Annotated in this window: 55 protein-coding genes, 2 tRNA genes and 3 pseudogenes (1 of these 60 running past the window's edge); 25 read left to right on the top strand and 35 right to left on the bottom strand. The window is 50.7% G+C overall.

From position 1 onward, the window contains the following. From FC814_RS11550 to ydhT, 5 genes and pseudogenes are all read left to right on the top strand, one after another. Positions 1-896: pseudogene (locus tag FC814_RS11550) on the top strand (aldehyde ferredoxin oxidoreductase); its annotated part reaches 862 nt to the left of the window's first position; the annotation flags it as partial. Between the two features lie 12 nt (positions 897-908). Continuing rightward, positions 909-1,559, top strand: a complete 651-nt coding sequence (locus FC814_RS11545; protein WP_137325961.1) for a YdhW family putative oxidoreductase system protein — start codon at positions 909-911, stop codon at positions 1,557-1,559. Between the two features lie 63 nt (positions 1,560-1,622). Next, positions 1,623-2,291 carry a 4Fe-4S dicluster domain-containing protein gene (locus tag FC814_RS11540; RefSeq protein WP_050545344.1) on the top strand — a complete coding sequence of 223 codons (669 nt, stop codon included), beginning with the start codon at positions 1,623-1,625 and terminating at the stop codon, positions 2,289-2,291. After that, positions 2,288-3,073 (top strand): thiosulfate reductase cytochrome B subunit, encoded by a 786-nt coding sequence (phsC, locus tag FC814_RS11535; protein ID WP_032225270.1) that lies wholly within the window; start codon positions 2,288-2,290, stop codon positions 3,071-3,073. Before FC814_RS11540 ends, phsC begins: the two co-directional genes overlap by 4 nt. A gap of 3 nt (positions 3,074-3,076) precedes the next feature. Continuing rightward, positions 3,077-3,889, top strand: coding sequence for a protein YdhT (gene ydhT, locus FC814_RS11530; protein ID WP_137325960.1), 813 nt, complete (start codon positions 3,077-3,079; stop codon positions 3,887-3,889). A gap of 11 nt (positions 3,890-3,900) precedes the next feature. Here ydhT and FC814_RS11525 read toward each other — a convergent pair whose 3' ends face one another. From FC814_RS11525 to FC814_RS11510, 4 genes are all read right to left on the bottom strand, one after another. Then, positions 3,901-5,505 (bottom strand): FAD-NAD(P)-binding protein, encoded by a 1,605-nt coding sequence (locus FC814_RS11525; protein WP_137325959.1) that lies wholly within the window; start codon positions 5,503-5,505, stop codon positions 3,901-3,903. A 125-nt stretch (positions 5,506-5,630) separates the two neighbouring features. Further along, a complete protein-coding gene (locus tag FC814_RS11520) occupies positions 5,631-5,936 on the bottom strand; it encodes a monooxygenase (RefSeq protein WP_137325958.1) in 306 nt (101 codons plus the stop codon). A gap of 106 nt (positions 5,937-6,042) precedes the next feature. Then, positions 6,043-6,119: transfer RNA gene (locus FC814_RS11515), tRNA-Val, on the bottom strand. Positions 6,120-6,123: 4 nt separating this feature from the next. Then, a tRNA-Val gene (locus tag FC814_RS11510) sits at positions 6,124-6,200 on the bottom strand. Positions 6,201-6,507: 307 nt separating this feature from the next. Here FC814_RS11510 and FC814_RS11505 point away from each other — a divergent pair. Further along, complete coding sequence (locus tag FC814_RS11505; RefSeq protein WP_137325957.1) at positions 6,508-7,764, top strand: AIDA repeat-containing protein; 1,257 nt, start codon at positions 6,508-6,510, stop codon at positions 7,762-7,764. A gap of 38 nt (positions 7,765-7,802) precedes the next feature. On the opposite strand, the gene mdtK is transcribed toward FC814_RS11505, so the two are convergent. Then, on the bottom strand, positions 7,803-9,176 hold the full coding sequence (gene mdtK, locus FC814_RS11500) for a multidrug efflux MATE transporter MdtK (RefSeq protein ID WP_137325956.1): 1,374 nt from the start codon (positions 9,174-9,176) through the stop codon (positions 7,803-7,805). Positions 9,177-9,391: 215 nt separating this feature from the next. Between mdtK and FC814_RS11495 the strand changes: the two genes are divergently transcribed. Then, positions 9,392-10,018, top strand: a complete 627-nt coding sequence (locus tag FC814_RS11495) for a riboflavin synthase (protein ID WP_000493959.1) — start codon at positions 9,392-9,394, stop codon at positions 10,016-10,018. A 48-nt stretch (positions 10,019-10,066) separates the two neighbouring features. Here the strand turns inward: FC814_RS11495 and cfa are convergent, their stop codons facing one another. Then, a complete protein-coding gene (gene cfa, locus FC814_RS11490; RefSeq protein WP_000098889.1) occupies positions 10,067-11,215 on the bottom strand; it encodes a cyclopropane fatty acyl phospholipid synthase in 1,149 nt (382 codons plus the stop codon). Between the two features lie 289 nt (positions 11,216-11,504). Continuing rightward, on the bottom strand, positions 11,505-12,716 hold the full coding sequence (punC, locus tag FC814_RS11485) for a purine nucleoside transporter PunC (RefSeq protein WP_001182342.1): 1,212 nt from the start codon (positions 12,714-12,716) through the stop codon (positions 11,505-11,507). A gap of 112 nt (positions 12,717-12,828) precedes the next feature. Between punC and punR the strand changes: the two genes are divergently transcribed. After that, positions 12,829-13,761, top strand: a complete 933-nt coding sequence (gene punR, locus FC814_RS11480) for a DNA-binding transcriptional activator PunR (protein WP_137325955.1) — start codon at positions 12,829-12,831, stop codon at positions 13,759-13,761. On the opposite strand, the gene purR is transcribed toward punR, so the two are convergent. Then, complete coding sequence (gene purR / locus FC814_RS11475) at positions 13,758-14,783, bottom strand: HTH-type transcriptional repressor PurR (RefSeq protein ID WP_000190978.1); 1,026 nt, start codon at positions 14,781-14,783, stop codon at positions 13,758-13,760. The genes punR and purR overlap by 4 nt on opposite strands. Before the next feature lie 297 nt (positions 14,784-15,080). On the opposite strand from purR, the gene cydH reads away from it, so the two are divergent. Beyond that, complete coding sequence (gene cydH / locus FC814_RS11470) at positions 15,081-15,170, top strand: cytochrome bd-I accessory subunit CydH (RefSeq protein WP_000102278.1); 90 nt, start codon at positions 15,081-15,083, stop codon at positions 15,168-15,170. Positions 15,171-15,335: 165 nt separating this feature from the next. Next, positions 15,336-16,505 carry an MFS transporter gene (locus FC814_RS11465; RefSeq protein WP_000701028.1) on the top strand — a complete coding sequence of 390 codons (1,170 nt, stop codon included), beginning with the start codon at positions 15,336-15,338 and terminating at the stop codon, positions 16,503-16,505. Positions 16,506-16,650: 145 nt separating this feature from the next. On the opposite strand, the gene sodB is transcribed toward FC814_RS11465, so the two are convergent. Both sodB and mepH read right to left on the bottom strand, forming a co-directional pair. Continuing rightward, positions 16,651-17,232, bottom strand: a complete 582-nt coding sequence (gene sodB / locus FC814_RS11460) for a superoxide dismutase [Fe] (RefSeq protein ID WP_000007280.1) — start codon at positions 17,230-17,232, stop codon at positions 16,651-16,653. 127 nt (positions 17,233-17,359) lie between these two features. Continuing rightward, positions 17,360-18,187, bottom strand: a complete 828-nt coding sequence (gene mepH / locus FC814_RS11455; RefSeq protein ID WP_000101173.1) for a peptidoglycan DD-endopeptidase MepH — start codon at positions 18,185-18,187, stop codon at positions 17,360-17,362. A 334-nt stretch (positions 18,188-18,521) separates the two neighbouring features. Here mepH and grxD point away from each other — a divergent pair, with 334 nt between their 5' ends. Further along, positions 18,522-18,869, top strand: coding sequence for a monothiol glutaredoxin 4 (grxD, locus tag FC814_RS11450; RefSeq protein WP_000108172.1), 348 nt, complete (start codon positions 18,522-18,524; stop codon positions 18,867-18,869). Between the two features lie 50 nt (positions 18,870-18,919). On the opposite strand, the gene FC814_RS11445 is transcribed toward grxD, so the two are convergent. The 5 genes from FC814_RS11445 to nemR form a co-directional block, all read right to left on the bottom strand. Next, the gene (locus tag FC814_RS11445) at positions 18,920-23,536 is read right to left on the bottom strand and encodes an ATP-dependent helicase (RefSeq protein WP_137325954.1); all 4,617 of its coding nucleotides are present in this window, start codon (positions 23,534-23,536) and stop codon (positions 18,920-18,922) included. A 92-nt stretch (positions 23,537-23,628) separates the two neighbouring features. Next, complete coding sequence (rnt, locus tag FC814_RS11440; RefSeq protein ID WP_137325953.1) at positions 23,629-24,276, bottom strand: ribonuclease T; 648 nt, start codon at positions 24,274-24,276, stop codon at positions 23,629-23,631. Positions 24,277-24,378: 102 nt separating this feature from the next. Continuing rightward, on the bottom strand, positions 24,379-24,786 hold the full coding sequence (gene gloA / locus FC814_RS11435) for a lactoylglutathione lyase (RefSeq protein ID WP_001237802.1): 408 nt from the start codon (positions 24,784-24,786) through the stop codon (positions 24,379-24,381). Positions 24,787-24,866: 80 nt separating this feature from the next. After that, a complete protein-coding gene (nemA, locus tag FC814_RS11430) occupies positions 24,867-25,964 on the bottom strand; it encodes an N-ethylmaleimide reductase (protein WP_000093630.1) in 1,098 nt (365 codons plus the stop codon). 37 nt (positions 25,965-26,001) lie between these two features. After that, positions 26,002-26,601 (bottom strand): DNA-binding transcriptional regulator NemR, encoded by a 600-nt coding sequence (nemR, locus tag FC814_RS11425; protein WP_001032924.1) that lies wholly within the window; start codon positions 26,599-26,601, stop codon positions 26,002-26,004. 102 nt (positions 26,602-26,703) lie between these two features. Between nemR and FC814_RS11420 the strand changes: the two genes are divergently transcribed. The 3 genes from FC814_RS11420 to sodC all read left to right on the top strand — a co-directional run bounded on the left by FC814_RS11420 (position 26,704) and on the right by sodC (position 28,489). Continuing rightward, the gene (locus tag FC814_RS11420) at positions 26,704-26,943 is read left to right on the top strand and encodes a DUF1289 domain-containing protein (protein WP_032225257.1); all 240 of its coding nucleotides are present in this window, start codon (positions 26,704-26,706) and stop codon (positions 26,941-26,943) included. A gap of 48 nt (positions 26,944-26,991) precedes the next feature. Beyond that, positions 26,992-27,888: an aldo/keto reductase family oxidoreductase gene (locus tag FC814_RS11415; RefSeq protein ID WP_137325952.1), complete on the top strand. Its 897-nt coding sequence runs from the start codon at positions 26,992-26,994 to the stop codon at positions 27,886-27,888. A 79-nt stretch (positions 27,889-27,967) separates the two neighbouring features. Next, positions 27,968-28,489, top strand: coding sequence for a superoxide dismutase [Cu-Zn] SodC (sodC, locus tag FC814_RS11410; protein ID WP_032225254.1), 522 nt, complete (start codon positions 27,968-27,970; stop codon positions 28,487-28,489). Here the strand turns inward: sodC and FC814_RS11405 are convergent, their stop codons facing one another. From FC814_RS11405 to FC814_RS11395, 3 genes are read right to left on the bottom strand one after another with little or no spacing between them, the layout of a single operon-like run. Next, positions 28,490-30,502 carry an FUSC family protein gene (locus tag FC814_RS11405; RefSeq protein WP_137325951.1) on the bottom strand — a complete coding sequence of 671 codons (2,013 nt, stop codon included), beginning with the start codon at positions 30,500-30,502 and terminating at the stop codon, positions 28,490-28,492. Further along, positions 30,502-31,359, bottom strand: a complete 858-nt coding sequence (locus tag FC814_RS11400) for an HlyD family secretion protein (RefSeq protein WP_010346022.1) — start codon at positions 31,357-31,359, stop codon at positions 30,502-30,504. Before FC814_RS11400 ends, FC814_RS11405 begins: the two co-directional genes overlap by 1 nt. Before the next feature lie 2 nt (positions 31,360-31,361). Continuing rightward, positions 31,362-31,598, bottom strand: a complete 237-nt coding sequence (locus FC814_RS11395; RefSeq protein ID WP_000671001.1) for a DUF1656 domain-containing protein — start codon at positions 31,596-31,598, stop codon at positions 31,362-31,364. Between the two features lie 200 nt (positions 31,599-31,798). On the opposite strand from FC814_RS11395, the gene slyA reads away from it, so the two are divergent. Continuing rightward, a complete protein-coding gene (gene slyA / locus FC814_RS11390; RefSeq protein ID WP_016158207.1) occupies positions 31,799-32,233 on the top strand; it encodes a transcriptional regulator SlyA in 435 nt (144 codons plus the stop codon). A gap of 46 nt (positions 32,234-32,279) precedes the next feature. Here slyA and slyB read toward each other — a convergent pair whose 3' ends face one another. Further along, complete coding sequence (gene slyB / locus FC814_RS11385) at positions 32,280-32,747, bottom strand: outer membrane lipoprotein SlyB (RefSeq protein WP_000597203.1); 468 nt, start codon at positions 32,745-32,747, stop codon at positions 32,280-32,282. Between the two features lie 274 nt (positions 32,748-33,021). Here slyB and anmK point away from each other — a divergent pair, with 274 nt between their 5' ends. The 5 genes from anmK (at position 33,022) to pdxY (ending at position 37,596) form a co-directional block, all read left to right on the top strand. After that, on the top strand, positions 33,022-34,143 hold the full coding sequence (anmK, locus tag FC814_RS11380) for an anhydro-N-acetylmuramic acid kinase (RefSeq protein WP_000835034.1): 1,122 nt from the start codon (positions 33,022-33,024) through the stop codon (positions 34,141-34,143). A gap of 90 nt (positions 34,144-34,233) precedes the next feature. Beyond that, the gene (mliC, locus tag FC814_RS11375) at positions 34,234-34,557 is read left to right on the top strand and encodes a C-type lysozyme inhibitor (protein ID WP_000734947.1); all 324 of its coding nucleotides are present in this window, start codon (positions 34,234-34,236) and stop codon (positions 34,555-34,557) included. A 58-nt stretch (positions 34,558-34,615) separates the two neighbouring features. Continuing rightward, positions 34,616-35,272, top strand: coding sequence for a pyridoxamine 5'-phosphate oxidase (pdxH, locus tag FC814_RS11370; RefSeq protein ID WP_001282324.1), 657 nt, complete (start codon positions 34,616-34,618; stop codon positions 35,270-35,272). A gap of 128 nt (positions 35,273-35,400) precedes the next feature. After that, positions 35,401-36,675, top strand: a complete 1,275-nt coding sequence (gene tyrS, locus FC814_RS11365; protein ID WP_001516333.1) for a tyrosine--tRNA ligase — start codon at positions 35,401-35,403, stop codon at positions 36,673-36,675. A 60-nt stretch (positions 36,676-36,735) separates the two neighbouring features. Then, positions 36,736-37,596, top strand: coding sequence for a pyridoxal kinase PdxY (gene pdxY, locus FC814_RS11360; protein ID WP_137325950.1), 861 nt, complete (start codon positions 36,736-36,738; stop codon positions 37,594-37,596). Between the two features lie 38 nt (positions 37,597-37,634). Here the strand turns inward: pdxY and gstA are convergent, their stop codons facing one another. From gstA to blr, 12 genes and pseudogenes are all read right to left on the bottom strand, one after another. Beyond that, positions 37,635-38,240, bottom strand: a complete 606-nt coding sequence (gstA, locus tag FC814_RS11355) for a glutathione transferase GstA (protein WP_000765736.1) — start codon at positions 38,238-38,240, stop codon at positions 37,635-37,637. A gap of 105 nt (positions 38,241-38,345) precedes the next feature. Next, the gene (gene dtpA, locus FC814_RS11350) at positions 38,346-39,848 is read right to left on the bottom strand and encodes a dipeptide/tripeptide permease DtpA (protein WP_000100947.1); all 1,503 of its coding nucleotides are present in this window, start codon (positions 39,846-39,848) and stop codon (positions 38,346-38,348) included. A 609-nt stretch (positions 39,849-40,457) separates the two neighbouring features. Then, positions 40,458-41,093 carry an endonuclease III gene (gene nth / locus FC814_RS11345; protein WP_001030339.1) on the bottom strand — a complete coding sequence of 212 codons (636 nt, stop codon included), beginning with the start codon at positions 41,091-41,093 and terminating at the stop codon, positions 40,458-40,460. Continuing rightward, positions 41,093-41,788, bottom strand: a complete 696-nt coding sequence (gene rsxE, locus FC814_RS11340; RefSeq protein WP_001289640.1) for an electron transport complex subunit RsxE — start codon at positions 41,786-41,788, stop codon at positions 41,093-41,095. The genes nth and rsxE overlap by 1 nt, the downstream gene beginning before the upstream one ends. 3 nt (positions 41,789-41,791) lie before the next feature. After that, positions 41,792-42,412, bottom strand: coding sequence for an electron transport complex subunit RsxG (gene rsxG, locus FC814_RS11335; RefSeq protein ID WP_000920784.1), 621 nt, complete (start codon positions 42,410-42,412; stop codon positions 41,792-41,794). A 3-nt stretch (positions 42,413-42,415) separates the two neighbouring features. Then, positions 42,416-43,474, bottom strand: a complete 1,059-nt coding sequence (rsxD, locus tag FC814_RS11330; protein ID WP_032225245.1) for an electron transport complex subunit RsxD — start codon at positions 43,472-43,474, stop codon at positions 42,416-42,418. Between the two features lie 18 nt (positions 43,475-43,492). Beyond that, a pseudogene (gene rsxC, locus FC814_RS11325) lies at positions 43,493-45,313 on the bottom strand (electron transport complex subunit RsxC); the annotation flags it as partial. Then, positions 45,306-45,884: an electron transport complex subunit RsxB gene (gene rsxB / locus FC814_RS11320; protein WP_000991800.1), complete on the bottom strand. Its 579-nt coding sequence runs from the start codon at positions 45,882-45,884 to the stop codon at positions 45,306-45,308. The pseudogene rsxC and the gene rsxB, both read right to left, overlap by 8 nt. After that, a complete protein-coding gene (rsxA, locus tag FC814_RS11315) occupies positions 45,884-46,465 on the bottom strand; it encodes an electron transport complex subunit RsxA (protein WP_000133182.1) in 582 nt (193 codons plus the stop codon). The genes rsxB and rsxA overlap by 1 nt, the downstream gene beginning before the upstream one ends. 76 nt (positions 46,466-46,541) lie before the next feature. Further along, positions 46,542-46,982: a DUF2569 domain-containing protein gene (locus FC814_RS11310; RefSeq protein WP_024212466.1), complete on the bottom strand. Its 441-nt coding sequence runs from the start codon at positions 46,980-46,982 to the stop codon at positions 46,542-46,544. An 86-nt stretch (positions 46,983-47,068) separates the two neighbouring features. Next, the gene (gene ydgT / locus FC814_RS11305) at positions 47,069-47,284 is read right to left on the bottom strand and encodes a transcription modulator YdgT (protein WP_000126621.1); all 216 of its coding nucleotides are present in this window, start codon (positions 47,282-47,284) and stop codon (positions 47,069-47,071) included. Positions 47,285-47,556: 272 nt separating this feature from the next. Continuing rightward, positions 47,557-47,682: a division septum protein Blr gene (blr, locus tag FC814_RS11300; RefSeq protein ID WP_032155957.1), complete on the bottom strand. Its 126-nt coding sequence runs from the start codon at positions 47,680-47,682 to the stop codon at positions 47,557-47,559. A 241-nt stretch (positions 47,683-47,923) separates the two neighbouring features. Here blr and FC814_RS11295 point away from each other — a divergent pair, with 241 nt between their 5' ends. Next, on the top strand, positions 47,924-48,964 hold the full coding sequence (locus tag FC814_RS11295) for an oxidoreductase (protein ID WP_001282509.1): 1,041 nt from the start codon (positions 47,924-47,926) through the stop codon (positions 48,962-48,964). 67 nt (positions 48,965-49,031) lie between these two features. On the opposite strand, the gene add is transcribed toward FC814_RS11295, so the two are convergent. The 3 genes from add to malX form a co-directional block, all read right to left on the bottom strand. Continuing rightward, the gene (gene add, locus FC814_RS11290) at positions 49,032-50,033 is read right to left on the bottom strand and encodes an adenosine deaminase (protein WP_137325948.1); all 1,002 of its coding nucleotides are present in this window, start codon (positions 50,031-50,033) and stop codon (positions 49,032-49,034) included. Positions 50,034-50,136: 103 nt separating this feature from the next. After that, entirely contained in the window at positions 50,137-51,309 is a 1,173-nt protein-coding gene (malY, locus tag FC814_RS11285) for a bifunctional maltose regulon transcriptional repressor/cystathionine beta-lyase MalY (RefSeq protein WP_000459365.1), read from the bottom strand. 9 nt (positions 51,310-51,318) lie between these two features. Continuing rightward, entirely contained in the window at positions 51,319-52,911 is a 1,593-nt protein-coding gene (gene malX, locus FC814_RS11280; RefSeq protein ID WP_105279401.1) for a PTS maltose transporter subunit IICB, read from the bottom strand. Between the two features lie 175 nt (positions 52,912-53,086). On the opposite strand from malX, the gene malI reads away from it, so the two are divergent. The 4 genes and pseudogenes from malI to uidA all read left to right on the top strand — a co-directional run. Further along, positions 53,087-54,115, top strand: coding sequence for a mal regulon transcriptional regulator MalI (gene malI, locus FC814_RS11275; RefSeq protein ID WP_000179525.1), 1,029 nt, complete (start codon positions 53,087-53,089; stop codon positions 54,113-54,115). 111 nt (positions 54,116-54,226) lie between these two features. Then, the gene (hdhA, locus tag FC814_RS11270; protein ID WP_105280439.1) at positions 54,227-54,994 is read left to right on the top strand and encodes a 7-alpha-hydroxysteroid dehydrogenase; all 768 of its coding nucleotides are present in this window, start codon (positions 54,227-54,229) and stop codon (positions 54,992-54,994) included. Between the two features lie 231 nt (positions 54,995-55,225). After that, a complete protein-coding gene (gene uidR, locus FC814_RS11265; RefSeq protein ID WP_000369705.1) occupies positions 55,226-55,813 on the top strand; it encodes a DNA-binding transcriptional regulator UidR in 588 nt (195 codons plus the stop codon). Positions 55,814-56,184: 371 nt separating this feature from the next. Further along, positions 56,185-57,171: pseudogene (gene uidA / locus FC814_RS11260) on the top strand (beta-glucuronidase); the annotation flags it as partial. Positions 57,172-57,188: 17 nt separating this feature from the next. On the opposite strand, the gene FC814_RS23485 reads toward uidA, so the two are convergent. After that, positions 57,189-57,245: an IS1 family transposase gene (locus FC814_RS23485; RefSeq protein ID WP_003032489.1), complete on the bottom strand. Its 57-nt coding sequence runs from the start codon at positions 57,243-57,245 to the stop codon at positions 57,189-57,191. Positions 57,246-57,248: the final 3 nt, after the last annotated feature.

Raw genomic sequence — 57,248 nt, 5'->3', positions numbered from 1 at the left:
AAGAGTATGCGGAAATTCGCTGGGATCAGCTGGAAGCGGGTGACGTTAACTTCATCAAAGATTTTTACTACCGTCTGGCGCATCGCGTGGGTGAGTTGAGCCACCTGGCTGATGGCTCATATGCCATTGCGGAACGCTGGAATTTGGGCGAAGAGTATTGGGGTTACGCGAAAAATAAACTCTGGTCACCATTTGGCTATCCGGTTCACCATGCTAATGAAGCCTCGGCGCAAGTTGGTTCCATTGTTAACTGCATGTTCAACCGCGATTGCATGACGCACACCCACATTAACTTTATTGGTTCCGGTCTGCCGTTGAAATTGCAGCGTGAAGTGGCGAAAGAGCTTTTTGGCTCTGAAGATGCTTACGACGAAACCAAAAACTACACGCCGATCAATGACGCAAAAATTAAATATGCCAAATGGTCACTGTTGCGGGTCTGTTTGCATAACGCCGTCACCCTGTGCAACTGGGTCTGGCCAATGACCGTTTCGCCGCTGAAGAGCCGTAATTACCGTGGTGACCTTGCTTTAGAAGCCAAATTCTTCAAAGCGATCACCGGTGAAGAGATGACCCAGGAAAAATTAGATTTAGCCGCTGAACGTATCTTTACACTGCATCGTGCTTACACGGTAAAACTGATGCAAACCAAAGATATGCGTAATGAGCACGATCTTATTTGCTCCTGGGTATTCGACAAGGATCCGCAGATCCCGGTCTTTACCGAAGGAACTGACAAAATGGATCGCGACGATATGTACGCGTCTCTCACGATGTTCTACAAGGAAATGGGCTGGGATCCACAACTCGGTTGTCCGACACGTGAAACGTTGCAGCGTCTGGGGTTGGAAGATATTGCCACCGATCTGGCTGCACACAATCTGCTTCCGGCGTAAGGAATAGGTGAGATGAGCCATCAGGATGAGCTGCCGCTACCCGGCGTCAGCGAAGTTGATGAGGTGAAGCGTCAATGGTTGCAGGGGATGCGTCACACCGGTGATACGGTCAGTGAAGACATCGCAGAACCAGAACCTACAGACGTCCTGGCAGAGTTTATCCGCCAGCATTCGGTAGCGGGTCAACTGGTGGCGCGCGGCGTATTTCTCTCGCCACCCTATTCGGTTGCTGAAGAGGATCTGTCTGTTTTGCTGGAAGGCATAAAACAGAACGGAGACTACGCGGATATCGCCTGTATCACGGGAACTCACGATGATTACTATTACTCAACGCAGGCCATGAGCGAAAACTACGCGGCGATGTCTTTGCAAGTTGTGGAGCAGGACATTTGTCGCGCCATTGCTCATGTCGTTCGTTTTGAGTGCCAGACGTATCCGCGACCCTACAAAGTCGCCATGCTGAGGCAAGCGCCATATTACTTCCAGGACGCGCAGATTGAAGCCGCGATAGCCGCGATGGATGTTGCCCCTGAATATGCCGATATACGCCAGGTTGAGTCATCGACAGCGGTGCTGTACCTGTTTAGTGAGCGGTATATGAGCTATGGCAAGGCTTATGGCTTATGCGAATGGTTCGAGGTAGAGCAGTTTCAGAATCCCTGAAATTTCAGGGAAATGTCATGGACAGGGTGGACAGTTGCAGCCACTGCATTAGGGGATAATCAGATGTCCTTCACTCGACGCAAATTTGTTCTGGGGATGGGAACAGTAATCTTTTTTACTGGTTCTGCGTCTTCGCTGTTAGCGAACACCAGGCAAGAAAAGGAAGTTCGGTATGCCATGATTCACGATGAGTCACGGTGCAATGGTTGTAATATTTGCGCCCGTGCATGTCGCAAGACCAATTACGTTCCTGCTCAGGGAAGCCGTTTATCGATAGCACACATTCCTGTCACCGATAACGACAACGAAACGCTGTATCACTTTTTTCGCCAGTCATGCCAGCACTGCGAAGATGCTCCTTGTATTGACGTTTGCCCAACAGGGGCGTCGTGGCGTGATGAGCAGGGGATCGTGCGGGTAGAAAAATCGCAGTGCATCGGCTGCAGTTATTGCATTGGCGCTTGTCCGTACCAGGTTCGTTACCTTAACCCTGTGACTAAAGTAGCGGATAAATGTGATTTCTGCGCCGAGTCCCGGCTGGCAAAAGGGTTTCCGCCCATTTGCGTCAGCGCCTGCCCGGAACACGCATTGATCTTTGGCCGCGAAGATAGCCCAGAAATTCAGGCGTGGTTACAGGAAAATAAATACTATCAATATCAGCTACCTGGTGCCGGGAAACCGCATTTGTATCGCCGGTTCGGTCAACATTTGATTAAGAAGGAAAATGTATGAACCCGTCGCAAAATGCTGAACAGTTTCAGAGCCAGTTGGCGAACTATGTACCACAGTTCACCCCTGAATTTTGGCCGGTGTGGCTGGTCATTGCCGGGCTATTGCTGGTTGGGATGTGGTTAGTCCTGGGCCTGCACGCTTTGCTTCGTGCTCGTGGTGTGAAGAAATCAGCCACCGATCATGGCGAGAAGGTTTATCTTTACAGCAAGGCGGTCAGATTATGGCACTGGTCGAACGCATTACTCTTCGTATTGTTGCTGGGAAGTGGGCTAATTAATCACTTTGCGCTGGTGGGCGCAGCTGCGGTCAAAAGTCTGGCTGCTGTGCATGAAGTTTGTGGATTCTTGTTATTGGTATGCTGGCTTGGCTTTGTTCTGATTAATGCCGTTGGGGGTAATGGTCACCACTATCGCATTCGTCGTCAAGGGTGGCTGGGGCGAGCGGCGAAACAAACGCGATTTTATCTGTCTGGCATTATGCAGGGGGAAGCGCACCCTTTTCCAGCGACAATGCAGTCTAAATTTAATCCCTTACAGCAGGTAGCCTATGTCGGGGTGATGTATGGATTACTGCCGTTGTTACTGGTGACGGGGCTGTTGTGTCTCTATCCGCAAGTCGTGGGCGATGCGTTTCCTGGCGTAAGATACTGGTTATTACAAGCGCATTTTGCTCTGGCATTTATTAGCCTCTTTTTCATCTTCGGTCATCTCTATCTTTGCACTACGGGGCGTACTCCGCACGAAACCTTTAAATGTATGATCGATGGCTATCACCGACATTAACGTATGATCATTACGCGAGAGAACCTGCGAGAGTGGCGTGTAGGAGCGGTCATATACCGCTGGTTTTTGCGCCATTTTCCGCAGGACGGCAGCTATGCCGATGTTCACCATGCGCTGATCGACGAAGGGTATACGGATTGGGCAGATAGTCTGGTTGAGTATGCATGGAACAAATGGCTGACAGACGAAAACTTTGCCCGCCAGGAAGTTTCTTCTATGCAAAAACTGGTCACAGAACCAGAGGAACCAACATTTTGCCGCCAGTTCTCCAGTGCCGAGGATAACGCACGCGTCGGGTGTTGCGACGATAACGCCAGAATAGTTACAGCAGGTTATGCGGCGCAAATTGCCAGCACGGGCTACAGCGTACGGATGGCTAGTGTGGGTTTTAACAGCCATATTGGCAGCTCAGGCGAGCGTGCCCGCGTGGCAGTGGTGGGTAACTCGACTCGAATCAGCAGTGCCGGAGATGGTAGCCGTATTGCGAATGCCGGGATGCGAGTACGCGTCTGTACTCCAGGTGAAAGGTGTCATGTCGCCAGTAATGGCGATCTGGTACAAATTGCCAGCTTTGGCGCAAACGCGAAAATTGCTAACAGCGGTGATAATGTTCACATCATTGCCAGCGGTGCTAACTCAACAGTAGTCAGTACGGGCGTGGTTGACTCGATTGTCCTCGGGCCTGGTGGCAGCGCCGCACTGGCATATCATGATGGCGAAAGAGTGCGCTTCGCCGTCGCCATTGAAGGTGAAAACAATATCCGTGCCGGAGTCCGCTATCGTCTCAATGCACAGTATCAGTTTGTTGAGTGCTGATAGCTTTATCTTTAATCAACCGAAAGACGCCGACGTGCACGGGATGCAGGTTTTACAATGGCCTGCGCCATAGCCTCGCCAATTTCTGCACAAGCCGTAAGTCCCTGGACGAAAGGCCGGTTGTGCATCAGCCAGGGTAAAGCACCGAACGCCACGCGACCACGAACTTCTTCAGGTTGCTGTAGCGTATAATCTTCACCAACATCAGGGATTTCCTCGCCTGTTTTCTGCAATTGTTCGCGTAGCCCAGGGAAAGGAATATCTTTCACTTTGAGTGGACGTTGGCCTCGGGCATCAATAAAAACATCAAACGAGTAGCTGTTATCCGCTGTTTTCAGAATTGTGCGCGTTTCGTTGTTTTCCATCTCGTAGTCCTCACCGAGGGCGAGAATATGAATGATCCCCGCTTCGCGTAAGGCCAGTAATCGTCTTATAGATTCTGAAGGGATTGCCGCATAATTATCGATAAAGACTCTGGCAAGACCTTTACTGAATCGCTTATGGTCGTGTTCATTCAGATGCGGCACAATTTCCTGTACAGCTTCATGCAAACGCAGAATGACATAACGCCAGGGGACGGTATGTTTTTGCCGTTTATGTTGCTCGACTTCGGCTAAGTTTTCTTCCGCCCAGCCAAAAGGGTCATGCAGTTTACGCTCGGCAAACCAGGTTTGCGCAAAGGTATCGACATTGAGGCGCTCTAACGCTATGCGTTGGCTCCAGTCTGGATCGGCAGAATTAATTTCTTGCTGTATCAATTTGAATACCCGATCCAACAGGCCTTCTGCACCTTTTTCTATTTCTGTATTTAAGGCCTGTTCTGTGACGATGCGTAACGGTTCGTAGGGGATGGGGCAATAGAAATCGGCTTCCGGTAAAATGCCCGTGCGCGACATCAACGTAATGTGCAGATTTTCACTGTTGCTATCACGTTGAAAGATAACTCGTTGTTTATCTTCTTCAATAAACGAACCATGCTGAATAGCCACTGCCATTGCCGCATCCAGTCCGCTCAAGGATGTTCCCATAATGCCCACGTTACAGGCATCGATCTTTGCTTCCATCAGACCCGACCACGGGCTGGGAAAATACGTTCGGGTTGCTTCTTCTTCATCAGGCCAGACGTGACCGGTGGCTATTACCGCTAAATCAAACGTCTCTGTGGGTAAATCCTGATTTGTAGCGAGCATGACGCCAGCGTCTGTAATTTGCAGATCGGTAACCTGGCATGATTCATAAACAGCCACTTCAAATTTTTGCTGTCGCGCCTGATCTACTAATCGTAAAAATCGATCGCGGAAATATTCTCCCAGCAAAATACGCGGTAAAAACTGACGATCGTGCAAGGTTTCTTTTTTAACGCCGTAACGGTGTAGATGGCTGGCATCTTGCTTTTGTAGCCATTCGAGATACGTACAATAAATCGGCGGTATTTCAATGCTGGCAATATTTGCCAGCATTAATTTAGAGTTTTCTTCGTCGTTGTACGGCATTCCGACACCGGCCTCGTCAGCCTGTTCGAAGATGGAAATAGAAAGCGGCGTTGGTTGCTGTAAAAGCGAGAAGAGAGTGTAGATCCCTGTTGGCCCGGCACCCATAATGGCAATTTTTTTCATTGTTACTTACCTGAATGTATTCTTTTGAATTTAGTGCTATCAGATAAGTTTGGTTGATATTTTTAGAATTTGGGAAATTTCAGACAGAGATGAAAAGGGCGCTAACCGCCCTTCATGGAGACTTGTCAGGCGAGTTTTGCTTGATTGATTTGACTCAGTGGCTCATTGACATCGAAAACTTTGGCGATAACTTCTGCAACGCCGAGGTTCTTCAGACGGGCAGTATGTTTATCCAGATAGGCAAGGGCGCTTTTTTCATCAGTGAAAAGGTAGATCCCACCGGCTTCGCGGTTCTTTTCACTTTCCGTCCACACTTTCCACAGAAAACCTGGTTCCTGATTAATCGACTCGGCAAGCGGTTTAAGGTGCTCAGCCATTGCGTCGCCAAATGGGCCATTAAAAGCAAAATGAAGTTGTAACAAAGTTGCCATAGCGATTCTCCTTCTGATAATGCATACGAAGACAGTGTAAATCTTTTAACGTATTGGATACAGAGAAGAAACAGAGGGAAAAGGGAGAAGACCAGATTAAGAAATCTGGTGCGTCCGAGTGGACTCGAACCACCGACCCCCACCATGTCAAGGTGGTGCTCTAACCAACTGAGCTACGGACGCAGGATGGTGCGTTCAATTGGACTCGAACCAACGACCCCCACCATGTCAAGGTGGTGCTCTAACCAACTGAGCTATGAACGCAACGTTGTAGGTGACAACGGGGACGAATATTAGCGGCAGAGTGGGAAGGTGGCAAGAGGCAAAACGTAATTTTCTGCGGTATTTCGACCGTTTGCAGAGCTTTTAAGCAAATTGGCTATATTTTGTTGATTTGCAAGGGCGATTTTTATTCAGGATCGCATTTACATCTGACACAACCCACTATCTCGCGCATCAGGATATAAACCGAGTCGTTTGCCAGCAAATCAATTCTGTCGTGGATAAATCCTCCGTAGCCTTTACACTTAGGTAGCGATAAGGGCACACAGATGCAGCAAAGGAATAAATCATGGGATCTGATGCAAAAAACTTGATGAGCGATGGGAAAGTGCAAATTGTTAAGACCGGCGAGGTCATTGGCGCGACTCAACTTACTGACGGTGAGTTGCTCGTTGAGACAGGCGGAAGAGCAGAAAACACCGTAGTGACAGATGCGGGTTGGCTGAAAGTGGAAACGGGTGGGATCGCCAAAGGCACACAATATGGCAACAATGGCACGCTATCGGTCAGTGACGGTGCAATTGCCACAGACATTGTTCAATCTGACGGTGGAGCAATTAGCCTCTCAACGCTCACTACTGTTAATGGTCGCCATCCCGAAGGTGAATTTAGCGTTGATAAGGGCTATGCCTGCGGTTTGTTGCTGGAGAATGGCGGAAATTTGCGCGTACTGGAAGGTCATCGGGCAGAAAAAATTATTCTCGATCAGGCTGGTGGTTTATTGGTCAACGGGACGGCTTCATCAGCAATAGTGGATGATGGCGGTGAATTGTTGGTGTATCCGGGGGGGGAAGCCGGCAATTGTGAGATTAATCAGGGCGGTGTCTTTATGCTGGCGGGGAAAGCCAGTGATACGTTGCTTGCTGGTGGCACCATGAATAATCTCGGTGGTGAAGACGATAATACCATTGTTGAAAATGGAGCCATTTACCGTCTGGGGACGGATGGCCTTCAGCTTTATAGTTCCGGTAAGACGCACAACCTGGCCGTTAATGCTGGTGGTCGGGCTGAAGTGCATGCTGGTACGCTGGAAAACGCGGTCATACAAGGTGGGACGGTGATCCTGATGTCACCCACCAGCGCGGACGAAAATTTTGTTGTAGAAGAAGATCGAGCACCGGTTGAACTGACCGGGAGTGTTGCCGTTCTGGATGGTGCTTCAATGATTATTGGCTATGGTGCAGATCTGCAACAATCAACGGTTACGGTACAGCAGGGTGGCGTGTTGATTCTCGATGGCAGCACGGTAAAAGGTGACAACGTCACTTTAAATGTTGGCAACGTCAATCTCGATGGCGGAAAAGTGTGGCTGATCACTTCTGCGGCAACACATGTGCAACTGAAAGTGAAACGCCTGCACGGAGAGGGAACGATTTGCCTGCAAACCAGCGCGAAAGAAATTTCACCTGACTTCATCAATGTGAAAGGGGAAGTTAGTGGCAATATCCTCGTTGAGATAACGGATGCCAGTCGGCAACCAATTTGCAGTGCGCTTAAACTGCAACCTGACGAAGACAGGATTGGCGCAACGCTCCAGCCCGAATAAAAACGAAGGCGCAATCTGTGAAGGTTGCGCCTTGTTTTTTAGCGAGCTGCGCGTTGCAGAATGATGGCTGATGGCAGACGTTGCAGGAAACGCATACGCAGCATCATCATAATAGCGGCAGAAGTCAGGCCAATAATAAAGCCGATCCAGAAACCTGCTGGCCCCATTGGCTCAACCACCAGATCGGTCAGCGCCAGAATGTAGCCGCTCGGCAAGCCTAATACCCAATACGCCGTAAAGGTAATATAAAAAATCGACCGCGTATCTTTATAACCACGCAAAATCCCACTGCCGATAACCTGTATGGAATCAGAAATCTGATACACCGCCGCCAGCAACATTAAATGTGCCGCCAGCGTTACGACCTCAGGATTATCGTTATACAGCAGGGCAATCTGTTCCCGTAGTGAAACCGTGAAAATTGCGGTCAGAGTCGCCATACAAACGCCAACCATAAGCCCTGTTCTCGCGGCTGTTTGTGCATCCAGCGTTGAACCCTGACCCAGACGATAACCAACACGGATGGTTACCGCTGCGGCCAGCGACATTGGAAGCACGAACATCAGTGAACTAAAGTTCAGTGCAATCTGGTGGCCTGCCACATCGATAATACCGAGTGGGGATACCAACAGCGCCACTACAGCAAACAGTGTCACTTCAAAGAACAACGCCAGCGAGATAGGTAGACCAAGCTGCACCAGTCGTTTCAATGCGGCGGAATCGGGTTTCGCGGTGCCTTTTTCGTTGCGGATATCGCGCATGGAACGGGCATGTTTAATATAAGAAACCATGGCGAGGAACATCACCCAATACACAGCCGCCGTCGCTACACCACAACCGACGCCACCGAGTTCAGGCATTCCGAAATGACCATAAATAAAGATATAGTTAACCGGAATGTTCACCAGCAGGCCAATAAAACCCATCACCATCCCTGGTTTGGTTTTTGCCAGACCTTCACACTGGTTACGCGCGACCTGGAAGAACAGATAGCCCGGAGCACCCCACAGCAGTGCACGTAGGTAACCTACCGCTTTATCGGCGAGCGCCGGATCGATATTTTGCATGGAGCGGATGATATAACCCGCATTCCACAGAACCACCATAATGAGCACCGAGACAAAGCCGGCTAGCCAGAAACCTTGTCGTACCTGATGCGCTATGCGTTCACGGCGACCAGAACCATTCAATTGCGCGATCACTGGCGTCAACGCAAGCAGCAGTCCGTGACCGAAAAGAATAGCCGGGAGCCAGATAGATGTACCAATGGCGACCGCCGCCATGTCGGTGGCGCTATAGCCGCCCGCCATGACAGTATCGACAAAACCCATCGCTGTTTGGGCGATTTGCGCGAGAATCACCGGGATTGCTAATGCTAATAACAGACGCGCTTCACTGATATACTTCTGCACGTGAACACCTTTTATATTGTTGTTATATGAGAGACTAAAAAGCCGCCTGAATGGGCAGCAAAAAGAAGAAGCAGGGGAAATTCAGTCTATTGTAGCGAGGATTTATTAATTCTCCAGTGAAAAAATAACCATTCAGCCCCCTTTACTGGTAAGGGTGTTTCCCACCTGCTATTGTGCTGAACAGAATGCCTTAACTGATTTCAGGAGTTGTAAGTATGTTTACGGGGATAGTGCAGGGCACTGCAAAACTGGTGTCGATTGACGAGAAACCAAATTTTCGTACTCATGTGGTTGAGTTACCTGACTATATGCTGGATGGTCTGGAGACCGGTGCGTCTGTGGCACACAACGGTTGTTGCCTGACCGTGACGGAAATCAACGGTAACCATATCAGTTTTGATCTGATGAAAGAGACGTTACGCATTACTAATCTTGGCGATTTACAGGTTGGGGATTGGGTAAACGTAGAGCGTGCGGCTAAATTCAGTGATGAAATTGGCGGGCATTTAATGTCGGGTCATATTATGACCACCGCTGAAGTAGCGAAAATATTAACCTCTGAAAATAATCGCCAGATCTGGTTTAAAGTGCAGGATAGTCAGTTGATGAAATATATCCTGTACAAAGGATTTATCGGAATCGACGGTATTAGCCTGACCGTCGGCGAAGTAACGTCAACACGTTTCTGCGTGCATTTAATTCCAGAAACGCTGGAACGTACCACCCTCGGTAAGAAAAAACTCGGTGCACGCGTCAATATTGAAATCGATCCACAAACTCAGGCAGTGGTAGATACGGTAGAACGTGTGCTGGCGATGCGGGAAAAGGCGTTGAATCAATAACGGACTGAAATATGATATCGCCCCCAAACGGGGGCGATAGAATAACATTTAGCGTGCAACCCGAAGACCGTTTTCGACTCCTCGAGAGAACACCACTTGCCAGAGTTGAATATCACGGGCGCGGAAAGCACCAGCGCAAGCATTCAGATAATAGGTAAACATCCGTTTAAAGCGTTCACTGTAATTATCCGCAATTTCCGGCCAGGCGGCGAGGAATCGTTCATACCAGGCCATCAGCGTGGTATCGTAATCGGCACCAAAGTTATGCCAGTCTTCCATTACAAAGTGTGGTTCGCTGGATTGAGCGATCTGGCGCACAGAGGGCAGGCAACCGTTCGGGAAAATATATTTATTAATCCACGGATCAACATTCAGATCGGTTTTTTTCGAGCCGATAGTATGTAACAGGAAAATACCTTCCGGTTTCAGATTGCGATCTACCACCTCAAAATAGGTGTTGTAATTTTTCGGCCCGACGTGTTCGAACATTCCCACTGAAACAATGCGGTCAAATTGATCGTTCAGGTCACGGTAATCTTGCAGCAATATGGTGACATCCAGACCTTCGCAGCGATCCTGAGCCATTTTCTGCTGTTCAGCAGAAATGGTGACACCCACCACACTTACGTCATAGTTAGACGCCATGTAGTGCGCCAGTCCGCCCCACCCGCAGCCAATATCCAGTACGCGCATCCCTGGTTTCAACTGCAATTTTTCACAGATCATTTTAAGCTTCGCTTGTTGGGCAGATTCCAGATTATCGGCATCTTTCCAGTAAGCGCAGGAATACTGCATGAAGGGATCAAGCATACGGCTGAACAGGTCATTACCCAGATCGTAATGCTCTTTGCCGACTATCCAGGCACGTTTTTTACTCTGCAAATTGAAGAGACGAGCGCCTGCTATGCGCAGAGTGTCTTTGAAATGATGGGGGAGTTGGTTTTCGAGACCTGCGCGTAAGACTTTGCTAAAAAACATATCCAGTCGGTCACATTCCCACCAGCCATCCATATAACTTTCGCCTAACCCCAACGATCCTTCCTGCAGAACGCGTTTAAAAAAATCGGGGTTTTTAACACGAATATCCGCCGGGGCAGAACCGTTGATGGCTATACCGGCGCGGCTAAGTAATTCGTTGGCGATTCTGTACCAGTTGTCATCCGGTACGCTGACTTCTTCTATACACGATGAACTCATAGTTTCTCCATCACTGGTCGGTGATCAGAACCTTAAAACAGCGTAGACGCTTTTTGGGCTTTGTGAGAAATCTCGCAGAAAATCCGCGAGTCTATAATCCGACGTAGAACAGAGGGAAAGGAGGAACCCTTGCCGAAATGACCATCCATAGCAATCCGGGAACGCTCCTGTCCCCGTAAAAACATAATATTTATCGTAATCTTAACAACTGGAAATTAGTATAGGCCGCTAATTTCAATCATACAACAAAATTTTGTTAGCAGCCTAAGTATAAAGATGTCGATATAGATCAATGTGATTCGCTATGAGCGACTTCGGCATTGCCATGATTCTGGCAACCAGGTTCTTCACAACGTTGCATCATGTAACCCAGAGAAGCCAGTACCACGGTCGATAACATCACGCAGGTGGTGGTGAGCAGTGGTGTGCTAACGCTGATGAGCCAGGAAACCACAAGGCTTGCGAGGAAGCACAGTCCCAGTTGCAGTGTGTTCTGCAATGCTGCAGCGCGGCCGGTCGCATGTGGGAAGGGGCGCAGCGCCTGGGCGACAACAATCGGGTAGATTGCGCCGTTAGCAATAGCCATCACACAGAATGGGATCAGGATTTCGACCAGCGAAACATGGCTAATGAAGCCAGCAGCCCAGGTCGCCACGACACTGACAGCAAACAGCGCCAGCAGCCACGGTAATAATTGTTTGCCTTGCCATTTTTGCAATGCTGCGCGACAGCCATAACCACCAATCAGAAACGCGATGGTTTGTGGTACATAACTTAAACCAATGACTGCCGGGCTGTAGCCCATCTCGCTAAGGATGAACGGTGAACCGGTCAGCCAGGCAAAGAAACTGGCTGAACAGGCCGCATAAATCAGCACGTTGCCGCGATAGGTTTTTGAACGCAGCAGATCGGTAAAGGTCAGTCCATCCTGACTATCGTTACGTGCTTTAGTCGTGGGTTTAAGCCAGAAAATGGGCAGAATCAGTACCACTGTAATGGCAAACAAGGTGGCGAAAATCGCCTGCCAGGAAAAATGAACCAGCAGCCAGCTACCTAAAAGAGGAGCAAGGGCAGGAGAGAGTCCCACTAATGGCATGATAGTGGCGAAAATACGATTCACTTTTTGTGAAGGATAGTAATCCGTCACCAACGCCTGCCAGATAACTGCGGCGGCACAGACACCAACCGCTTGCACAAACCGTAATACCAGCAGAGTGATGGCGTTATCCACCCATAACATCCCCAGACTACCTAACGCAAAAATTGTCAGGCCGATTAATAACACCGGTTTACGACCATAACGGTCGGAGAGCGGCCCCCACAGAAGTTGGGCTGCGGCAAAACCGGCAAGGAACAGACTAAGGCTGGCACTGACAGCAGATGCAGGCGTTTGCAAATCGGCCTGAATGGCGGCGAAAGCGGGCAGATACATATCGGTTGCCAGAAAACCGAGTACGCTCAAACCCGCCAGCCAGACTAAAAATCTTTTCCCAGGTTGCATGTATATTCTCTAAATTTCTCAATTAAACACCGTCGCAAAGTGTAGGGAGTGAAATTCCTGTTGTGAAACGGTAATATTTGATGACTGGTTTCAAAAATTTTGCAGGCAAACTATGTGGTCTGAGTATTCTCTCGAAGTGGTTGATGCGGTAGCGCGTAATGGCAGTTTTAGTGCTGCGGCTCAGGAGTTACATCGCGTTCCTTCAGCGGTCAGCTATACCGTGCGTCAGCTGGAAGAGTGGCTGGCGGTGCCGCTTTTTGAACGGCGTCATCGTGATGTGGAACTGACCGCTGCCGGGGCGTGGTTTCTCAAAGAAGGGCGCTCTGTTGTCAAAAAAATGCAGATCACTCGCCAGCAATGTCAGCAGATTGCGAACGGCTGGCGCGGTCAGTTAGCCATTGCGGTGGATAATATCGTCAGGCCAGAACGTACACGGCAGATGATCGTTGATTTCTATCGTCATTTTGATGACGTTGAACTTCTGGTATTTCAGGAAGTATTCAACGGTGTCTGGGATGCGCTTTCCGACGGGCGCGTGGAACTGGCGATTGGCGCGACACGAGCGATTCCGGTGGGCGGTCGTTACGCCTTCCGTGATATGGGGATGTTGAGCTGGAGTTGTGTTGTTGCCCGTCATCATCCGCTTGCGTCAATGAATGGGCCATTCAGCGATGATACGTTGCGCAACTGGCCATCGCTGGTGCGCGAAGACACCTCGCGGACGCTACCAAAACGTATTACCTGGCTGCTGGATAACCAAAAGCGCCTTGTTGTACCGGACTGGGAATCATCGGCAACGTGTATTTCGGCTGGGTTATGCATCGGTATGGTGCCGACACATTTCGCCAAACCGTGGCTTAATGAGGGGAAGTGGGTAGCACTAGAACTGGAAAATCCATTCCCTGATTCAGCATGTTGTCTGACCTGGCAGCAGAATGATATGTCGCCTGCTTTAACCTGGTTGCTTGAGTATCTCGGCGATAGTGAGACGCTGAATAAGGAGTGGCTGCGGAAGCCGGAAGAGACTCCCGCAACGGGTGATTAACGACGATAGTCGCGGAACGGGCCATCAGCCACGGAGCGACGTTCAATCAACCGTGGATGAACTTCAATTGACTGCGGTTCTTCGCGTTTGTTGACGATACGATCCAACAGCATATTGAACGCCGTTTCACCCAGCGAATCTTTTGGCTGATGGATAGTGGTCAGTGCCGGGGTAAAGTAGCGAGCATTGCGCACGTTATCATAACCGATCAGCGAAACATCCTGCGGGACGCGCAGCCCCATTTCATCAGCGGCACAGAGCGCGCCCATCGCCATAATATCGCCGCCACAGAAGACAGCGGTAGGTCTGTGCGGTTGCGACAGGATTTGCTGCATGGCGCGATAACCTGATTCAGGCTCAAAGTCACCTTGCACAATCCAGTTTTCCGGCACTTTGATCATGGCTTCTTCCATCGCTTTCATAAAGCCCGCCAAACGACCTGCACCGGTGTTACGCTCCAGAGGACCAGGAATAACGCCAATTTCGCGGTGACCGCGTTCAATCAGATAGCGCCCGGCCATGTAACCGCCTTCAAAAGCGTTATCGATAACCGCATCGGTAAAGTCTGCTTTTGCTTCACCCCAGTCCATCACCACCATCGGGATATGGCGATACTCTTCCAGCATCGCCAGCAACGGTTCCGGATACTCCGAACACATCACCAGCAGGCCATCGACGCGTTTTTGCGCCATCATCGACAGATAAGCCCGCTGTTTCTCAAGATTGTTCCACGCATTGCCCAGAATCAGCGTGTAGCCTTTCTGGAAGCAATTTTTTTCTACCGCTTCAATGATCTCGGCGAAATAGGCCGCTTCGCTGCTGGTCGCCAGCAAACCGATAGACTTGGTGTGGTTTACCTTCAGGCTACGCGCCACCGCGCTAGGGGAGTAGTGTAATTCTTTGATCGCTGCCCACACAGCATTGCGCGTTTCTTCAGCGACGAAACGTGTTTTGTTGATTACGTGTGACACAGTTGTAGTGGAAACGTTTGCTCGTTTCGCTACATCTTTTATTGTTGCCATTCCATTTCACTCCAGACCCTAACTTCAGCTCCTGCAAAATCGCAAGGTAAACGTTTGCCTTTACACACCTTACGCACAACAAAAGTGTTGCGGTACGCCGGGAAAATGACACAGAGCGTCAGGAAGGGGTCAATGGCCAGTACGCAAATAGTGTAAGCGTGGAATTTTGGCCGATCTTGATGAAAAGGGGAAGTAGTAAAAACACTTATCATTATAAATGGCGGGAGATTTTTTCATCACAGTATGTAAAAATGCGTAATATCACTTTTTGTGGGGTAATAAAAAGGAGAAAACTTGATGAGCACCGACCTTAAATTTTCACTGGTAACAACCATTATCGTTCTTGGTTTGATCGTGGCCGTGGGTTTGACTGCCGCGTTACACTGATTTCCCCTCGAGGGAGCGCGTTCTCCCTCACATCTCCTTCCTCTTTGTTAGCAAAATGGCAAAAGTGTTTTCTCTTTTTGTTATTTTCATTCTTTTGTGATTGATGTCATGCTTTCGCCACTTTGATGAACATCGCGTGATGACGCGAAGAGGTGGAGATTAGGCATGAAAATTAACTATCCGTTGCTGGCGCTGGCAATTGGCGCATTTGGTATCGGGACAACGGAATTCTCGCCAATGGGCTTGTTGCCCGTTATTGCGCGTGGTGTGGATGTCTCGATTCCCGCTGCCGGAATGTTAATCAGCGCCTATGCGGTTGGCGTGATGGTTGGCGCGCCATTGATGACGCTTCTGCTTTCTCATCGTGCCCGCCGTAGTGCGCTGATTTTCCTGATGGCGATTTTCACGCTCGGTAACGTACTTTCTGCCATCGCACCGGACTATATGACGCTGATGCTTTCACGCATTTTAACCAGCCTGAATCACGGGGCGTTTTTTGGTCTGGGGTCTGTCGTGGCAGCAAGCGTGGTGCCAAAACATAAACAGGCCAGCGCAGTTGCAACTATGTTTATGGGCTTAACACTGGCGAATATCGGTGGCGTTCCGGCGGCAACCTGGCTTGGGGAAACTATTGGCTGGCGTATGTCATTTCTGGCAACGGCGGGGCTGGGTGTGATTTCAATGGTGAGCCTGTTCTTCTCTTTACCTAAAGGTGGCGCAGGGGCGCGGCCTGACGTGAAAAAAGAGCTGGCGGTACTGTTGCGTCCACAGGTGCTGTCTGCATTGCTGACGACGGTGCTGGGCGCTGGCGCAATGTTCACCCTCTACACCTATATTTCTCCGGTACTGCAAAGTATCACTCACGCAACGCCGGTGTTCGTCACGGCAATGCTGGTGCTGATTGGTGTCGGATTCTCTATCGGTAACTTTCTCGGCGGCAAACTTGCAGATCGTTCAGTTAACGGCACGTTGAAAGGCTTTTTGCTGCTGCTGATGGTGATTATGCTCGCGATCCCGTTCCTTGCGCGAAATGAGTTTGGCGCGGCTATTAGCATGGTGGTGTGGGGCGCTGCAACCTTTGCTGTCGTACCGCCGTTGCAGATGCGTGTGATGCGCGTTGCCAGCGAAGCGCCGGGTTTGTCTTCATCAGTAAATATTGGTGCCTTTAACCTTGGAAATGCGCTGGGTGCCGCAGCCGGTGGTGCAGTGATTTCCGGTGGTCTGGGATACAGTTTTGTGCCGGTGATGGGGGCGATTGTCGCGGGGCTGGCATTGTTGCTGGTATTTATGTCAGCCAGAAAACAACCTGAAGCAGTTTGCGTTGCCAACAGCTAATAAACAAAAACGCAGAAGGATAACCTTCTGCGTTACAGTTTGCAGGCAAAGTGCGATTTATCTTGCCGGATGTGGTGTTAATGCCTCATCCGCGTAGGCCTGATAAGCGTAGCGCATCAGGCAATGCTGCATTTGCCATCAGTGATTATGCGGCGAGGTTTTTCGCTACGAATTCCCAGTTTACCAGCGCCCAGAAGTGCTCCAGATAACCCGGACGTGCATTGCGATAGTCGATGTAATAAGCGTGTTCCCAGACATCAACGGTCAGCAGTGGAGTCGCATCGGTGGTCAGCGGAGTACCTGCGTTAGAAGTGGAAACGATAGCCAGTTTGCCATCGCTGTTTTTCACCAGCCAGGTCCAGCCAGAACCAAAGTTTTTGATCGCAGCATCAGTAAACTGAGCTTTGAAATCGGCAAAGCTGCCAAAAGAAGCGGCGATAGCTTCAGCCAGTTTACCCGTCGGTTCGCCACCCGCGTTTGGCGCCAGGCAGTTCCAGTAGAAAGTGTGGTTCCAGACCTGAGCGGCGTTATTGAATACACCACCTTCAGAGCTGCGAATAATCTCTTCCAGTGATTTACCTTCAAACGCAGTACCTTTGATCAGGTTGTTCAGGTTAGTGACATAAGTCTGATGATGTTTGCCGTAGTGATACTCGATAGTTTCCGCAGAAATGTGCGGTGCCAGAGCATCTTTAGCATATGGTAGTGCAGGTAATTCAAATGACATTGCTACTCTCCTTTATTATTAATTGGCATACGTACAATAGCCTTATTGTGCGTATGGATAGGGTAGCAAATTAAAAGGTGATACAAAAGATGAACTTACCCTGTTGCCGTAACAACAGGGTAAAGTTTTAGCGAAGTGTTTTTGGGGTCATCACCCGACGAGCGCCAACATAGTGGCGTTGCCAGTAATCTTCACTTAACGAAGTGATTTTAATTTCCTGACCACTGCGTGGTGACTGAATAAATTTGCCGTTGCCGACATACACGCCAACGTGATCGGCGGTTCCGCGCCCCTGAGTGCGGAAGAAGACAAGGTCGCCGTTTTTCAGTTCGCTGCGATCGATCGGCGCGGCGTCACGCAGGTGATACATTTCGTTAGCCGTGCGTGGAATACGGATCTTCACCAGATCTTTATACGCGTAATAAACCAGTCCGCTGCAATCAAAACCGGTACGCGGTGAGCTGCCGCCCCAGCGATATGGTTTGCCAATTTGCTGCATCAGCTTATTCATAGCCACTTTTGTGGCTTTCTGTACTTTGGCTTTATGCGCGTCGGCGATGGTTCCCTGTGTGGCATTCTTGACTTTCACACAACGTGACTTATAGCCTTTACGTTTGGTGCATTTTTCCGTAAAGCTGACTGACGCCGTTTTATTGACGGCTTGTTTGCTGCGAGTTTTGGCGTTTTTAGAAGCTGTAATGGAGGATTTTTTAACGGAAGAAGCAGTTTTATTTTTAGTAGTACTTTTACTGGCGGCTTTTTTCGCTGTTTTCTGGCTGGCTTTATTGGTCTTTTTGGTGGTTGCCGTGCTTTTCTTTTTATCTGCTTTTTTGGTGATGTGAGTGGTAGCAGAACTCTCCCTGGCTTGCTTTGAAGCATGTGCCATAGGCGTTAAAGGCAGGGTGGTAAAAAGTAAAGCACAGAGCGTGATCGAAATACGGTTTATCCGCGCCACTGAGCGTCCCTCTGTTAAAGCAGGTCTATCATGCCTGCGTCTGATTTACAAAACTTGATGATTCTAATGCATAGAAGAAGAGAAAGTTAATACCTTTTATTGTTAAAAAATACGTTTCGTCGGCGAGCGTAAAAAAATGCAGCAGGCAAAGCTAAAAATGGTTATAAAAACACCACGTTGCTGCGTGCCAGAGAAGAAAAGAATATTTGAAATGCAACATATAGAGCAAAGGGATAAAATAGCAAAAGCGTGATGAAAATGTTATTTTCCGTTGCCGCACTGACCCGCTACAATGTCAGATTACTGCCGTAAAGAAGTTTGAGGAAGCAAGACAATGAGCACCACTATCGAAAAAATCCAACGCCAGATTGCTGAAAACCCGATCCTGCTGTACATGAAAGGTTCACCGAAACTGCCGAGCTGCGGTTTCTCTGCCCAGGCAGTCCAGGCGCTTGCCGCATGTGGCGAACGTTTTGCCTATGTTGATATCCTGCAAAATCCGGACATTCGTGCGGAACTGCCGAAATACGCTAACTGGCCGACTTTCCCGCAACTGTGGGTTGACGGCGAACTGGTAGGCGGCTGTGATATCGTGATCGAAATGTATCAGCGCGGCGAACTGCAACAGCTGATCAAAGAAACTGCCGCTAAATACAAGTCTGAAGAGCCGGACGCGGAGTAATCCGTCCTGCAATACTGACGGATGCAAACAAGCATCCGTCAGTGCTTTATCTATCCCCAATCCAGCCCTTGTGGCGAACTTGAAAATCCCGCTTCACGCAGCAGCGTAAACATCGGCGTTTGCCGGACGGGTTGATCATTCACTTCTGTCAGCGTAAAGCGCAGCCGTGGTTCGCGACGCAGTGCGGTAGTCAGCGCCTGGAAAACCTCTGCGGCGAGTAATTCCTCTTTTTCCTGCCAGACCAGCATTTTTTTGCCACCTTGCGCCAGATAGAGTAACAATTTGCCGCCAGAAACGACCACCAGCGCACCCGCCCGACGCGTTGGAACCAGCGTTGCCGGATGTGCAGGCCAGGGCAGGAGAGTTCCCCACACATTAGCCGGATCGTTGGCAGAGAGCGCCACTGGCGTATAGTGTCGCGTCTGCGTGGCTTGTGTCGCCAGATCGCGCAATCGGTCAATAGTCAGGCGATCAGCAAATTGCGCGCCGCCAAGACCTTCAACAAAACGACCACGCATAATTCGCCCGGAGTCTTCCATGCTTCGACAAAGCGTTTGCATTGACGGAAATCCGCCAGGGATATTCTCGGCTATCACCGCCTGACGACTGACGATGCCGTAGCGGTCGAGCATATTTTCCGCCAGCGCCAGCATCCTTTCAGTATCGTTCAGTGGCTCCACCTGTAATAACGACCAGCGTCCAGCCAGCTTCGGCGTGTTGTAAGATACCAGTGGCGAGATGGACGACGTATAGGCAGGACGTCCACGCCGGGTCCGGTGACTGCGGCGAGTTGAGGGACGCGCGCTGGTACTGCTGCGGGTGAGGGCGCGTAACGGTGCCCAAATATCGCAGGAAATGACGCCTTGCCAGACCAGCTCCCATAACGCTTCTTGCAGGGGCGAAGCATCTACCGGTTGACCGATTTTCTCGCCTACCCGTTGAGCGATTTGTTGCGTAAACCAGGCGCCGCCGTCAGCCAGAACCGCGATAATCGCTTGCTGAATCGCTGAACGTTTTGCGTGATCATTTTCTACTGGTGTTAACGATTCTGCGGCATATTCCTGCAAATGCAGAGCCACCAGACCGTCATCATCGCCCAGTTTTTTTTGCCCCGACCAGATAACTGCGCCGGTTGCCAACAGTTCATCGAGCATTTCTGGCGAATAGTCGCGCACGCGGGCTGGCAGGATCTGGCTTTCCCAGAGCGAGGCGGGTAAACCAACACCGGCAAGTTGTTCGATCACCCGCATGACACCATCCACCCCCTCATAAACGCCTGTAGACGTTGCGGCAAAAAGCGCCGGGCTGCCATCGGTAGCGGGCAACACGCCCTGACGTTCCAGCAGCAATCGCGCATAGACTGTAGACGGAACTGGACGCGTCGCTTCTCTGGCAGCCTGCAGCGAGCGTAAGCGCAGACGACGGAAAACTTCGTCGCTCACCCAGACGTCTTGTTGCAGATTCATCACCAGCCCCCGTTCGCGCAGTTGCTGAAGTTGCTCTTCGACAATGGCAATACCGAGGCCAAAATCACGGGCAAGTTGTTCCGCCGTGACCAAAGCATGAGTCCGGAGATAGCGCAGAAAGAGATCGCGAAGCGGGTAATTTACGCGGTGCAGGTAGATTTCGGGTAGTGAGTGCGGCAATGGTACACCGAGGGCGTCTCGTAGCCTGGCTGCGTCATCCATGCAGGCCAGGTGCTTCTGACCTGCAATCATCGCCGGGAAGATTCGTTTTGCCGCGAGAAGGTTTTCCACATACGTCTCGATCTCTTCACTGCTGCCTGTATGCCGCTGTACCAGATCCTCAACGGTCATTGGCCCCAGTTCGCGTAGCAGGTCAAACAAACCTTCTTCACCTTTCGCTTCTCTGCCAGCCGCTAGCCGCTGTAACTCTTCTTCCACCTGGCGTATGACCTGCGGGTCGAGTAATTCACCCGGATCGACCTGACCGAGTAGATTGCGCAGTAACTCGCTGTCGATCGACAGTACGGATGCCCGGCGTTCTGCCAGTGGGGCGTCGCTCTGGTACATAAATTCCGCGACATAGCCGAACAATAAACTGGCGGCGAAAGGCGAGGGCGTAGTAGTCGTTACATCGGATATTTGTATTTCGCCACCGTTCAGGCGACGCATCAAACGTTCCAGCGCGGGAAGATCATAAACATCTTGCAGGCATTCACGTAGGGTTTCGAGAATGATCGGAAAATCAGGATAACCCTGGGCGATTTCCAGCAACTGGCTGGCTCGTAGTCGTTGTTGCCACAGTGGCGTGCGATGCCCCGGCGTGCGGCCGGGCATCAGCAATGCCCGCGCGGCACATTCACGGAAACGAGCGGCGAAAAGAGCCGAGCTGCCTACCGCTTCGCGGACAATTTGCAGCAATTTTTCTGGTTCAAACAAGAAAATGGCGGCGTCAGGCAATTTACCATCGGTGTCAGGAATGCGCGCAACAATGCCGTCATCACTGGCAACTACTGAGGCGTCAGCGCCCCATAGTGCATGTATTCGTCCTGCAATCGCCAGCGCCCAGGGTTCATGCACGCGTCTCCCATAGGGAGAGTGCAAAATAATACGCCAGTCGCCAATTTCATCACGGCACCGTTCGAGAACCAGATGACGGCTGCCAGGAACAATGCCCGTTGCTTTGCGCTGCTCGTCAATCAGTCCCTTAATATTGGCGAGCGTATTTTCTTCCGCCAGCCACGGGGGAATACTCCCGGAAAAGAACGCGCCATCCGCCAGCAAATGGAGAAAATCGCCGATCATCTCGCTTAATTCAGACGGACGTCCGTTTCCTTCGCCGCGCCAGAAGGGAAGTCTGGCGGAGCGTCCGGGCGCAGGCGTCACAATCACCTGATCGCGGGTAATTTGCTGGATCCGCCAGGAGGTAGCACCGAGGGTGATAATGTCATTCACCCGCGATTCATACACCATCTCTTCATCCAGTTCTCCTACCCGACGAGATCCGGCCTGTTCTTCACCTTCCGGTAATAACACGCTGTACATGCCACGATCCGGAATGGTGCCACCGCTGGTCACCGCCAGCAGTTGGGCGCCTGGACGCGCAGTTAATATTCCACTTTCCCGATCCCAGATAAGTTTTGGGCGAAAAGCGGAAAAATCACCAGAAGGATAGCGCCCGGAAAGCATATCCAGCGTGGTGTCAAAAACGCGCCTCGGTAGATCTTTCCACGGTGCGGCACGGCGCACGCGGGCGTACCATTCGTCCACCTGTAATACGTCCATCGCCGCAGCGGCAACAGTTTGCTGCGCCAGAACGTCGAGTGGATTATGCGGTGGTGTCAGGTTTTCCAGCCTGCCTGTGAACATACACTCTACAATGACTGCGGAATCGACTAAGTCACGCCGGGTTCGGGGGAAAAACAGCCCTTTGGAGATACCTCCTACCTGGTGTCCGGCACGTCCAATGCGTTGTAACCCACTGGCAACAGAAAGCGGCGTTGCCACCTGAATCACCAGATCCACCGCGCCCATATCAATCCCCAGTTCGAGACTGGAGGTTGCGACCACGCAGCGTAATTCACCCGATTTCAGCGCCTGTTCGGTGATTGCTCGTTGTTCTTTAGAGACGGAGCCGTGGTGTGAGCGGGCAATATAAACGTCGCTACTTTGTACACGGTTAGAGGTTGCGCCGGAGGTAGACTCAAAATTTGCCGCATCAACGGCGATAGTCGGGGAACGCTGTAATCGTGCAGCGTAAAGCTCATTTAGTCGTGCCGTCAGTTTTTCCGCCAGTCCGCGAGAATTGGTGAAAACAATGGTCGAGCGATGGCGCAACACTTCATCAAGAATGCCGGTTTCAATATATGGCCAAATTGATCCTTCTCTGCCTGCATGGCTGTCTTCGCCGGTGCCGCTGGCGACCGATGAGACATCATCCATATTGGCGACCGGTACGACAATCCGTATCTGCGGATGGCGCATTGCGGGCGGGTTGACTACCGTAACCGGGCGATCGCCACCAAGAAATGCTGCCACATCGCTGGCTGAGCGCACAGTGGCGGAAAGACCAATTCGCTGTGCTGAGGTGTGGAGCAGCGCATCGAGTCGCTCCAGACTTAACGCCAGATGCGCACCACGTTTACTGCCCGCTACCGCGTGGACTTCATCAATAATTACCGTTTCGACGCCGCGTAGCGTTTCGCGTGCGCGGGAGGTCAGCATCAGATAGAGTGATTCGGGCGTGGTTATCAGAATATCCGGCGGATTACGGGTCAGTTTGCTGCGTTCTTGTGCGGGAGTATCGCCAGTGCGGATACCCACACGAATGTTGACTTCCATTTCGCCACGCCGCCGCCGCTCATCCGCAATGCCCTGTAACGGGATCTGTAAGTTGCGTTGAACGTCGGTGCCTAAGGCTTTAATTGGTGAAATATAGAGGATGCGCGAGGTTTTACGCTTATGCGCTTCGCTTGCATGTTCTCCGCCTTCGCGGAAGAGTTGATCGAGGGCGTAGAGAAAAGCGGCCAGCGTTTTTCCGGAACCTGTTGGTGCAATCACCAGCGCATGTTCACCGTGTGCCGCCACATGCCAGGTTTGTGACTGAACAGCGGTCGGCTGTTTAAAGGCGCGAAGAAACCAGTCGCGGGTCGCCGGTGAAAAAACGTCCGGCAGCGACGATGAAGGATTTGGGTTATCTGCCATTAACGCTATTCCCCGTGAATATCATGCATGATGCGTGGAATAGCCTCACTATAGATGCCTGATTCATTGCATGTCATCAGGCATCGACTCGATTACACCTCTTCGGCGGCAGGCAGCGGCCAACCTCCCAGCCGTTTCCAGCGGTTGACGATTTCACAAAACAGCACAGCGGTGCGTTCGGTATCGTACAGCGCGGAGTGTGCCTGAGTGCTGTCAAACTCCATGCCAGCGGTCTGGCAGGCTTTTGATAATACGGTTTGTCCGAGCGCCAGCCCGGCCAGTGCAGCAGTGTCAAAAGTGGCGAAAGGGTGGAACGGGTTACGTTTCAGTGAGGCGCGTTCTGCGGCGGCCATCATAAAGCTGTGGTCGAAATTGGCGTTGTGCGCCACCATAATGGCACGGTTACAGCCGCTCGCTTTAATGCCTTTACGTACAACTTTGAAAATCTCATGCAGTGCCTCGTATTCACTGACCGCGCCACGATCGGGATCGTTCGGGTCAATGCCGTTGAAGGCGAGGGCTTCTGGTTGCAAATTAGCGCCGACAAACGGCTCGACGTGGAAATGTAATGTGGTGTCCGGCATCAGCCAGCTTTGTTCATCCATTTTCAGGGTGATGGCGGCAATCTCAAGCAGCGCATCGGTTTTGGCGTTAAATCCGGCTGTTTCAACATCGATCACAACAGGATAAAAACCACGAAAACGGTCGCACAGACCGGTAAGTTGAGCGTTATCGGACATCTGATTCTCTTAATACGGATAAATTGCAGCGCGCATTATGACAAATATTACTTGCCGATGCAGTAAAGATGCGGGCGTGATGAGTGCACGCCCGGCAGGAGATTAGTTGCCCAGACCGCGACCGGCGTCTTTCTCTTCGATCAATTCAATTTTATAACCGTCCGGATCTTCCACAAATGCGATAACCGTAGTACCGCCTTTTACCGGACCGGCTTCACGGGTCACGTTACCGCCGTTCTGACGGATTTTTTCGCACGCTTCAGCGGCGTTATCAACGCTAAGTGCGATGTGACCATAAGCGGTGCCGAGTTCGTATTTATCCACGCCCCAGTTATAGGTCAGCTCAATCACCGCTTCTTCGGTTTCCGGGCCGTAGCCAACAAACGCCAGTGAGTATTTATATTCCGGGTTTTCGCTGGTACGCAGCAGTTTCATGCCCAGCACGTTGGTATAAAAATCGATGGAGCGTTGCAGATCGCCAACGCGCAGCATGGTGTGAAGAAGACGCATCTTTATATCCTCAAAATGGCTAACAGATTCAAAATGTTGTTTTAGTATAGCGGCGGCTTTGCGCCGCTCGCAATGTTAGATCACAGCGTAGGGTAATCGGTATAACCTTCTGCGCCGCCGCCGTAGAAACTTTCGGCACGCTGTGGGTTAAGTTCGGCTTTGCGCTGCAGGCGAGCGACCAGATCCGGATTCGCAATCCAGTCGCGACCAAATGCCACCGCATCAATTAACCCTTTGCCGATCAGCGTTTCCGCTTTTTCTACCGTATATGCACCAGCCCCGATAATCGGGCCGTGGAAACGGGCGCGTACTTTTTCGCGGAAAGCCTCGGTATATGGTTTGCCGCCTGCCCAGTCAGGTTCGGACATATGCAGATAAGCAATGCCGCGTTTGCCCAGTTGTTCAATCAGATACAGTGCATCGGCTTCTTCATTCGGGCCGTTATCCGTATTCTGGAAAGTACCGATTGGCGAAACGCGAATGCCAATGCGATCGGCACCCCATTCTTCAATCCCGGCATCAACAACTTCCAGTACCAGACGTGCGCGATTTTCCACGCTACCGCCGTACTGATCGGTACGATGGTTTGAAGAAGGCGACAGGAACTGATGCAGTAAATAACCGTGAGCAGAGTGAAGCTCTACCAGATCAAAACCGGCTTCACGCGCGTTAGCAATGGCCTGACGGAAATCATTGACGATCCCCGGAATCTCTTTCAGCTCCAGTGCACGCGGCATAGATGTCTCGACGCGGATCGCCTGACCATTTTCATCGCGCAGAGAAGTACGCGTTCCCGCACTAAGTGCCGAAGGTGCTACCGGAGCCTGGCCGCCAGGTTGCAGGCTGGCGTGAGAAATGCGCCCCGTATGCCAAAGCTGTACGGCGATATGACCATTTTCAGCATGAACACCAGCGGTGATTTTTTTCCATGCCGCGATTTGCTCCGGGCTATGAATACCAGGTGCGCCCGCATACCCTTTTGCCTGAGCGGAAACTTGAGTGGCTTCGCTAATAATCAAGCCGGCACTGGCACGTTGGCGATAGTATTCCGCCATCAACGGAGTAGGGATGTCACCCGGCTCAATGCTGCGCAGACGTGTCAGAGGGGCCATAAAAATACGGTTTGCCGCCGTGATCGCGCCCACTTGCAGTGGGGAATACAGTTTTTCAGATGACATAAAGGCTCCCGGTCGTCTGGTGATGAAAAAATGCCTGCTAAACGGCAGGCGTCGCAATAATGGTTTTTACATGTGTTAGCGCGTTTTCCAGCGGCCCGGAACTGCGCAAAATTTTGGCCTGCAGATTGGCGCCCAGCCACAGCGCGTAAAGTACTTGCGCTTGTTGTAGCGGTTCACCACAAAAGGTTAAACAGTGGCTGGCACGGCCATTTTCCAGTGCCTGAGAGAGCAGGGCGATCACGCCACGAGCGCCTTTATCCATCGCGCTGCGCATATCTTCTGACAGATCGCACACTTCGGCAGAGAGCTTTACTGTCAGGCATCCGCTGATAGTTCCATGCTGGCTAAACTGGTTAAGTGTCTGCTGGTAATAAGCCAGTATGCGGTCGCGGTAGTTACCTTCGCCGGATTGCAGCAACTCCGCTAGTCGCAGGTGATACGCCGCGTAATGACGCTCAAGCATGGCAACGCCAAACGCTTCTTTAGAGCGAAAGTAGTGATAGAACGACCCTTTCGGCACTTCAGCGATTTTCAGTAACTCGCTTAATCCCATCCCGGTGAATCCACGTTGCAGGCAAAGCTGCTCACCCGTAGCCAGGAGGTGTTCGCGAGTATCATGTTCGGTGTGTTTGTTCATGTATTCGAGTGTAGTAGACCGGTCGGTCTAGTGCAAGTAAAGTTGCTACTTTGGGCATTAACAGCTTCAATAGTGGTAATAATCTTATCTTAGGAGGGCGAAGTGGCGGAGCAATTAGAGTTCTTTCCCGTCCAGAGCCCGTGCCGGGGAATTTGCCAGTCCGATGAACGCGGATTTTGCCGTGGCTGTTATCGTAGCCGGGATGAGCGTTTTAACTGGAATAAAATGAGCGATGGCGAAAAACAAGAAGTGTTGCGCCTTTGTCGGCAACGACTTATGCGTAAATTACGCGCGAATAAGCCAGCGCCATCAGACGAACCTGAGCAACCATCACTCTTTTGAGCCTAATCTTGCGTATACTCCTCTCATATCTGATAAGAGGAAGCGATTATGGTTCAGCGTATTACTATTGCGCCGCAAGGCCCGGAGTTTTCCCGTTTTGTGATGGGCTACTGGCGATTGATGGACTGGAATATGTCCGCCCGCCAGTTAGTCAGTTTTATTGAAGAGCATCTGGATCTCGGCGTGACTACTGTGGATCACGCTGATATTTATGGTGGCTATCAGTGCGAAGCGGCGTTTGGCGAGGCGTTGAAACTGGCGCCTCACCTGCGTGAACGGATGGAAATCGTCAGTAAATGCGGTATCGCGACGACCGCGCGTGAAGAAAACGTCATTGGTCATTACATCACTGACCGCGACCACATCATTAAGAGCGCCGAACAGTCGCTGATTAATCTTGCGACCGATCATCTGGATCTGCTGCTGATCCATCGCCCCGACCCGCTAATGGATGCCGATGAAGTGGCAGATGCGTTTAAACATTTGCATCAGAGCGGAAAAGTACGCCATTTTGGCGTCTCCAACTTCACGCCTGCGCAATTTGCGCTGTTGCAATCGCGCTTGCCGTTTACCCTTGCCACTAATCAGGTGGAAATATCCCCGGTGCATCAGCCGTTACTGCTGGATGGCACGCTCGACCAACTGCAACAACTGCGTATTCGCCCGATGGCCTGGTCTTGTCTTGGCGGTGGTCGTCTGTTTAATGATGATTATTTCAAGCCGCTACGTGATGAACTTGCTGTGGTGGCGGAAGAATTAAACGCGGGCTCTATCGAGCAGGTGGTTTATGCCTGGATATTGCGTCTGCCATCGCAGCCGCTGCCGATTATCGGCTCCGGTAAAATTGAGCGCGTGCGGGCTGCTGTCGAAGCGGAAACATTGAAAATGACCCGCCAACAATGGTTCCGTATCCGTAAAGCGGCACTGGGTTACGACGTACCGTAAACACTTTTAGGAATAGCCGCCGTTCAAATATGTGTCACTGGTTTACACTTAACGGGTATGCACATTGAACGGAGGTCCTATGAAACGTTTTAGTCTGGCCATTCTGGCGCTGGTTGTTGCAACCGGCGCACAAGCTGCCAGTGAAAAAGTCGAGATGAACCTCGTCACGTCGCAAGGGGTTGGGCAGTCAATCGGTAGTGTAACAATTACTGAAACCGATAAAGGTCTGGAGTTTTCACCCGATCTGAAAGCATTACCACCCGGTGAGCATGGCTTCCATATTCATGCCAAAGGAAGCTGCCAGCCAGCAATGAAAGATGGCAAAGCCAGCGCCGCAGAATCCGCAGGCGGGCATCTTGATCCACAAAATACTGGTAAGCATGAAGGGCCAGAAGGTGCAGGACACTTAGGCGATCTGCCGGCACTGGTGGTTAACAATGACGGTAAAGCAACCGATGCCGTCATCGCGCCTCGTCTGAAATCACTTGATGAAATCAAAGACAAGGCGCTGATGATCCACGTTGGCGGCGATAATATGTCCGATCAACCAAAACCGCTGGGCGGTGGCGGTGAACGCTATGCCTGTGGTGTCATTAAGTAATTAAGAGGTCAGCGTACCTTGCGGCGGCGCTTGCTCAAGTTGCGAAAGCGAGCAGTACAGACGCCAGACAATCGCCGCCAGCTCACGGGCTGCGGGTTGATGATGGTGGGCAAGGCTGTCGCATATCCGCTGTAATTCTTCAAGTGTGGCCGCCAGTGATTTTTGCTGAACGCCACGCTCATTCATTACTTCCCGCAACAGAAAAATACAGTTATCCCGCACTCGCGATAACGGATCGGAACGCGATTCCCAGTCCCGCAATTGCCAGACAACATGTGAACAGTTCAGCAGCACCACGCCCCAGCGTAATAACCAACGGCGAGCCAGTGCATCCTGGCTGTTGCTCAACTGACTAACGTGGTGATAAGTGAGCGATTCAAATTCGCTTTCACTCAGGGTTGGATGGCGGCTTAGTTGGTCGACAAAATCCCGGCGCAGTGCGCGAATATGACGACGACTTTTACGGGCATCAGATCCAGGTCGCAGAATGGCGAACGCTAACCACGCCAGTGCCACGCCAACAATTTTCGCCAGATTATCGTTAAGAAAGTCAGCAAAATCATACACCGGGGGATTAGTGACAGCGATGAACGAACCCATAAATACGATCAGTTGTCCCCACAACGCGGCAAATTTTGGCATCTGTAATTTGAGAAGTTGCATCGTCGCCAGCAGCGGGAAGAGAAACAGCAAAAATTGCCACAGGTCGCTAATCTGAACCATCAGACCAAACTTAACCACAAAGCTAAATAGCGAAAGTAATACCAGCGTGCGCATAAGTAGCGACAGTGACTTAAACGGTGCCGCGACGGCGGAGTAGAGTACGCAGCTAATTGCTGCCAGTGTTAATGCATTGGCACCGGCATCCCATTGCGAGGTAATACTCCATGCGCCAATTATCATCAACGTACAAAATGTGCGCAGTCCACTCCACATAGCTTCGGCGTTATCGGTATGACGTGCCAGGCCGGCTGTTCGTGGGAGTCTGGCACGATCATCTGTACCGCTTTGCAGACGATGTAGTTCCTGACTGCTTTGCAGATAAAGGCGGCAAAAATAGCGTAGTCGCTGCCAGAAGGCGACGTGCCGATAGTCGGCTAAGTTGGTTGGGCGCAGTGGGGCAATGATACGTGCGACGGTGTAAAAATCAGTTTGCGAACTGGCAAGCGCCGTCAGCAACTGTTCGAGAATTTCACGTGTGGCGGCGGGCGTTGATGACCAGTTGAGCAACATACGTCGCAGGCTGGAGATGACGCTGGTCATGCGTAATTGCTGGTGGAGTAGCGCATTCAGGCGTGCATTTTGCTGGCGGAAGCGATAGTGACTCCAGAACGCCTGAATGCGCAGCAAATTCATGGTTAATATTTGCCCAATAATCCCTTCATGTGCTGTGCGAATGGCATCGGTTGTTTCAGGCTGCCAGAGCAAGCTGGCATGTTCCAGTAAACGGGCATGCATGTTTTTCAACGCGGTTAAAAGCGCAGTGGCGTCGGAGCTACTCGGCAGGATCATCATCATCATGCCACCGCAGAGAATACCGACGATGACTTCGCAAACGCGTGCCTGAGCGATATCCCATAACTGGCTTGCTTCCGTGATATTGACCATCGGAAAGGCGATAATGGCCGCAGTGTAGCCCGCCAGTTGGAAGGCATACGCCACGTTATTCGTGAAGTGCGCGCAAGCCCAGGTACAAAAGCCAAGCCACGCCGACATGCTCAATAGAAAAAACCACGGCTCGTTAAGCGTATGCCCGGCAAGAATCAGTGCCGCGATGGCTCCCAGCAAACTACCAGCGATGCGTCCGAGACTTTTGCTGATGACACCGCCAACGGTGGGAAAGCTTACCACCGCAGCCGAGGTCATCGCCCAGTAGGGTTCATCGAGATTTAAATAATAGGCAACCGTCAGCGCCAGGCACATGGCAATGGTATTGCGTAACGCATAACGCCATTGCGCCAGCGAGGCCCTGCACCAGGGCAAATTGCGCAAGGACCATAACGATGCGTTCATTATTGACCTACGGCGATGCTACATGTTGTACCGGATACCAGCGTGACATCGCTGGGAACATTATCCAGAGCAAAGCGGACGGGAACGCGTTGGGCGAGACGCACCCAGGGGACGTTAGGTTTCACATCCGGAATCAGGCTGGAATCACTTTCAATGCTCTGATCATAAATCGCCCGACCGATACTGGAAACGTGACCCTGTAACGTTTTGTTGTCGCTATAGAGCGTAATTTGTGCTGGTGCACCGTCGTGGATATGGCGCAATTTGGTTTCTTCAAAATAACCAATGACGTAAAACGAATGGCTATCCACCAGGGCAAACAGGGGTTTTCCGGTGTCGGCGTAGTCGCCGATGCGGGTAGTGAGATTAGTTACCCATCCACTCACCGGAGCGCGAATTTCCGTTTGCGCCAGTTGCCATTGTGCCTGTTCAAGCGTCGCCTGTGCGGCATCAACACTGGCCTGCATCGCTTTAACATTGAGGTTAGCGGTATCCAGCTCTTCGGCAGAGATAAAATTATGTGAGAGATGACGGCGACGATTAGCTTCGTTATTGGCTTTGGCGAGGTCAGATTGCGCTTTCGTTAACTGAGCCTGGGCGTTCAGTTCGGCTATCTGGAAGGGCGTTTTATCGATGGTGAGTAAAATATCACCAGCATTAACCAACTGGTTGTCTTTTATATTCATCGCAACAATACGTCCAGACACCTGAGGCGTGATAGAAACCTGTTCTGCGCGTATTTTTCCGTCGCGTGTCCACGGTGACTGCATGTAATAGTTCCATAGCCACCATCCGGCAAGAATCGCAACAACCGCTACAATAATTGTTGAGAAATACTTAATTGTTTTAATTGACATAGTTACCACGCAATCAGTATTGCCAGAGCAAGGCAAACGCAAATCGCAAACAGCGATAAATCCATTAACAAGGGATGCCAGATGTCACCGGCGTAGATCCAGCCGCGAAGCAGGCGGTGTATAACAAGCCAGAGGACAAATCCAAGCGCGAACGCTTTGAAAAACGGAGGAAAATAGACGGACGCACCGAACACCAGATCTTGTAAGGGCAATCCCGTTGCATTAAGCATAAACTTCACAAAATAGATTCCTTTACGACCGAATATATTGCGTTAGATTAATAAATATTCTTTAAGTGCGAAAAAGTTACGCGCAATTTCTGAAAAGCATGTCTGACGGTAAGCAAATGCAGCAATACATTTGTTTTAGCAATACAATTGCTGCACACTATTCTAAAAGCTGTATAATATCTTAGCAAGCTAATTATAAGGAGATGAAATTGGAATCGCCACTAGGTTCTGATCTGGCACGGTTGGTGCGCATATGGCGTGCTCTGATAGACCATCGCCTGAAACCGCTGGAGTTAACGCAAACCCATTGGGTAACGTTGCACAATATCCATCAGTTACCTCCAGACCAGTCGCAAATTCAACTGGCAAAAGCGATCGGCATTGAGCAGCCTTCACTGGTTCGTACGCTGGACCAACTGGAAGAAAAAGGGTTAATTTCGCGTCAAACTTGCGCCAGCGATCGTCGGGCTAAACGTATTAAACTGACGGAAAAAGCGGAGCCGCTGATTAGCGAAATGGAAGCGGTTATTAACAAAACCCGGGCGGAAATATTGCATGGAATTTCCGCAGAGGAAGTAGAACAGTTGATTAAGCTCATTGCAAAACTTGAGCATAATATTACTGAGCTGCAGGCCAAAGGGTGAAATGAAGAAGGCGTGTGGTCAGTGACCTGACCACACGTCAACTTATTTAGCGCGGAGAGACAGTCACCTGGCTACCGTTGCTGGCCAGGATAACACGTTGTCCCGGAGAGAAGTGGGTATTGCCCTGTTTCTGTACCACCATAATGGTGTTGCCATCATCTTTACGAATTTCCAACTCCACACCCTGAGTTTTGTTCATTGCGCTCTGCACGCCCTGACCCGCTACGCCACCTGCGATAGCGCCTGCCGCAGTTGCCAGAGAACGCCCAGTTCCGCCACCAACGGTATTCCCAAGGAAGCCACCGAGAACCGCACCGCCAATTGCGCCGATAACGTTGGAATCATCACCGCCCTGAATTTGTACCTGTCGTACATTAACGATTGTGCCATAGCTGACATTCTGCACTTGCTTCGCTTCAGAGGCGGTATAGACATCGCCAGAAAGGGTATCGTTATTAACACAACCGACAAGAGACAGACCTACCATTGATACAACCAGTACGCGCTTAATCATTGAAAAATCTCCTGATTACCATGAAACGCCTCACAAGCATCCCTCATGGCCAAAGTAAATGGCATTGGTATAACTATGATTACATGTTCCACTAAAACATGATGGAATCATAATTAGAATACGGTTAACCAAGTATAAACAAAACATTCATAGTAATTATTGATATGAATATAATGTTTTCCTGGTAATGGTAAAAATCGGCGCTCATGCATGGAATTCGTGAGAGGTTTGTGTTTGAGTGGAGCGCAAACGACAGGTTGAAAAAGGATGAACTATGAAATCAGGCCGCTTTATTGGCGTAATGTCAGGTACTAGCCTGGATGGTGTCGATGTTGTACTGGCGACTATCGATGAACACAGGGTGGCGCAGTTGGCAAGTTTGAGCTGGCCGATTCCCCCATCACTTAAACAAGCAGTACTGGATATTTGTCAGGGGCAGCAGCTTACGCTTTCTCAGTTCGGTCAACTGGATACTCAACTTGGTCGTTTGTTTGCCGATGCCGTTAACGCACTGCTCAAGCAAGAAAATTTGCAGCCAAAAGATATCGTCGCCATCGGGTGTCACGGACAGACTGTCTGGCACGAACCTACTGGCGTTGCACCGCATACTCTACAGATTGGTGATAACAATCAAATTGTGGCGCGCACTGGAATTACTGTCGTTGGTGATTTTCGCCGTCGCGATATCGCCTTAGGTGGTCAGGGTGCGCCGCTGGTGCCAGCGTTTCATCACGCATTGCTGGCTCATCCGACAGAGCGGCGAATGGTTCTCAACATTGGTGGTATCGCCAATTTGTCGTTGTTGATTCCAGGGCAGCCGGTGGGGGGATACGATACCGGTCCAGGTAACATGTTGATGGATGCGTGGATCTGGCGTCAGGCCGGGAAACCTTACGATAAAGACGCTGAGTGGGCGCGAGCGGGTAAAGTTATTTTGCCACTGTTGCAGAATATGCTTAGTGATGCGTATTTTTCCCAATCCGCGCCGAAAAGCACCGGACGCGAATACTTTAACTACGGTTGGCTGGAACGGCATTTGCGCCATTTCCCGGGTGTTGATGCGCGCGATGTCCAGGCGACGCTGGCGGAACTTACTGCCGTGACCATTTCTGAACAGGTATTATTGAGTGGCGGCTGCGATCGTTTGATGGTCTGTGGTGGCGGAAGCCGTAATCCATTGGTGATGACGCGACTTGCTGCCTTGCTGCCAGGAACCGAAGTGACCACCACTGACGCCGTCGGCATTAGTGGTGATGACATGGAAGCATTGGCCTTCGCGTGGCTTGCCTGGCGGACGCTGGCGGGGCTACCCGGCAACCTGCCTTCGGTCACCGGCGCAAGCGAGGCGACGGTGCTGGGCGCAATTTTCCCTGCAAATCCGCGATATCAGAGTTAACTGAATTTTTCCTACTGCGTCTGCCGTTACACTTGGAAGTTGAGGAGAGCGTTTTGCTCTCCGGACCAGGAAAGTCTTCGGGATGTGTTTATGAAAAAACTGTTACTGATCTGTTTGCCGGTGCTTCTCACTGGCTGTGGCGCGTTTAATCAACTGGTTGAACGTATGCAAACTGATACGCTGGAATACCAGTGTGATGAAAAACCGTTGACGGTAAAACTGAATAATCCGCGTCAGGAAGTCAGTTTTGTCTACGACAATCAATTAATTCACCTTAAACAGGGCATTTCAGCCTCTGGCGCACGTTATACCGATGGCATTTATGTTTTCTGGTCAAAAGGTGATGAGGCAACGGTCTATAAGCGTGACCGCATCGTCTTGAATAACTGTCAGTTACAAAATCCGCAGCGTTGAGATTTTTCCAGGGGCGGCGCACAATAGCGTCACCCACTGACAATCCGTAAAGAAAACCATGTCTGATAACGACGAATTGCAGCAAATCGCGCATCTGCGCCGTGAATACACCAAAGGCGGTTTACGCCGCCGCGATCTTCCCGCCGATCCTTTAACCCTTTTTGAACGCTGGCTCTCCCAGGCCTGTGAAGCCAAACTGGTTGACCCCACCGCGATGGTCGTCGCAACCGTTGATGAACATGGTCAGCCTTATCAGCGCATCGTGTTACTCAAACATTACGACGAAAAAGGGATGGTGTTTTACACCAATCTCGGCAGTCGCAAAGCGCATCAAATCGAAAATAACCCGCGCGTTAGCCTGCTTTTCCCGTGGCATACTCTTGAGCGCCAGGTAATGGTGACCGGTAAAGCGGAGCGTCTTTCGACTCTCGAAGTGATGAAATATTTTCATAGTCGTCCGCGCGATAGCCAGATTGGCGCGTGGGTATCTAAGCAGTCCAGCCGTATCTCTGCGCGAGGGATCCTTGAGAGCAAATTTCTTGAGCTGAAGCAGAAGTTTCAGCAGGGCGATGTCCCTTTACCGAGTTTCTGGGGCGGTTTTCGCGTAAGTCTTGAACAGGTTGAGTTCTGGCAGGGCGGTGAGCATCGTCTGCATGACCGCTTTTTGTACCAGCGTGAAAATGAGGCGTGGAAAATCGATCGTCTCGCACCCTGAAAAGATGCAAAAATCTTGCTTTAATCGCTGGCACTCCTGATTCCGGCACTTTATTCTATGTCTCTTTCGCATCTGGCGAAAAGTCGTGTACCGGCAAAGGTGCAGTCGTTATATAAATGGAGATTTTGATGGCAAGCAGTAACTTGATTAAACAATTGCAAGAGCGGGGGCTGGTGGCCCAGGTGACGGACGAAGAAGCGTTAGCAGAGCGACTGGCGCAAGGCCCGATCGCGCTCTATTGCGGCTTCGACCCTACCGCTGACAGCTTGCATTTGGGGCATCTTGTTCCATTGTTATGCCTGAAACGCTTCCAGCAGGCGGGCCACAAGCCGGTTGCGCTGGTAGGCGGCGCGACAGGTCTGATTGGCGACCCAAGCTTCAAAGCTGCCGAGCGTAAGCTGAACACCGAAGAAACTGTTCAGGAGTGGGTGGACAAAATCCGCAAGCAGGTTGCCCCGTTCCTCGATTTCGACTGTGGAGAAAACTCTGCTATCGCCGCGAACAACTATGACTGGTTCGGCAATATGAATGTGCTGACTTTCCTGCGCGATATCGGTAAGCACTTCTCCGTTAACCAGATGATCAACAAAGAAGCGGTTAAGCAGCGTCTCAACCGTGAAGATCAGGGTATTTCGTTCACCGAGTTTTCTTACAACCTGTTGCAGGGCTATGACTTTGCCTGTCTGAATAAACAGTATGGTGTTACGTTGCAGATTGGCGGTTCTGACCAGTGGGGTAACATCACCTCTGGTATCGATCTGACCCGTCGCCTGCATCAGAATCAGGTTTTTGGCCTGACCGTTCCGCTGATCACCAAGGCTGACGGCACCAAATTTGGTAAAACTGAAGGCGGCGCAGTATGGCTGGATCCGAAGAAGACCAGTCCGTACAAGTTCTACCAGTTCTGGATCAACACCGCTGATGCCGACGTTTACCGCTTCCTGAAGTTCTTCACTTTCATGAGCATTGAAGAGATCAACGCCCTGGAAGAAGAAGATAAAAACAGCGGCAAAGCACCGCGCGCCCAGTATGTGCTGGCGGAGCAGGTGACGCGTCTGGTTCACGGTGAAGAAGGTTTGCAAGCCGCGAAACGTATTACCGAATGTCTGTTCAGCGGTTCCTTGAGTGCGCTTAGCGAAGCGGACTTTGAACAGCTGGCGCAGGACGGCGTACCGATGGTTGAGATGGAAAAAGGCGCTGATCTGATGCAGGCGCTGGTCGATTCTGAACTGCAACCGTCCCGTGGTCAGGCGCGTAAAACTATCGCCTCCAATGCCATCACCATTAACGGTGAAAAACAGTCCGATCCTGAATACTTCTTTAAAGAAGAAGATCGCCTGTTTGGTCGTTATACCTTACTGCGTCGCGGCAAAAAGAATTACTGTCTGATTTGCTGGAAATAATGCACTAAGTGGAAAGGGGGAGTGAGAAATCACTCCCCTGATTTTTATACAGGGAGCACAATGAAAAATATTCTCGCTATCCAGTCTCACGTTGTTTATGGTCATGCGGGTAACAGTGCGGCAGAGTTTCCGATGCGCCGCCTGGGCGCGAATGTCTGGCCGCTGAATACCGTTCAATTTTCTAATCATACTCAATACGGCAAATGGACTGGCTGTGTGATGCCGCCCAGCCATTTAACCGAAATTGTGCAGGGCATTGCCGCCATTGATAAATTACACACCTGTGATGCCGTACTCAGTGGTTATCTGGGATCGGCGGAGCAGGGCGAACATATCCTCGGTATTGTCCGTCAGGTAAAAGCGGCGAATCCACAAGCGAAATATTTTTGCGATCCCGTAATGGGGCACCCGGAAAAAGGTTGCATCGTTGCGCCAGGCGTGGCGGAATTTCATGTCCGTCACGGTATGCCAGCCAGCGATATCATCGCGCCGAATCTGGTCGAGCTGGAAATTCTTTGTGAACATCCAGTACATAACGTCGAAGAGGCCGTTAACGCTGCGCGTGAACTTATTGCGCAAGGGCCACAAATCGTATTGGTTAAACACCTTGCACGTGCGGGCTACAGCCGCGAACGTTTTGAAATGCTGCTGGTTACTGCCGATGAAGCCTGGCATATCAGCCGTCCGCTGGTGGATTTTGGTATGCGCCAGCCGGTAGGTGTTGGTGATGTGACGAGCGGTTTACTGCTGGTGAAATTGTTGCAGGGGGCAACGCTGCAGGAGGCACTGGAACACGTGACGGCGGCAGTATACGAAATTATGGTAACCACCAAAGCAATGCAGGAATATGAACTGCAGGTGGTTGCCGCGCAAGATCGTATAGCCAAACCGGAACACTATTTCAGCGCAACGAAGCTCTGAAATACCTCGGCCCACAGCTTCCTGTGGGCCGATGACGATTACTGCAAGCCTTCCGCCGTCAACGCGGCTTTCACCGCCGGTCTTTCAGTCATACGCTGCATAAAGGCTGCAATGTGCTCTAAACCCTCCAGATTCAGTTTCACCGCGTATGCCCAGCGCAGAACCGTAAACAGATAGGCGTCAGCGATGGTGAAACGTTGCCCGCAGATCCAGTGCTCATCTTTCAGCGCGTCGTTAACATACTGCAGCTTTTTCTCCAGTTGTGCACGAGCAGCCTGTTTATACTCTTCCGGGGTATCCGGGCGGAACAGTGGTGTGAACCCTTTATGCAATTCGGTGGCGATATAGTTCAGCCATTCGATGGTTTTATAGCGAGAAATACTGTTTACCGATGCCAGCAACTGGCGGTCGGGAACACTGTCAGCAAGATACTGCATAATTGCTACGCCTTCCGTCAGCAAAGTACCATCGTCCAGTAGCAACGCAGGAACCTGTCCCTTAGGGTTAATGGCAAAGTAATCATCACCGTTCTCGAGACGTTTTTTCATCAAATCCACACTGACGAGCGTAAAGTCCTTTCCGCTCTCACGCAGGGTGATATGGGAAGCAAGAGAGCAGGCGCCCGGTTTGTAGAACAGTTTCATCGGTAACTCCTTTTGGCTGTGGTTTAAAGTATGGTAGTGCGTTGCTGAACAAAAAAAAAGCCGCTAACGAAAAGTTAGCGGCTTGTAAAAGAGTTTCCCTGAAATTTACGCTACGGCAGCTTTCGCCGCTTTGTCTGCAGCATCGTCCTGGGTCATGCGATGCAGTTTCGGCGCGGTCAGCAGCATCAGCACAGCAATAACGGCAGTGGCGACACCAATCTGCAAGAACACGCGACCATACACTTCCAGCGACATCAGCGGATCGGTTACGTTATCCGGAACAGCCATCATACCCGCAACATAACCACCAATCAGGTTTGCACCGGCAGTGGTCAGGAACCAGCTACCCATAATGAAGCCCATCAGACGCTGCGGAACGAGCTGTGCAACCATCGCCAGACCCAGACCAGAGATCATCAGTTCACCGATACTCTGCAGGCCGTAGCTAGCTACCAGCCAGCTTACAGAAACGATACCGGCGTCAGACGCGAATTTCGCACCCAGCGGCAGGATCAGGAACGCACCAGAACACATCACCATACCGATTGCAAACTTGGTCGGCATCGGCAGGGTATCGCCCATCTTGTTATAGATAGCGGCCAGAATCGGGCTACCAATGATGATCCAGAATGGGTTCAGCGCCTGATACTGCTCTGGCTCGACGGCCAGACCAAGAATAGTGTGTTCAACGTTACGAATCGCAAAGAAGTTCAGCGACGTCGGCATCTGGCTGTACAGCACGAAGAAGATGATTGCTTCAAGCATCAGGATGAAGGCGACGATCATTTTACGACGCGCAGCACCTTTCATGGCGAACGCTTCTTTACCGAAGATAACCACGATACCCAGGGCAACAACGCCCAGCGCCATACGTGCTACTTCCTGGTTGTGCAGCAGCCAGGTTGCAACTGCGATCAGGGCTACAACACCAATAATGGTCAGCAGCAGGTTACGGTAGTTGACTGGTTCAAAGTCAGGTTTTGAGCCGTACTGCTTAACCCAGCGTTGGCAGAAGGCGAAGTTAACGATAGTGATTAACAGACCTACTACGCTAAGGGCGAACGCGACGCTCCAGCCATATTTGGCAGCCAGCCATGGGGTTGCAATCATAGAGAAGAAAGAACCGATGTTGACGGACATGTAGTACATGGTAAATGCACCGTCCAGACGCGGGTCGTTTTTCTCATAGCAAGTAGAGAGCAGCGAAGACGGGTTGGCTTTAAACAGGCCGTTACCTACGGCAATAGCCGCCATACCCATATAGACGATACCGGCGTCGTGACCAGACCATGCAACCAGCGCATAACCAATGGCCAGTACAATAGCACCAAGCATAATAACGCGTTTAGTACCCAGTACCTTGTCACCTAACCAGCCGCCGATAGCGACCAGACCATAAACCAGGGCGCTAAAGGAAGAGAAAAGGGTGATTGAATCCGCTTCAGACATACCCAGTTGTTTAACCAGGTAGACAGCCATAATTCCTTGCAGGCCGTAATAACCAAAACGTTCCCATAACTCAATCGAGAAGATGAGATAGAACGCCTTCGGTTGTTTGAAAGCGTTCAAACTGACGCTTTCTGTTGGTTTTTGGTTTGCAGTGGACACTTTTACCTCTTTTTTTACATCCCATATTAACGGGGGTGCTTTCTCGCGTGATGTCTAAAAAACATACGCGCAATTGTTATAGTGGGAGGGGAAACGGCAGGTAATGTTCACTATCTTGCACTTTCAGACAAGTCCTTTGTAATAATCTGTTACATATAACTGGCGTGGAGAATTCATCGGCTCCGGGAAATGTTATCCAGCGTTAAATTTTTCAAAAAACGTAAAGGCAGATTTTTTCACTACTGAGATAGGGTAATAATTCCAGTTTGGCGATATGTTCTGCTATAAGATGTTTTATGTAGTGGGATAGTCCATTATCTGAAAAATAGCCAGTGTAATGTTTTGTAGGTTTCAGGACGGATTGAATCAATGCTTTGTCAAATTTAACTTTTAAAATGCATTGTTTTTACATTTCAGTATCAGTGTGATCTTGATCACGAATAGATAGAAAATTTCGCTATTAAAAAAACAATTAACCTGCATTTTTGGTTATTCACAAACGGATTGCCTGATGATGCCGCAGCGAGGCGGCATCATTAACGTTAGAGGGATGTTTTTGAAGAAGATAAGGAAAGGTAATGGATGGGTAGACGACACCATCTATTTGTGTCAGATGTCAACTTTCTCTTTGTATTCACAAAGATCTTCAATAATGCAGGAGCCACAGCGCGGCTTGCGGGCAATGCAGGTATAACGCCCGTGAAGAATTAACCAGTGGTGGCAATCGACTTTAAATTCTGCCGGAACCACTTTCAGCAATTTTTCCTCAACCTGCTCGACATTTTTTCCTGGCGCAAATTGGGTGCGGTTGCAGACCCGGAAAATGTGGGTATCTACAGCGATGGTCGGCCAGCCGAAAGCGGTATTCAACACCACGTTAGCTGTTTTACGTCCAACGCCGGGTAAGGCCTCCAGCGCCGCGCGATCTTCCGGAACTTCGCCATTATGCTGTTCCAGTAAGATACGGCAGGTCTTAATGATATTTTCCGCTTTGCTGTTATATAACCCAATAGTTTTGATATACGTTTTTACGCCTTCAACACCCAGTTCGAGCATTGCCGCAGGCGTATTAGCCACCGGGTAGAGCTTCGCCGTCGCCTTATTAACGCTGACATCGGTGGCCTGAGCGGAAAGCAGTACGGCAATCAGCAATTCAAAAGGCGAACTGAAATTAAGCTCGGTTGTGGGGTGAGGATTGTTCTCACGCAGACGTGTGAGGATCTCCAGGCGTTTTGCTTTGTTCATCAGACATTCCCTGTTTCACCGTTCGGCAAGCCGCGTTCGGCGATTGCTTCAGCGCGGCGCTTTTTCATTTTTTCATCAATCAGATATTTCACTGCCAGCATCAGTCCCAGACCAATAAATGCGCCTGGTGGTAACATTGCCAGCAGGAAAGGGGAATCAGTGTGGAAGATCTCCACCCGCAATACTTTTGCCCAGTTACCCAACAGCGCATCGGCACCGTCAAACAACGTTCCGTTGCCGATGATTTCGCGTAGTGAACCCAGCACGAACATTGCGCAGGTTGCGCCCATGCCTATCGAAAAACCATCAAGAGCCGAAAGCGCCGGACCTTTTTTGGCGGCGAAGGCTTCAGCGCGACCCACAACGATACAGTTAGTGACAATCAGTGGAATAAAAATCCCTAACGATTGATACAGGCCGAAGGCGTAGGCGTTGATCAGCATCTGTACGGCGCTGACCACCGAGGCGATGATCATGACGTAAATGGGGATACGGATCTCAGCTGGCGTCCAGTGACGCAGCGTCGAGATAGTCAGGTTGGTAAGCGTCAGCACCAGTGTCGTCGCAAGCCCTAAACCCAGAGCGTTGGTGGCAGTGGACGTGACCGCCAGCAGTGGGCAGAGGCCAAGCAACTGAACCAGTGCGGAGTTGTTCTTCCATAACCCCTGAACAATAACATCTTTAATTTCGCTCACGGTTTATTCTCCACAGGCAGGAAGTTGAGAAAGTTGTGCCGGTAACGTCTGAGCGTACAATCCGGCGCGTTTTACCGCATTCACCACCGCGCGAGGCGTAATGGTCGCCCCAGTAAACTGGTCAAAATCACCGCCATCTTTCTTCACCGCCCAGTGCGCGTCGTCAGCACCGCTGATTTTTTTACCCGCAAAATGGGTGATCCAGTCTGAAAGGCGCAGTTCGATTTTATCGCCAAGCCCTGGCGTTTCGTGATGTTCTGTCACGCGAGTGCCAAGTACCGTGCCGTTAAAGTCGGCTCCGACCAGTAGCTGAATCGCACCGGAATAGCCATCCGGCGCGGTCGCTTCCAGAACGGCGGCTACCGGCTTGTCATCCTGTTTAGCGATGTAAACCCGATGCTCACCTTTACCTAACTCTGGTGCCGTCACCAGGTAGCAACTCTGCGCCAGCGCATTGTTATAGCGTTCGGCTGGCAACACCTGATCAAATAACGCCTTTTGTTGCAGGCTGGCCTGTTCAGCAATCGTCGTTTTGGTCATCTGGTTGATGGCCGCCGTTAAACCTGTTGAACCCGCAGCAAACAGCGCCAGTGTAATACCGTGTTTTCGGATAGTTTTCAGCATGGTTTATCCTTTGCGATGGCCGTAGACGCGCGGACGCGTGTAGTAATCGATCAGAGGAACCGTGATGTTCGCCAGCAAGACAGCAAAAGCCACGCCGTCAGGATAGCCGCCGAAACTGCGGATCAACCAGACTAATAAGCCCGCCAGCGCACCGAAAATCAGACGACCACGATTGGTCGTAGAAGCGGTCACCGGATCGGTCAGAATAAAGAATGCGCCGAGCATGGTCGCGCCAGACAGCAGGTGAATTTGCGGTGATGCCAGTGTTTCTGGTGAGAACAACCAGCCCAACGTTGCGCATAACGCCAGCGTTACTAAGAAGCTGACCGGAATATGCCAGCGAATCGCTTTCTGCCATAGCAACCACACGCCGCCAATCAGCCAGGTGAGGTTTACCCATTGCCAACCAGCACCCGCCAGAATACCGCTGTAGATCGGATACTGCATAATCTGCTCAACCGAATGACCGGCGCGGACAGAAGTTTTGAACGTATCCAGTGGCGTTGCCTGGCTAATGCCATCAATACCTAAGCGTAGCGTGTTCATATCACCGCCGCTGGCAGTATGACCGCTGAAGATAACCTGTATGGCGTCGATGAAGCCAGGGATGTTGACCGCAATTTCATGCGGTGGCAGCCAGCTGGTCATCTGCACCGGGAAGGAGATCAGTAAGACCACATAGCCAATCATCGCCGGGTTAAACGGGTTTTGCCCCAGACCGCCGTACAACTGTTTAGCGATGATCACCGCAAACACCGTACCCAGCACGACCATCCACCATGGTGCGAGGGGCGGAATACTTACGGCGAGTAACAGCCCTGTTAAAAGCGCCGAATTATCTTTTAAGGTTGTGGAAACAGGCTGTTTGCGCAGTTTCAGCACAAGAGCTTCGGCTAAAAGTGCACTGACCGACGCCAGGAGGATCTGAACGAGAGTACCCCAGCCAAAAAACCAAAGTTGCGCAGCGATTCCGGGCACGGCTGCGATCAGTACCAGCAACATAATGCGCGATGTCTGGCGCTGGTTATGGGTATAAGGGGAGCTAGCTATTCTGAATACCATTTAGTCCTCGTTTACAACCTTTTGCTGAGCGGCTTTTTTGGCCTGAACGCGGGCGATAGCGGCTTCGACAGCGGCTTTGCGCGGGTCAACCTGTTCCTGCGGCAATTCGTTAGCAGGTTGTTGTTCCAGCTTGCGTGCTTTAGCTCGAGCAATTGCGGCTTCTACTGCCGCTTTACGTGGATCAGCAACTGTTGCGGTGTCGTTAGTTTGCTGCAATTCTGCCTGTTTTGCTCTGGCTTGTGCTTTACGGGCTTCCCGTGCCGCAATAATCGCGCTGTTATCCGGGCGTTCACCCGCTTTAATCACAATCGGTTGCGTGGCCTGAGCTTGTTTTTCTTTCACACGTGCCAGTGCGGCAGCAATCGCATCTTTGTCTTTGGCTGCCGGTTGGACTGCTGCGCTCTTATGTCGTTCAAGACGCGCCGCTTTTTCGCGTTCCAGGCGTGCCTGACGAGCTTCAAAACGCGCTTTAGCTTCTGCGGCGCGTTTCTCTTCCTGACGAATGGCGGCAATCTCGGCTTTTTCCTGACGGAAATATTGCACCAGGGGAATATTACTCGGGCAAACCCACGCGCAGGCACCGCATTCAATGCAGTCGGCAATGTTATGCGTGGTGGCTTTGTCGTGCTGTTGACCTTTGCTGAACCAGTACAACTGCTGCGGCAAAAGATCCGCTGGGCAGGCATCGGCACAGGCGCTACAGCGGATGCAGCTTTGTTCTTCCTGCGGTTTGCCCAGTTCACTGGCGGACGGAGCTAACAGGCAGTTGGTGATTTTAACTACCGGTACATCCAGCCACGGTAAGGTAAAGCCCATCAGTGGGCCGCCCATTATCACCATTTGATCGGCAGAAGGGCAGAATCCGGCATCGTTCAATAAATGACGCACCGGCGTACCCAGACGCGCCCAGACGTTGCCTGGACGTGCAATCGCTTCTCCGGTCAGCGTCACCACGCGCTCGGTAATCGGTTCACCATCGATTACTGCGCGTTTTACTGCGTAAGCCGTGCCAACGTTTTGCATTAACACGCCGATATCTGACGAGCGACCGCCGTGCGGCACTTGTTTCCCGGTCAGGATGTACGTTAACTGTTTGGCGCCGCCGGAAGGATATTTGGTTGGAATCACCCGCAGAGAAATATCGTGGGAATCCGCCAGCACCGCGCGAAGCATGGAAATCGCCTGCGGTTTGTTATCTTCAATACCGATAAGAATTTCGCGCGGCTGTAAAATATGCGCAAGAATGCGAATGCCTTCCACCACCTGAGCTGCGCAATCCTGCATCAGACGGTCATCGGCGGTAATATACGGTTCGCACTCGGCTGCATTAATAATCAAGGTTTCGATTTTATCGCCGCCGCCCTGTAATTTAACGCCTGTCGGGAAGCCCGCACCACCCAGCCCGGCGACGCCAAACTGATGAATGCGTTCAATTAATTCTTCCCGGCTGCGTGAGCGGTAATCGGTCCAGCCGTCACGTGGGAACCAGCAATCTTCACCATCGGCATCAATAATCACGCTTAATTCAGCTAAGGCTGAAGGATGAGCCGTAGAGTGGGGCGCAATAGCCGTAACAATGCCAGACGTTGGCGCGTGAACTGGCAGCATTTTACCGCGACCACGGGTAAGCGGCTGGCCGCGCAATACTTTATCGCCGACGCTAACGCACAGCTCACCTTCAGCGCCAATATGCTGTTTCAGTGGAATGACAAAACGCTGCGCCAGTGGAACCTGGCGCAGGGGAGTACCGTTGGACTGGGTTTTCATCTCCGGTGGATGGATGCCGCCGTTGAAATCCCAGATTTTATTTTTTTTTAATGCAGAGAATAACTTAAGCATGGTGTTCCACGGGAATAATGCGCACGGGAATGGTGTTCAGATCCCATTTCCAGGAGTCAGGCGTTTCTGCGACCGGTTGCAACGAGATGCAGTGCGTCGGGCACGGGTCAACGCATAAATTGCAGCCCGTACAGAGCTCACTCATTACCGTATGCATGGCACGGGTAGCGCCAACGATGGCGTCTACCGGACACGCCTGAATGCACTTGGTGCAGCCAATACAGTTATTTTCATCAATAACCGCCACCATCCGCGCAGGCGTCAACTCTTGCGCATCGCCATCCAGCGGCTGCGGCTCGACATTAAGCAGTTCGGCAATTTTTAGCATTACAGCTTCGCCGCCAGGGGCGCAGCGGTTGATTTTTTCACCGTTACAGCTGATGGCTTCGGCATAGGGGCGACAGCCAGGATAACCGCACTGCCCACACTGGCTCTGCGGTAAGATTTCGTCAATTTTCTCAACGACCGGATCGTCTTCCACCGCAAAACGGCGGGAGGCATAACCCAGAATGGCGCCAAACGCCAGACCCAGCAGGCTCACGGCGGCAACGGCAATCCAGATAGCATTCATTACAACTTCACCAAACCACTAAAGCCCATAAAGGCCAGAGACATAAGACCTGCGGTAATGAGAGCAATGGCATTACCGCGAAAAGGTGCCGGGACATTAGCCACAGCAAGGCGTTCGCGAATGGCGGCGAAAAGCACCATCACCAGCGAGAAGCCGACAGCAGCAGAAAAACCGTACAGTGCCGACTGCAAGAAATTGTGTCCGAGATTGATATTCAGCAATGCCACGCCGAGCACCGCACAGTTGGTGGTGATAAGCGGTAGAAAAATCCCCAGCAGTCGGTAAAGCACCGGGCTGGTTTTACGTACCACCATCTCGGTGAACTGCACGACTACAGCAATCACCAGAATAAAGGCCAGGGTGCGCAGGTAAATCAGATCGAGCGGGATCAAAATCCACGTGTCGATAAGCCAGGCGCAAATAGACGCCAGCGTCATCACAAATGTTGTTGCCAGCCCCATGCCCATTGCGGTTTCCAGCTTTTTGGAAACGCCCATAAACGGGCAAAGCCCCAGAAACTTGACCAGTACAAAGTTATTGACCAGTACAGTTCCGACAAACAGTAACAGGTAGTCAGTCATTTTTCGGCCTGAAATAAAAAAGCCGCCTATTATCCGTTAATCCAGAGCAGGCGACAACAGGTTAACTGTAAGGTTATTACGGATTCACAAACGTCGCTTTCACCCGCGACGAGCGTTTGAAATAGGGGACGATCAATGCGGTTGCCAGCAAAGTAAACAGCAACTGGCGAACGGCGACACCATCTTCAACTGGCGAAAACGCAAAGGCTTTAACCGCCAGTAATACGGAAATCAGTAACCAGATAATATAGTGTTTAGGAACACAACGCCGGCGTTTAAAGAACGCGATAGTTAACCACAAGGTGTAATACCACATGGCAATAGCGGTAATAAACGAAACGCCCCATAAGATTTGCGTCGTCAGTGTTTGTTCGCCGAGCGTTTTAAATGTTTGAGGAGAGGATAACGCTGCACAGTACAGCAACAACGCCAGCGTCGTACTCAATAGGGCGACTAACAGCCAGGCCAACGGCCCAAGCAACCAGCCTCCAATACGTTGTGGCGTTGTGGTGATCATACGTTCTCCAGAATAGCGACAGCAAACAGGCAAATCTAATTTTAGGGGCGTTATTATAAGGCTTTTATAACCAATCGCTACTTTCTTTATTGAACATAGTGCCAGACGGACTTTGGAACCTGGCCAAGGTCAAACAATCGACCGCCAGAGACCAGTTCAGCACGGCGGTGATCGGCTGCGCGATACATATTGATAATATCCTGATCGTCCGTCAGGGTGTAATTAAGGTGGTCGTAGAGTTTTTCCAGACTTTCGAGAGAATTGATTTTACGAAACTTTAATAAGTATTCCTGAGCAGTCATAAAAGATCCATAAAATAACTAATACCAAAGTGGTAGGTATTATATGTTATGATAAAATTTCACCAGCGGTGAACGCTTTTGCAATAACAATAATAAGAATGTGCTGATGGCAAATATTCAGGGATGAAATACTGCTAATAAAAGAGTAACGCGCTTTACTATTCCTGACAATCGTCAACTCCATCGAGCAAGATAATAAATTCCTGGTTTAAATACCTGTCAAGTTAAAACATGCACCCGAATGGCTGCATGTTGTCTTGCAAACGCAGAGATTACTTGTGTTGCACCTGGGTACTCTGTTCTGGCGGCTGGTAGTTGTCAATGTGACTCGCCACGCCAAGAAGAATGACTGAAACAACAAGAACGATCCAACCTGTTAATTCAATAAGACGATTCATTACTGCCCACATCTATGTTGATTGATCCATTAACTAAGGCCGTAAATGTTACTTAGCAATAATTGCGCCAGCAAGATTTTTACTGATGTTTTTGCGATATTTATCTTTTTCCTTCGGAAAATTAGCCATTTTTTTGACTTAAGTTAAATAACATCCCTTATTGCTGGCAGGTTATTAAACTGTTGAGAGAGGGTAAAGGATAGTGTCAAATAGCAATCATACTTCAATGAGAGGCAATGACATGAGCGACAACATCCGTGTTGGGTTGATTGGGTACGGTTATGCGAGTAAAACCTTCCATGCGCCCCTGATTGCGGGCACGCCCGGGTTGGAGCTGGCAGTTATCTCCAGCAGTGACGAAACAAAAGTAAAGGCCGACTGGCCAACGGTTACGGTTGTCTCTGAACCGAAGCATCTCTTTAATGATCCCAATATTGACCTGATTGTCATTCCTACGCCCAACGATACTCATTTTCCGTTAGCGAAAGCGGCGCTGGAAGCGGGTAAACACGTAGTCGTTGATAAGCCCTTTACCGTGACACTGTCACAAGCGCGAGAACTGGATGCGCTGGCAAAAAGCCTTGGACGCGTGTTGTCCGTGTTTCATAACCGTCGCTGGGACAGTGATTTTCTGACGCTGAAAGGATTACTTGCGGAAGGTGTGCTGGGTGAGGTTGCTTACTTTGAGTCACATTTTGATCGTTTCCGTCCGCAGGTACGCGATCGCTGGCGTGAACAGGGCGGTCCTGGCAGCGGTATCTGGTACGATCTGGCACCGCATCTGCTCGATCAGGCCATTACGTTGTTTGGCTTACCTGTCAGCATGACCGTGGATTTAGCACAGTTACGTCCAGGAGCGCAGTCGACCGATTATTTCCACGCCATTTTGTCCTATCCACAACGGCGGGTTATTTTACACGGCACTATGCTGGCGGCGGCAGAGTCGGCGCGTTATATCGTTCATGGCTCTCGCGGCAGCTATATTAAATATGGCCTCGATCCACAGGAAGAACGCTTGAAAAATGGCGAGCGTCTGCCACAAGAGGATTGGGGCTACGATATGCGTGACGGCGTACTTACCCGCGTTGAAGGTGAAGAACGTGTCGAAGAAACACTGCTGACGGTGCCGGGAAATTATCCGGCTTACTATGCTGCTATTCGAGATGCGTTGAATGGCGATGGAGAAAATCCGGTTCCGGCAAGTCAGGCAATCCAGGTGATGGAGCTGATTGAGCTGGGCATTGAATCCGCCAAACATCGCGCGACGCTGTGTCTGGCGTAAATAATGTAGACATTCTTGATGAGTTTAATGCCTGATACGACGCTTACGCGTCGTATCAGGCATGTTCTTATTTCCCCGCTACTTTTTCTTTCAGTGCGCGTTTTTCCTCTGCACTGAGGAAAGCCATTTCCAGACCATTAATCTGCGCCTGGCGGATTTGCTCGCGGGATAACCCAGCAGCCGGCGCGGCAACGGTATATTCGTGAATGATATCCACGCCCTGTACGCCTGGATCGTCAGTGTTAATGCTGGCACAAATACCATGCTCAAGGAACGTTTTCAGCGGATGTACCGCCAGAGACGCTACGGTGCTGGTCTGAATATTTGAGGTCAGACAAGATTCAATACCAATTTGCTGTTCAGCGAGGAAATCCATCAGCGCCCGATCTTCAATGGCTTTTACGCCATGTCCAATACGCTGCGCCCCCAGTTCACGAATAGCCTGCCAGATGCTTTCTGGCCCGGCGGCTTCGCCCGCATGGACAGTAATATGCCAGCCTGCATCACGCGCGCGATTGAAGTGAGAAAGGAACAGACTCCCCGGGAAACCAAGCTCATCACCGGCTAAATCCAGTGCGGTAATCTGATCGCGATGAGCTAAAAATGCTTCCAGCTCTTGCTGACAGGCGGCTTCGCCAAAGGTTCGGCTCATAATTCCGATAAGCTTCGCCTGCACGCCAAAGGTGCGGCAACCTTCACGTACGCCATCAATGACTGCTTCAACGACGCCTGCGACAGGCAACTGATGCGCCATCGCCATATAACCCGGCGAAAAACGCAGTTCAACATAGTGCAGGCCATTACGGGCAGCATCTTCTATATTTTCAAACGCCACGCGACGGCAGGCGTCGAGCGTGGCAAGAACTTTTACGCCCCAGTCAAGTTTGGTCAGAAAGCTAACCAGATCGGGTTCGTTGGCGATGACCTGAACGTGAGGGATCAACGTGTCCAGGGACTGTGCAGGAAGCGAGATATTATACTGGCGGCCAAGTTCAAGAATGGTCTGGGGACGAATGTTGCCATCAAGGTGGCGATGGATATCGGTTAATGGCAGGGTGGTATCAATCATGGTCGCACTCTTTTTCTGTATATAAAAGTGCGCACCATTATAAAAACAAAACCGGGTAAAAATCTACGATTGCGCAACGATTATTTACGTTGCGCAATCGTAATCAGCGTACAGTTCGGATGGCGTTAATCAAACCGGCAATACCTTTTTCCAGTTTTGAACGCGGGCATCCGGCATTGAGACGAACAAAGCCACGACCCTCTTCACCGTAGGTATATCCCGGCATGATCGCTACTTTTTCTTGCTCAATCAGGGCTTTTTGCAATGCGTTGTCGTCGATATTCAACGGACGTAGATCAAGCCAGGCCAGATAAGTGGATTGTGGGAGCTGCCAGTTGAGTTCCGGGAACGCTGCATTCATCGTATTTGCGATATATGTCAGATTGTCTTGCAGATAGACACGTAAGGCATCCAGCCACGGCGCGCCTTGTTGATAGGCGGCAATATGGGCGGTAAGCGCCAGTACGGCTGGTGAGGACAATCCATCACGACCTTTCAGTGCCGATAAATACGTCTCGCGACTATCGCTATTTTCAATGATGCCGTAAGCTCCGGTCAGGGCGGGAATGTTGAAGCTTTTTGAGCCAGAGGTCAGCAGCGCCCAGTTTCCGCGCGCCACGTTACTCCAGGGAATATGCGGTTGCTCGCCCCATACCATATCCATATGGATTTCATCGGAGATAACACGCACATCATGCCGCTCGCACAGGTCTGCCATTATCTCCAGTTCGTCACAACTCCAGACCTTACCGGTGGGGTTCTGCGGGCTACACAGGAGCATAATTTTACACTCCGGTTTTGCCAACACCGCTTCCAGTTTGGTCATATCGCAAAACCAGCCGTCTGCTCGTTTCTCTAAAGCAACGGGCATCACGGTGCGCTGATTACCTTCGATGGCTTTGTAAAATGCGTCGTAAGCTGGGGTATGGATCACTACACCTTCACCGACAGCAGACCACTGGCGAATCAATTCCGACACCATATAGATAACAGAAGGACCATAAACCACCGACTGCGTATCAATGGCGGTGTTATGCTGGGTGGAGAACCAGTGGGCAATAGCCGCGAGAAACTCATCGTTTTTCCAGCGGCTGTAGCCAAATACACCGTGCATCAGACGTTGATTAAGCGCCTCGATAATGCAGGGGGCGGTGGCAAAATCCATGTCTGAAATCGTGAACGGTAACAGGTCAGCAGTGCCGAAACGGTCAGCGACATAGTCCCACTGTGTACACCATGTCCCATGACGATCCACGACCTTTGAAAAATCGAACATATTTTATCCTTATGCCTGAACAGTACGCATCAGACCAGCCATTTCGTCTTTTACTGACTGAACTTGCGGCCCGATAACAACCTGCAGGTTATGTTGATTAAGTTGTACTACGCCAATTGCCCGATTGTCCTTTAGCGCCTGTACATTAACAAGCGACATATCTTTCACTGACAAACGCAGACGGGTAATGCAGTTATCCAGGCTGACAATATTGTCGGCACCGCCTAAGGCTTCGAGGATTGCCGGAACGTTGTAACCCGATTTACCCGGCGCACCGGTAACGGCTTTTTCGATTGAGCTGGCGATTTCACTGTCGCGACCCGGTGTTTTCAGATTGAAGCGGGTGATAGCGAAACGGAAGATGACGTAGTAAACGACAAACCAGATTGCCGCCACCACTGGCACCATGTACCACTTAGTCGACAGGCCATGCAAAATACCGAACACCACAAAATCGATGATATTGCCATCGGTATTACCGATGGTGACGCCGAGCACAGACATGACGGTGAAGCCGAGGCCGGTTAACAGCGCGTGGATGACGTAGAGAACTGGCGCTACGAACAGGAACAAGAACTCCAGCGGTTCGGTGGTGCCGCCAACAACACAGGCGATCAGGCCAGAAATCAGTAGGCCTTTAATTTTATGACGGTTTTCCGGGCGAGCACAGTGATACATGGCTAATGCAGCACCTGGCAGACCGCCGAGGAACGCAGGCATTTTACCCTGGGAGAGGAAACGCGTGGCGCTTTCAGAGAAACCGTGAGTGGTCGGGCAGCTTAATTGCGCCTGGAAGATGGTGAGTGCGCCGCTGACGGTTTGTCCACAGACTTCCTGCGTGCCGCCCGCGTCAGTAAAGCGAATTAATGCCACCAGAATGTGATGCAGACCAAACGGCAATAGCAGACGTTCACCCGTACCAAACAGCATAGGTCCGAAATCACCCGCGCTGTTGATCATATGACCTAAGCCACTAATACCCATGGCAAAAATCGGCCAGACTAACGGAATCACCAGACCGACAAGCCCCATCACCAGCGAGGAGATAATTGGCACGAAGCGCGTACCGCCGAAGAATGCCAGCGCATCCGGCAGGCGGATATTATGAAAACGCTCATGCAGCATCCAGACGATAATACCGGCGATCACCGCACCGAGGATCCCGGTATCGATCGACTGGATCCCAAGAATGCTCTGGATGTTATTGGCTTTCAGAACAGCTGCATCGGTGGTTGGCAGAATGCCTTTATTGGTCAACCAGAAGTTAACCGCCAGGTTCATTACCGCATAACCCACGAAACCAGCGAACGCCGCCACTCCTTTGTTTTCACGTGCCAGACCAAGCGGGATCGCAATACAGAACATCACCGGTAGGAAGCTAAAAGCGAACGAGCCAATTTTACTCATCCAGGTAAAGATAGCCTGCAACACGGGGTTACCCAATGCCGGGATGAGGGTGATGACATCATGGCTACTCAGGGAACTACCAATCCCTAACATAATGCCGCAGAACGACAGTAATGCGACGGGTAACATAAAGGTTTTGCCTAACTGCTGGAAAAATTCCCACAGCGTGACTTTCGGTGCTGTTTTCGCCGTCATAAAACGACTCCTTGTTAAGAACAGTCTGGATTCAATAAATTGCGCGAGAAGATAAAACGTTTTATCAAACTTTAGTGAGGCATAAATCACATTACGCGACGATAATAGCGGGTATAAGATAAATTAAAGGTAAAACGTTTTATCTGTCACAAAAATCAGGGAGTAGGTCATCTGTATGGCTACCGCCAAAAAAATCACCATTCATGATGTTGCGCTGGCTGCGGGCGTGTCGGTCAGTACCGTTTCGCTGGTACTTAGCGGGAAAGGACGAATATCTACCGCTACGGGGGAACGGGTTAACGCAGCGATTGAAGAGCTGGGATTTGTGCGCAATCGCCAGGCGTCGGCACTGCGCGGCGGGCAAAGCGGCGTCATTGGTTTGATCGTCCGTGATTTATCTACGTCATTTTACGCTGAATTAACGGCCGGATTGACGGAAGCTCTGGAGGCGCAGGGGCGGATGGTTTTTTTGCTTCACGGCGGTAAAGACGGCGAGCAGTTGGCACAGCGGTTCTCACTGTTGCTCAACCAGGGCGTCGATGGTGTAGTGATTGCCGGTGCGGCGGGAAGCAGCGATGGCCTACGGCGGATGGCAGAAGAAAAAGGTATCCCGGTGATTTTCGCTTCCCGTGCCAGTTATCTTGATGATGTCGATACTGTTCGCCCGGACAACATGCAGGCTGCGCAGTTATTGACGGAGCATCTCATTCGCAATGGACATCAGCGTATCGCCTGGTTGGGAGGGCAAAGTTCCTCATTAACCCGCGCGGAGCGGGTGGGGGGATATTGCGCGACATTATTAAAATTTGGCCTGCCGTTTCACAGCGATTGGGTACTGGAGTGCACTTCCAGCCAGAAACAAGCTGCGGAAGCTATCACAGCACTTTTGCGCCGTAACCCGACTATCAGCGCCGTGGTTTGCTATAACGAAACTATTGCGATGGGGGCATGGTTTGGTTTGCTGAAAGCAGGGCGGCAAAGCGGGGAGAGCGGAGTCGATCGTTACTTTGAGCAACAGGTTTCGCTGGCGGCATTTACCGATGCGACGCAAACCACACTTGATGACATACCCGTTACCTGGGCAAGTACACCTGCGCGGGAACTTGGTACAACACTTGCAGATCGCATGATGCAAAAAATCACTCATGAAGAGACGCATTCACGTAATCTAATTATCCCCGCCCGGCTCATTGCGGCGAAATAATCCTCTCTTTATCTGCTATACCTGGTAGTGTCCTTTCCTCAAGGTTAATGATAAAAAATGTGGCACACAGGCGGTGCCTTTTATTTTTACTGAAGTTCACAGGAGGTTTATGTGTTTAATTCTGACAACCTGAGACTCGACGGAAAATGCGCCATCATCACCGGTGCGGGTGCAGGTATTGGTAAAGAAATCGCCATTACATTCGCGACAGCAGGTGCATCTGTAGTAGTCAGCGATATTAACGCCGATGCAGCTAATCATGTTGTAGATGAAATTCAACAACTGGGTGGCCAGGCATTTGCGTGGCGCTGTGATATTACGTCCGAACAGGAATTATCCGCTCTGGCAGACTTTGCCGTCAGTAAACTGGGTAAAGTTGATATTCTGGTTAACAACGCCGGTGGCGGTGGGCCTAAGCCATTTGATATGCCAATGGCGGATTTTCGCCGCGCTTATGAACTGAATGTCTTTTCTTTTTTCCATCTTTCACAACTCATTGCGCCAGAGATGGAAAAAAATGGCGGTGGCGTTATTCTGACTATCACTTCTATGGCGGCAGAAAATAAAAATAAAAACATGACCTCGTATGCGTCATCTAAAGCTGCGGCCAGTCATCTGGTCAGGAATATGGCGTTCGACCTGGGTGAAAAAAATATTCGGGTGAATGGTATTGCGCCGGGAGCAATATTAACGGATGCCCTCAAATCCGTTATTACACCAGAAATCGAACAAAAAATGTTGCAACACACGCCAATCAGACGTCTGGGCCAACCGCAAGATATTGCTAATGCGGCGTTATTCTTGTGTTCACCCGCAGCCGGCTGGATAAGTGGACAAATTCTCACTGTCTCTGGCGGTGGGGTACAGGAACTCAATTAATTCAAATAAACCAGAAAACAACGCAACTCAGCGTTGTTTTCTGATGCTGATGGGTTATCAGAAAAGTGCATCCATCTCGCTACTGGTTGCCATATTTTGATTGCTGGTTGACCAATTATCGTGTGAATAATACTCGAATGCGGGGGGCTTCGCACATTTGACCTGCAATGTTAGGCGCTTGCATGGCAAAGCAGTAAACTACTTATTCACGCTAACTATAATGGTTTAACGATGGATAACATGCAGACTGAAGCACAACCGACACGGACCCGGATCCTCAATGCTGCCAGAGAGATTTTTTCAGAAAATGGATTTCACAGTGCCTCGATGAAAGCCATCTGTAAATCTTGCGGCATAAGCCCAGGAACGCTCTATCACCATTTCATTTCTAAAGAAGCCTTAATTCAGGCGATTATCCTTCAGGATCAGGAGAGAGCGGTGATCCGCTTCCGCGAACCTATCGAAGGGATTCATTTTGTTGACTATATGGTCGAGTCGATAGTTTCTCTCACTCATGAAGCCTTTGGACAGCGGGCGCTGGTGGTCGAGATTATGGCGGAAGGGATGCGCAATCCACAGGTCGCCGCCATGCTTAAGAATAAGCATCTGACGATTACGGAGTTTATCGCCCAGCGTATGCGCGATGCCCAGCAAAAAGGTGAGATAAACCCTGACATCAACACGGCAATGACCTCTCGCTTACTGCTGGATTTGACCTATGGCGTACTGGCCGATATCGAAGCCGAAGACCTGGCGTGTGAAGCGTCATTCGCACGGGGATTACGCGCGATGATTGGTGGTATTTTAACTGCATCCTGATTCTGTCTTTTCGCGGGTCGGTGAAGACTGGCCCGCTTAATCCTGCATAGAAACTCTTTCCGTTTCGTCACCAAACCACCGTTAACACATACACAGTATCCATATGGCACGTGAATTTATCATTTAAAACTCATTCGAATGAACGTTCGATTTCTTATTTTGTGGCTTCTGTCAACGCTGTTTTAAAGATTAATGCGATCCGTATCACGCGGTGGGTATTGCAGTTTTTGGTTTTTTGATCGCGGTGTCAGTTCTTTTTATTTCCATTTCTCTTCCATGGGTTTCTCACAGATAACTGTGTACATCACAAAATTGGTTAACTAATCAGATTAAAGGTTGACCAGTATTTTTATCTTAATGAGGAGTCCCTTATGTTACGTCCTGTAGAAACCCCAACCCGTGAAATCAAAAAACTCGACGGCCTGTGGGCATTCAGTCTGGATCGCGAAAACAGTGGAATTGATCAGCGTTGGTGGGAAAGCGCATTACAAGAGAGCCGGGCAATTGCTGTGCCGGGCAGTTTTAACGATCAGTTCGCCGATGCGGATATTCGTAATTATGTGGGTAACGTCTGGTATCAGCGCGAAGTCTTTATACCTAAAGGTTGGGCGGGCCAGCGTATCGTGCTGCGTTTCGATGCGGTCACTCATTACGGCAAAGTGTGGGTAAACAATCAGGAAGTGATGGAGCATCAGGGGGGATATACGCCGTTTGAAGCCGATGTCACGCCATATGTTATTGCCGGGAAAAGTGTACGTATCACCGTTTGTGTGAACAACGAACTGAACTGGCAGACTATCCCGCCGGGAATGGTGATTACCGACGAAAACGGTAAGAAAAAGCAGTCTTACTTCCATGATTTCTTTAACTATGCCGGGATCCATCGCAGCGTAATGCTCTACACCACGCCGAACACCTGGGTGGACGATATCACCGTGGTGACGCATGTCGCGCAAGACTGTAACCACGCGTCTGTTGACTGGAAGGTGGTGGCCAATGGTGATGTCAGCGTTGAACTGCGTGATGCGGATCAACAGGTGGTTGCAACTGGACAAGGCACCAGCGGGACTTTGCAAGTGGTGAATCCGCACCTCTGGCAACCGGGTGAAGGTTATCTCTATGAACTGTGCGTCACAGCCAAAAGCCAGACAGAGTGTGATATCTACCCACTGCGCGTCGGCATCCGGTCAGTGGCAGTGAAGGGCGAAAAGTTCCTGATTAACCACAAACCGTTCTACTTTACTGGCTTTGGTCGTCATGAAGATGCTGACTTGCGTGGCAAAGGATTCGATAACGTGCTGATGGTGCACGACCACGCATTAATGGACTGGATTGGTGCCAACTCTTACCGTACCTCGCAGGTAATGACTCCAACTTATTGATAGTGTTTTATGTTCAGATAATGCCCGATGACTTTGTCATGCAGCTCCACCGA

It is taken from the genome of Escherichia sp. MR (assembly GCF_005280595.1).
In the GTDB taxonomy this organism is placed as follows: Bacteria; Pseudomonadota; Gammaproteobacteria; order Enterobacterales; family Enterobacteriaceae; genus Escherichia; species Escherichia ruysiae.
Note: the sequence above shows the minus strand (reverse complement) of the source record. Positions and strands in the feature narration are given on the sequence as shown.

What these genes read in the sequence shown, in the direction of transcription:
- pdxH (WP_001282324.1), top strand. Translation starts at nt 34,616, where the DNA reads ATGTCTGATAACGACGAATTGCAGCAAATCGCGCATCTGCGCCGTGAA.
- nemA (WP_000093630.1), bottom strand. Translation starts at nt 25,964, where the DNA reads ATGTCATCTGAAAAACTGTATTCCCCACTGCAAGTGGGCGCGATCACG.
- gstA (WP_000765736.1), bottom strand. Translation starts at nt 38,240, where the DNA reads ATGAAACTGTTCTACAAACCGGGCGCCTGCTCTCTTGCTTCCCATATC.
- add (WP_137325948.1), bottom strand. Translation starts at nt 50,033, where the DNA reads ATGATTGATACCACCCTGCCATTAACCGATATCCATCGCCACCTTGAT.
- ydgT (WP_000126621.1), bottom strand. Translation starts at nt 47,284, where the DNA reads ATGACTGCTCAGGAATACTTATTAAAGTTTCGTAAAATCAATTCTCTC.
- purR (WP_000190978.1), bottom strand. Translation starts at nt 14,783, where the DNA reads ATGGCAACAATAAAAGATGTAGCGAAACGAGCAAACGTTTCCACTACA.
- tyrS (WP_001516333.1), top strand. Translation starts at nt 35,401, where the DNA reads ATGGCAAGCAGTAACTTGATTAAACAATTGCAAGAGCGGGGGCTGGTG.
- FC814_RS11295 (WP_001282509.1), top strand. Translation starts at nt 47,924, where the DNA reads ATGAGCGACAACATCCGTGTTGGGTTGATTGGGTACGGTTATGCGAGT.
- anmK (WP_000835034.1), top strand. Translation starts at nt 33,022, where the DNA reads ATGAAATCAGGCCGCTTTATTGGCGTAATGTCAGGTACTAGCCTGGAT.
- FC814_RS11540 (WP_050545344.1), top strand. Translation starts at nt 1,623, where the DNA reads ATGTCCTTCACTCGACGCAAATTTGTTCTGGGGATGGGAACAGTAATC.
- FC814_RS11405 (WP_137325951.1), bottom strand. Translation starts at nt 30,502, where the DNA reads ATGAACGCATCGTTATGGTCCTTGCGCAATTTGCCCTGGTGCAGGGCC.
- cfa (WP_000098889.1), bottom strand. Translation starts at nt 11,215, where the DNA reads ATGAGTTCATCGTGTATAGAAGAAGTCAGCGTACCGGATGACAACTGG.
- FC814_RS11310 (WP_024212466.1), bottom strand. Translation starts at nt 46,982, where the DNA reads ATGATCACCACAACGCCACAACGTATTGGAGGCTGGTTGCTTGGGCCG.
- ydhT (WP_137325960.1), top strand. Translation starts at nt 3,077, where the DNA reads ATGATCATTACGCGAGAGAACCTGCGAGAGTGGCGTGTAGGAGCGGTC.
- malY (WP_000459365.1), bottom strand. Translation starts at nt 51,309, where the DNA reads ATGTTCGATTTTTCAAAGGTCGTGGATCGTCATGGGACATGGTGTACA.
- grxD (WP_000108172.1), top strand. Translation starts at nt 18,522, where the DNA reads ATGAGCACCACTATCGAAAAAATCCAACGCCAGATTGCTGAAAACCCG.
- rsxD (WP_032225245.1), bottom strand. Translation starts at nt 43,474, where the DNA reads ATGGTATTCAGAATAGCTAGCTCCCCTTATACCCATAACCAGCGCCAG.
- sodB (WP_000007280.1), bottom strand. Translation starts at nt 17,232, where the DNA reads ATGTCATTTGAATTACCTGCACTACCATATGCTAAAGATGCTCTGGCA.
- phsC (WP_032225270.1), top strand. Translation starts at nt 2,288, where the DNA reads ATGAACCCGTCGCAAAATGCTGAACAGTTTCAGAGCCAGTTGGCGAAC.
- FC814_RS11465 (WP_000701028.1), top strand. Translation starts at nt 15,336, where the DNA reads ATGAAAATTAACTATCCGTTGCTGGCGCTGGCAATTGGCGCATTTGGT.
- pdxY (WP_137325950.1), top strand. Translation starts at nt 36,736, where the DNA reads ATGAAAAATATTCTCGCTATCCAGTCTCACGTTGTTTATGGTCATGCG.
- mliC (WP_000734947.1), top strand. Translation starts at nt 34,234, where the DNA reads ATGAAAAAACTGTTACTGATCTGTTTGCCGGTGCTTCTCACTGGCTGT.
- nemR (WP_001032924.1), bottom strand. Translation starts at nt 26,601, where the DNA reads ATGAACAAACACACCGAACATGATACTCGCGAACACCTCCTGGCTACG.
- FC814_RS11545 (WP_137325961.1), top strand. Translation starts at nt 909, where the DNA reads ATGAGCCATCAGGATGAGCTGCCGCTACCCGGCGTCAGCGAAGTTGAT.
- slyB (WP_000597203.1), bottom strand. Translation starts at nt 32,747, where the DNA reads ATGATTAAGCGCGTACTGGTTGTATCAATGGTAGGTCTGTCTCTTGTC.
- FC814_RS11495 (WP_000493959.1), top strand. Translation starts at nt 9,392, where the DNA reads ATGTTTACGGGGATAGTGCAGGGCACTGCAAAACTGGTGTCGATTGAC.
- rsxB (WP_000991800.1), bottom strand. Translation starts at nt 45,884, where the DNA reads ATGAATGCTATCTGGATTGCCGTTGCCGCCGTGAGCCTGCTGGGTCTG.
- punR (WP_137325955.1), top strand. Translation starts at nt 12,829, where the DNA reads ATGTGGTCTGAGTATTCTCTCGAAGTGGTTGATGCGGTAGCGCGTAAT.
- nth (WP_001030339.1), bottom strand. Translation starts at nt 41,093, where the DNA reads ATGAACAAAGCAAAACGCCTGGAGATCCTCACACGTCTGCGTGAGAAC.
- sodC (WP_032225254.1), top strand. Translation starts at nt 27,968, where the DNA reads ATGAAACGTTTTAGTCTGGCCATTCTGGCGCTGGTTGTTGCAACCGGC.
- FC814_RS11415 (WP_137325952.1), top strand. Translation starts at nt 26,992, where the DNA reads ATGGTTCAGCGTATTACTATTGCGCCGCAAGGCCCGGAGTTTTCCCGT.
- gloA (WP_001237802.1), bottom strand. Translation starts at nt 24,786, where the DNA reads ATGCGTCTTCTTCACACCATGCTGCGCGTTGGCGATCTGCAACGCTCC.
- malI (WP_000179525.1), top strand. Translation starts at nt 53,087, where the DNA reads ATGGCTACCGCCAAAAAAATCACCATTCATGATGTTGCGCTGGCTGCG.
- blr (WP_032155957.1), bottom strand. Translation starts at nt 47,682, where the DNA reads ATGAATCGTCTTATTGAATTAACAGGTTGGATCGTTCTTGTTGTTTCA.
- rnt (WP_137325953.1), bottom strand. Translation starts at nt 24,276, where the DNA reads ATGTCCGATAACGCTCAACTTACCGGTCTGTGCGACCGTTTTCGTGGT.
- cydH (WP_000102278.1), top strand. Translation starts at nt 15,081, where the DNA reads ATGAGCACCGACCTTAAATTTTCACTGGTAACAACCATTATCGTTCTT.
- FC814_RS11400 (WP_010346022.1), bottom strand. Translation starts at nt 31,359, where the DNA reads ATGTCAATTAAAACAATTAAGTATTTCTCAACAATTATTGTAGCGGTT.
- FC814_RS11525 (WP_137325959.1), bottom strand. Translation starts at nt 5,505, where the DNA reads ATGAAAAAAATTGCCATTATGGGTGCCGGGCCAACAGGGATCTACACT.
- uidR (WP_000369705.1), top strand. Translation starts at nt 55,226, where the DNA reads ATGGATAACATGCAGACTGAAGCACAACCGACACGGACCCGGATCCTC.
- punC (WP_001182342.1), bottom strand. Translation starts at nt 12,716, where the DNA reads ATGCAACCTGGGAAAAGATTTTTAGTCTGGCTGGCGGGTTTGAGCGTA.
- FC814_RS11445 (WP_137325954.1), bottom strand. Translation starts at nt 23,536, where the DNA reads ATGGCAGATAACCCAAATCCTTCATCGTCGCTGCCGGACGTTTTTTCA.
- rsxA (WP_000133182.1), bottom strand. Translation starts at nt 46,465, where the DNA reads ATGACTGACTACCTGTTACTGTTTGTCGGAACTGTACTGGTCAATAAC.
- rsxG (WP_000920784.1), bottom strand. Translation starts at nt 42,412, where the DNA reads ATGCTGAAAACTATCCGAAAACACGGTATTACACTGGCGCTGTTTGCT.
- FC814_RS11520 (WP_137325958.1), bottom strand. Translation starts at nt 5,936, where the DNA reads ATGGCAACTTTGTTACAACTTCATTTTGCTTTTAATGGCCCATTTGGC.
- malX (WP_105279401.1), bottom strand. Translation starts at nt 52,911, where the DNA reads ATGACGGCGAAAACAGCACCGAAAGTCACGCTGTGGGAATTTTTCCAG.
- FC814_RS11505 (WP_137325957.1), top strand. Translation starts at nt 6,508, where the DNA reads ATGGGATCTGATGCAAAAAACTTGATGAGCGATGGGAAAGTGCAAATT.